Source organism: Nostoc sp. FACHB-152 (assembly GCF_014697475.1).
In the GTDB taxonomy this organism is placed as follows: Bacteria; Cyanobacteriota; Cyanobacteriia; order Cyanobacteriales; family Nostocaceae; genus Nostoc_B.
In genome coordinates this window covers 1-57671 of record NZ_JACJRV010000002.1, presented here as the reverse complement: position 1 = coordinate 57671, position 57671 = coordinate 1, and the positions used below count along the sequence as shown (strand labels likewise).

The following is a 57671-nucleotide window of genomic DNA, read 5'->3' as shown; positions in this document are numbered from 1 at the left end:
CAACACTTATTTTTTGAAGTTAAGTTTTATTGGTGCAATTTATGTATAAAAATCTTAAGCAAATAAATCATCCATTAGCTATGAATTTTGCAACTTATTGCAATTAAATTTTTCTCCCTAATGGAGTATTTTTATTTGCGATCGCTTAGTTAACTCATTTTGTATAATCTATATCTGCTACATTTATAAAGAAAATCTAAAAAACTTCTTTGTTATTCTAAAAAGTTGGTATTGTTTGAAACTAGCATCTTTCAAAAGGAAATAAAAAAATGGAAATTAGCGCACGTAATGCGATAAAAACTACTGTTAAGAAGGTTGTAACTGGTTCAGTTAATACCGAAATAACTTTAGAATTAGCCCCTGGGGTAGAGTTAGTCTCTATTATTACCAAATCATCCGCCGATAGACTGGGATTGCAAGAAGGTAAACAAGCTTATGCAGTTATTAAAGCATCAGATGTGATCGTTGCTGTCGATTAATAAATAATTTACCAACTGTATACCAACTGTATAGATAATATCCCCGATTTATTTCAAGTCGGGGATATGTATTTCACCATAAAAATAAAGCTAAAAATAGTTTTGGCGATTAGAAATCGCAGCTATACAAACAAAGTCCGCACTTCGGCTACGCTCAGTAACCACCTGCGCGGACTAGTATGAAACCAAGATTTTCAACCCGCGTGGTGCGCCAAGGGCAGCGCAAGCGCGATAAGCGGGTTTTGTCTGTATAGCCGCGACTTCCAGTCGCTTGGTGTCAGTTAAACAAGATAAGGTTCTTGGTGGGTTTTGATTGTGCAGTTAGAGCGAGGATAGGTAACGCACAATAGCGCAAATCCTTTAGACATTTGCTCGTCATCTAAAAAGATTTGCTCAGATTGATCAATTTCACCTTCAACAACTTTGCCTACACAGCTAGAGCAAGAACCTGAATGGCAAGAGAAAGGTAACTCAATGCCGGCTTCTTCGGCTGCATCCACAATTGTAGTTTCTTCATCTACCTCAATTGTGGTATCGAGGTCTTCCTTTTTGTTGATTAATCTTACTTGATAGGTAGCCATTTTCCGATTCTCCTCTTTACGGTTCGGTTAATTCTCGAAGTGTGTCAGTCTCCTCTTCGAGAAACTATGAATAGGAAGACACTGCATTTGATGAGTTTTATAGCAGGAGGCAGAAGGTAAGACAGACAGTGCGGTCTTGGGGGTTTCCCCCATGAGCAACTGCGAACCCGAAGGGCAGAAGGCAGGAGGTAAAATTATTATTCCTGGCATTCAAGCTTTTCAAATGTTCTAACCTATGTGACTACCGCTATAGCTAGTGTCTCTGACATTTGGTGCGGAGTACGTTTACGTAAAGCCTCAATGGTTTAACTTGACACTAAAAGATAACTCTTTTAGGTACAAGGGACACCAGTTGGCGTACAGTCTCCTGCTTGGAAAGATTTGCCACAACCGCAGGTACTAGTTGCGTTAGGGTTGGTAAATTTAAAACCGCTTTCTACCAGCCCTTCGACAAAATCGATCACGATTCCTTCTAACAAAGGCGCACTTTTGGCATCGACATAAACCAGCACACTACCTTGCTGGATTACTAAATCATCTGGTTGGGGTTGGCTAGTGACATCCATGCCATATTCATAGCCATTGCAACCGCCACCGTTGACAGAGATTCGGATGCCTTTAGTTGCACTATTGTCATCGGAACCGGAACCTCGCAGGAAAGCCCGCAAACGAAATTCTGCTTTTTCTGTTAAAGTAACAGTCATTAAATCTCCTGATCTGTAGCGATTGATTGTTCTAATCTAGAATTTGGAATTTTTGTGATAATTGTCATTGGTCATTTGTGAACACAAAGAGCAAATGACCAATGACTAATGACAAAGGTCGAAAATATTAAGTTGTAAAATTACTGGTGGTTTCCATTGATGGAGATTGTGAATATCTCCAAGGCGCGCTATTACCGCATACTGGACAAGAGCGATCGCGGTATGAACGACGCTTGGCAAACTCCATCCGGTTTAAGTCTATTGTCAATAATTGTGACAATAAAGGCTGACTAAACCCAGTAATCAGCTTGACTGCTTCTAACGCCGTCAAACAAGCCAACGTCCCAGAAACAGCACCTAGCACCGAGAAACCACGCCGATCCCAATCAGGCTTTTCGGGAAACAGACAAGATAAACAAGGCGTGACACCGGGAATAATCGTTGTCAGATAAGCCTCCATCCCATCCATTGCAGCTTCTACCATTGGTTTGCGCCAGCGTACACAAGCTGCATTCAACAAATTGCGTTCTGTAAAATTATGAGCGCAGTCCAGTGCCATATCTGCGGATTGTACCAAAGAATCTACATTCTCTGCGGTAATGTAATCATGAACCGCTTCGATTTCGATATCAGGATTGATAGCCTGCAAGGTTTCTTTAGCTTTAAATACCCTTGGCTTACCCACCCAATCATCAGTCATGAGAATCTGACGATTCATATCATCAAGGCGCAAATCGCCACCCCGGACTAGAATTAGCTTGCCAACGCCTGCTACTGCTAAATAAAGCGCGGCTGTACCACCTAATCCCCCCACACCTGTCACCAATACTGTCGCTGACTTCAGGCGCTTCTGAGCCGCTTCGCCAAAATTAGGCAGCATCATTTGGCGACTATAACGTTCTAACTCGGTAGGAGTTAGGTTAACCACTATTTACCTCCTAATCAGAAGAGAGTTCTGTCAGCGTAATTACATTTTTTGGCTTGTCTTTAAAGACTTTAAACACCTTTTGTTCTTGGGGTGTTGATTCGAGAAATACGTGATATGCTTTTTGCAAAGCCAAGCAATATTGATTGAGCTTTTCTTCTGCACTTAAATCAGCAGAATTATCATCAATTTCTTGGATATATTGCGAGAATTTTTTCAATATATGAAGACGATTTATATTGACAATTTTTTGATCGTAATCTAGCTCAAAAAATTGAAAATATTCTTCGGCATCACTTAGTTTTTTGAACTCTTCAATAGTTTTACTCATTTTGCGTTCTCCAAGGCTGTTAGCTGCTGTTTCAACTCATCAAGTTGACGATATATTTCATAAGTTGCCGCCGCAACATCCATAAGTGTTTTGTAATCTGTTGGCAAACCTTCGGCTAAATCGTGCAGATCCATTTTCATTTGACCTGCTTTGCTGTTGAGGCGTTTAATTTGGGTTTTCAATTCCTCGATGGTCATTGGTTATTTGTCCATTCTCATTTGTCATTTGTGAATAAACGTGACTTTAATAAACCTCTCCTCAACCCCTCTCCGCGTCGGAGAGGGGCAGAAATATTCTGCGTTTTTAACGAAAAATTCAGAATTTCAAAGCCTCTCTCCCTTTGGGGGAGAGGTTTGGAGAGGGGTTTAAATAACGAATAACTAATGACTAATGACAAAAAGTTATAACTTACCTACTTCTGGGAAGCGATTAACTAAATCTAATCCTTTTTGGACGAAAGCTTCGCCTTCTTCTGCTAACTTTTCTAGAGATTCAAAGCCGAAGCGATGAGCATCTCTTAATGTTTTGACTGTTAGCAAAAGCCTTCCAGAAAATACTAACGCCCAGCCAAAGCCCTCATGATTGATGTTAACTACAACCTGAGATATTAGATTGGTTTCTTGTTCAATTCTGGCAGCAATAGCTCGGAAAAATACTAAAATCCGTGCCTGGGTTGCGGCATCAACTTCACCATCAATGGGGATTTCGCGTTTCTTTTTTTTGGGAACTACGAAAGCTTTGAGGATTAATTCATCTGACCAATTACGGTAAAATCCGTAACTATCTTGCCCGCGAATTTGGAGAACTAAAGCCTTAATGAAGGGAGAGTTTAAGGCTGCAATACTGGTGGTTCCGTTAACAGAATTATCTGCGGTCATACAGTTGCTTCGTTTTCAATATCATCTGTAAAGGTTTTGGTTTTTGGTTGTAGAGCTTTCCGCAACCAAGGTGGAGGATTACCTTTAAGAGTTTGGACTAATTTAGTCAATAACTCTTCAATTTTTTCTTCTTCGGTGCGGGCTTTAACTGGGGTAACGCCTTTCTTGATTAACTTAGCAGCAGCAGTACCACCAATTGCTGTTACATAAACAATTGCACAATCAACCAGTGCATCAAGTTTGGGTGTGATTTTATCTTCGTTGCCATCTTCTTTTAACTCACCCTCAAAGTTGAGAGTTTGTAAAAATTGATATCCTTCTGCATCGATTTCGTAGACATCAATTTCTCTCGCCCAGCCAAAGTGAGCATTGACATGAATGTGGTCACTGGTTGTAAAGGCAATTTTCATTCTGTTCTCCTACTTGTGTAGGGAGTGGGGAGTGGGGAGTGGAGAGTAAAAATTCACTACTCCCTATTCCCTACTCCCAATTCCCCAATTACTAATCATTGAAAAAGTGTTTAACTCGCTCTTCTTCAGCTTCTAAAAAGAGGTTGCCAATGCCAAACAAAAGCTCCATCGTGCCGCGATAGCCAACTTTTGTGAATAGACCATTACCTAAACGGTCGTAAATGGGCAAGCCTAAACGATAAAGCGGAATCGACAGACGTTTAGCGATCGCTCCCACGTTAGAATTACCAATCAATAGGTCAGAACCTACTGCTAGTTCTTCAAAGTCTTCTAAATCACCGATAGTAACGCTCTTGATGGGGAGCTTTTCGAGTAAAGGCGATCGCGTCGTGGTCACAGCAGCATGAATTTGTGTTCCCATCGATTGCAAGAAGCGCACTGTACCCCACAACAAATCAGGCTCTAACGCTAAAGATACTCGTTTTGCACCAAAATAAAAGTGCGTATCAAGCATTGCATCTTGCAATTGGCGACGTTGGCGACGGTACTTTTCGGGTACTGGGTTGCTGCTCAAAATCGATAGTGCTTGCAGAAACTCATCTACTGCTTCCAGTCCAGTCAGTTCACCAAACACTTCGTAGGGAATGTTAAACCGCTCATCCAAAATTTTGGCTGCACCCCGCATACTTTCACCCAAAGCGATGGTGAAAGCAGAACAACCTACTTGTCGTAGTTGTTTAACACTCGTACCGCTACCTGTAACAGGACTATAGTTATCTTCTAAGTGACCATCCAAAGAAGCACCGAGGTCAGGTACGAAGATAGGTTCTAATCCAAAAGCGGTGACAATCTCTTTAATTTCTTGTAAGTCGCCTGGGGTAAAAGCAGAACCAGCCAAGATTGTGACTTGTTCGCTTCTGATCCCGCCTGCTTGGGGAATTTCCTTAACGATGCTTTCCACAGCAGTGGCAAAACCATCTTGCAATGCACCTTTAAAATCTGGTGTTGGTGCAAATATAACGGGGATGTGGTCTAATTCACGATGGCGATCGCGGATATCCTTCAAGAAGCGTTCAATATCATCGCCTCTGGTTTCTGTTAATCCAGTGGTACACAAACCGATAATTTCTGGCTTGGCCTTCTCAACCAACGTCAGAAGCGCCTGTTCCACATTCTCTTCGCCACCTAAAATCGTGGTTACTTCAGTCATGGCTGTAGTGGCTAGGGGAATCGCTTCCCGAAAATGCCGTACAAGCACAACCTTGGCGAAGGCGGTACACCCTTGAGAACCGTGGAATAGAGGTATCATTCCCTTTAATCCCAAAAAGGCGAGGGATGCACCTAAAGCTTGGCTTTGTTTGAGGGGATTAACTGCAACTGATTTTTCGGGAACAGTAACGATCGCCATCTAAAATACCTCTTCTATTGAAGCAGAGAACATCTCATCTGCTGACACAAAATTATTTAAAGTCCCGGCTTCTTCATCCCAAGGCGCAGGTTTGCGGATTTGATCCCAGATGGGGCTGTAGAGGGCTTCGTATAGCTCTCGTGCCATCTCTAACATTCCCACATACCCAGCATACGGATGATGACGTTCTTGGTTGATGTCGAGGAAAGGAATCCGCGCTTTCAAGGCTGTGTATTGGTTACGACCACCCGCAATCAACATATCAGCGTTAGTGTCTTTGACCAATCGCAACAACTCTTGAGCGTTGCCTTTTTCTAACATCATCCCTTCTGTACCGAGCAAGCGTTTGATTTTCGCCTTATCTTCCTCTGTACTCTTGCGGGTGCTAGTAGCCACAACTTCTATCCCCAAATCCTTAGCGGCGGAGATAATTGACCAACTCTTCACACCGCCAGTATACAGAACTACACGCTTACCCTTGAGTCGGGCGCGATAAGGAGCTAAAGCGATATCCAAAGCGGCTGTTTCTTCGGCAATTAGCTTTTCCGTGCGCTCTTGCAAATCAGGATCACCCAACTTAGCAGCCACATTCCGCAAACAACGATTTATATCATCAATCCCATAAAAAGACTCTTCAATGTAGGGAATCCCATATTGCTCCTCCATCTTTCTGGCCATATTGAGCAAAGCCCGCGAACAAATCATCACGTTCAACTTGGCACGGTGAGCGTAACGAATTTCTTCATAACGAGCATCACCCGTGATTTTGGATAGTACGCGGATACCTAATTTTTCAAATAAAGGCAGGACTCCCCACATTTCCCCGGCGATATTGTATTCGCCGATCAAGTTTATATCATAGGGGGTTGTGAACTCCGGTTCTGCTGTCCCGACAACATAATCTAATAAAGCTTCACCGCCAAAACGGTTCCCCAAATTCTTACTACCAATAAATCCCGGCGCAATCACCGGGACAACAGGAGTACCAATTTTTTCAGCCGCCGCCTTGCAAACAGCATTGATATCATCCCCAATCAAAGCCGTCACACAAGTAGCATAAACAAATACAGCCGTGGGATTATAACGCTGATGAATTTCTAAAATTGCCTTGTAGAGCTTCTTCTCACCACCGAAAATCACATCATTTTCAGTCATATCGGTAGTGAAACCCATCTTATAAAGCATAGGCCCAGAAGAAAGACTACCACGACTACCCCAAGAATTACCAGCACAGGCGATCGGGCCATGAACCAAATGCGCCGCATCAGTAATTGGAACCAGAGCAATCATCGCCCCATCAAAAGCACAACCACCTTGAGCCGCCCCAGGTTGCGCTTGTTGCGTACAAGACTTATTCTTCTTCTCGCCCTTCTTCTGCTGATTATGTTCGCATCCCGTCTCATTCAGCAGTTCATTAACCTTCTTTTGGGTATTCATCTCTCTTCCTCTGTGTTCTCCGCGCTACGCCAGTTCGCTCAAGTCGGGAAACCCGCCCACGCGACTGGCTCCTCTGTGGTTCGATAAAAAGCCAGTATTCTATTCTTGATAAGACTTAAGCAAGAACTCTCTCAAACCTTTATCTCTTCGTGTCCTTAGCGTCCTTTGCGGTTCGTTCTTAGTCTTGAAAAAAACAGTTAACAATAATCATGTATCAATTCACTAGACTTCTTTGCAAACTTTTCTTTGCGCGGTAGCGGCTTCCCTGCGGGAAGCCGCTACCGCGTCTATGCGCGAAACAAAAAATACTTATGCAAGAAATCTACCGATTACTGTTAACTGTTACAAAAACTTCCTGCAAAAATCTTCTCCATACCCGATACACAATTCCCCATGTGCATCAGTAATTCATTTCTATAACATCGACTTTTACAAGAAACTTAAAAGTATCGTTCACTACGAAGGATAAAAAATGTTTACCAGATTTTGGGGTGAGACATTTATATAACGACACAAATATATATTTAGAAATAGCCCCAAACCCCTATCTTCAGGCGAGATTGAAGATAATTAGCAAATATACCTTGTCACATCCTCACCACATTCATCAGCGAGGTAAGACAAAGCCCGAAAACGCAAACCAACAAACTCATCATAGAGAGGATTAAGCTTACATAAAGGTGGAATATGGAAACTCCGACCAAATAAACTAATATTTCGCTCAAAAGGACAACAGCAAGGAATTACCTGGCATATTAGATGAGCGAAGCGATTATTTTTAACTTGAATTCCGTCCACTAAACGACGTAAAGGATTAAGTACAGGAGACTTTTTATAGTTAGGTGGATGGAAATGAACGTGAGAGTGAGTGTGATTGATGCTTTCCATAATAGAGATGCTGAATCAAAAGATAGGTAGGTTGAAACTTGAGTATCTTTTATAGGAATTGGGGATGGGGAATTAAATATTCCCTAGTCCCCAGTTCCTAATCTTTAGCTGTTTTTAACAAACAAGCTTGGAGCGTAATTTCTAGCGAATCAAGTCGAAGGAGATATCGGTCTTACCAGTGATGTTGGTGTTACGATCCATTTCATCCAACAGAGTGTTAACAACCCAGTTGAGGATATTTAGACCACCTTGGTAGCCGAGGGTAGCATAGCGGTGTAAGTGGTGGCGATCGAACAGAGGATAACCAATCCGTACCATTGGGATCTTGGTATCGCGCCACAGGTACTTACCGTAGGAGTTACCGATGAAGAAGTCTACAGGCTCGGTGAACAACAAAGAGCGTAAGTGCCACAAGTCTTTTTGAATCCAAACAGTAGCTTCTTTACCGAAGGGACTAGCAGCGAGAATAGCTTCCATTTCTTTCTTGAAAGTTTCGTCGCCGTTGTTGCAGAGGATGTGTACAGGCTCTGCACCCATTTCTAACAAGAAGCTGGTGATGGAGATGATCAAGTCAGGATCGCCGTAGATAGCGAACTTCTTACCATGAATCCAAGCGTAGGAGTCAGTGATAGCATCAACTAAACGACCGCGTTCGATTTCCAACTCTTCAGGAATCGCTTTACCAGTCAATTCAGAGATAGCAGTCAAGAACTCGTCAGTACCTTTAACACCGAAGGGACGCAGAACTTGTGTTTCTTGCTTCCACTGGGTTTTAATGTATTCGCGGGTCTTGGGTGTGGTGTAAGCTTGGAGAGCAACTGTTGCCTTAGCGTTGATAGAATCAGCAGCATCTTCCAGCTTGGTACCACCTGGGTACATATCGAATTCGCCAGTGTTGGGTGAATCGAAGTAATCGCTGCTGTCAGACAGAATGGTGTAGTCAACACCCATAGCACCCAACATCCGCTTAACTTCGCGGTTGTTGCCTACATAGGTATCAAAACCAGGAATGATGTTGATTTTGCCATTGCTGGTAGCTGTCTTTTTGCCTTCTGTCAGGTTCAACAGAATTCCCTTCATCATGTTGTCGTAACCAGTGATGTGGGAACCTACGAAGCTGGGGGTGTGAGCAAAAGGTACTGGGAAATCTTGAGGAATAGAACCAGCATTCTTAGAGTTGGTGATGAACGCGCCTAAGTCATCACCGATAACTTCAGCCATACAGGTGGTGCAAACAGCAATCATCTTAGGCTTGTACAGTTGGTATGAAACTTGCATACCTTCAATCATGTTGTTCAAGCCACCGAATACTGCTGCGTCTTCTGTCATAGAAGAAGAAACTGCGGAGCAAGGCTCTTTATAGTGACGGCTGAGGTGTGTACGGAAGTAAGCCACACAACCTTGAGAACCTTGAACGAAGGGAAGAGTACCTTCAAAACCTAAAGCCGCGAACATTGCGCCTACAGGTTGACAACCTTTAGCGGGGTTAATGGTTAAAGCTTCACGAGCGAAGTTCTTTTCCCGGTAGTCCCAAGATTTTGTCCATTCAGAAACTCTTTCAACTTCTTCAGGAGGATGTGCGCCTTCAAAGTTCTTTCTCTTGTTTTCAAATAGCTCGGTGTATTCTGGCTGTTTGAATAGATCAACGTGGTCTACAATTCTGTCAGGATTCTGTGGCATTTGTCTGTCTCTCTACGCTTGCTGGTTGGTGTAGTAATTGAAGTGTTGGGAGAGCCTGGGGGGGTTCCGCTCCTCCCCTAGGGAGTCACGAGTGATGAATCATGAATAATGAATAAAAGTCTTCATCCAGCATTCAGCATTCACCATTCTTCCCTGGGTTCCTGGGGCTAAAAACCCCAGGCTATCCGTTTTATTCTTGGGAATGAATTAAGCAGCAGCCTTAGCTTTGGTAGCAGCTTTCTTCCAAGGTGCGCCAATCAAGCTCCAAGTTGGGCTGTTGAGTGCTAAGTCCATATCACGAGCGAAGATAGCAAATCCGTCATAACCGTGATAAGGGCCGGAGTAATCCCAAGAGTGCATTTGACGGAAGGGTAGACCCATCTTTTGGAAGGCGTACTTCTCTTTAATACCAGAAGCAATTAGGTCAGGCTTCTTAGCTTTAACGAATTCCTCGAATTCGTAGGCGGTAACGTCATCATAAATGATGGTGGCGTTATCGATATAGTGGGTGGTACGTTTGTAGTCGTCGTTGTGAGCGAATTCGTAGCCTGTACCGACAACTTTGATACCCAAGTCTTCAAAAGCGGGAACAACGTGACGAGGACGTAGACCACCTACGTACAACATTACGGTGTTACCTTCCAAGCGAGGACGATACTTTTCAAGTACCGCAGTCATCACTGGTGTGTACTTAGCGATGACCTTCTCAGCGTTTTCTTGAATCTTAGAGTCAAATTTAGCAGCAATTTGACGTAGAGATTCAGCAATCTTGGTGGGGCCGAAGAAGTTGAATTCCATCCAAGGCATACCGTATTGTTCTTCCAAACTACGGCAGATGTAGTTCATAGAACGGTAGCAGTGGATCAGAACTAACTTAGCAGCAGGGCCTTGAATCAACTCGTTGAGTGTACCGTCACCAGACCACTGAGCAACAACACGCAAGCCCATTTCTTCTAACAACATCCGGCTTGCCCAAGCATCACCACCGATGTTGTAGTCACCGATTAGAGCTACGTCGTATGGGCTTGGCTCGAAGTCGAGTGTATTGTTTTTCTTAGCCTTGTCAAATTCAGGGAAAATCCAGTCACGGATAGCGTCGTTAGCGATGTGGTGTCCTAAAGACTGAGATACACCACGGAAACCTTCGCAACGCAGGGGTACAACTGGCTTACCAATTTGCTTAGAAGCTTTTTTAGCTACAGCTTCGATGTCATCTCCGATTAGACCGATGGGACATTCAGATTGAATGGAAACACCACGGTTCAAGGGGAAGAGAACTTCTAGTTCTTCGATGATTTTGGTTAATTTTTTGTCACCACCGAATACGATGTCGCGTTCTTGGAAGTCGGAGGTGAAGTGCATGGTACCAAAGGAGTTGATACCTGTGATACCTACATAGTAGTTACGACGACCAGACCAAGACCAGTAACCGCATCCTACTGGGCCGTGGCTGATGTGGATCATGTCCTTAATAGGCCCCCAAACCACACCTTTAGAACCTGCGTAAGCACAACCACGAGCGGTCATTACACCAGGAATAGATTTGATGTTAGACTTAACGCCGCAATCGGACTTGCTTTCTTCGTGGACGTTGAGGTGTTTTTCGCGCTTTTTACGAGCTTTTTCGGGGTAAGCTTGCAGAACTTCTTTAATAAGTTCCTTATTTTCATCTACAAGATTCTTGTTTTCTGGAGGTGTCATAGTCTGCCTCGGTAACAGTTATGGATGGGGGAAAAGGGATGAGGGAGAGGAGAAGGATGAAGGTTGAAAGCTAAAGCTGGATGAAGAGATGATTTCAGGCTTTATACTTCGCACTTCAAACTTTCCTTATCTCCTAACAGGATTATCTATTTGGTAGCTTCTGCGGGCTTACCGATGATTTCTGCGTGCTTAGAATCATCATCGAGGATACCGTATTCAATCAACAGTGCTTCTAGTTCATCCATTTCAATTGGTGTAGGAATGGTGAGCTTGTCGTTGTTGATGATCTTCTTAGCTAACTCACGGTATTCGTTACCTTGGTTGCTGTCTGGTGCGTACTCGTTAACGGTCATCCGACGCAATTCTGCGTGTTGAACGATGTTGTCACGAGGTACGAAGTGAATCATTTGGGTGTTCAACCGTTTTGCCAAGGTTTCGATGAGTTCGTGTTCCCGGTCTGTTTTACGGCTGTTACAAATCAAACCACCCAAGCGTACACCACCGGAGTGAGCGTATTTCAAAATACCACGAGCGATGTTGTTTGCAGCGTACATCGCCATCATTTCACCAGAGGTAACGATGTAGATTTCTTGTGCTTTACCTTCACGGATAGGCATAGCGAAACCACCGCACACAACGTCACCCAATACGTCGTAGGAAACGAAGTCTAGGTCTTGGTAAGCACCGTTTTCTTCCAAGAAGTTAATAGCGGTGATGATACCACGACCAGCGCAACCTACACCGGGTTCTGGGCCACCAGATTCTACGCACTTAACGCCACGGAAACCGGTGAGCATTACTTCTTCGAGTTCTAGATCTTCTACTGCACCGCGTTCAGCAGCTAAGTGTAATACAGTGGTTTGTGCTTTGGCGTGCAACATCAAACGGGTGGAGTCAGCTTTGGGGTCGCAACCTACGATCATGATGCGTTGACCCATTTCTGCCATAGCTGCCAGGGTGTTTTGGGAGGTGGTGGATTTACCAATACCGCCTTTACCATAGAAAGCTATCTGTCTGATTTTTTCGTCAGTCATGGTTCTCTTTTCCTACAATTGGTTGGTTTAGTGGGTATGAGCGTTTGTTTGAGAATCTCACGCCTGTTGAGCTATGGCTGTGAGGGGTTTGTAGAACGATCGCTTAGGCACACGTCGGGGGCGATCGCTCTACAGCAAAATCAGTGGGTGTTGGTGTCATAATGATTCGGGGTTAAAATTTTGTTTAATCTTTGCCATTTGTGTTTTATGCAAATGACAAAGGAATTACACACTTTACAAATACGCCATAATCTGGAGAAACTGGGAACGCTAGGTAAGACTTGACTTAGCTATTAGTCAATAATCAATGCGTCAGTTCCATTACTTGTTCAAAATAGCTCCCTTCAAGCTGGAAACGCGATCTAACGCTGCTTTGGTATCTTCTGCTGATGCTCCACCTACAGCCATAGCATCAGTTAGGTGCTTGGCGATCGCATCAAAGTGTTGTTCCTGTAGACTCATACCTGTGTGTGTTTTGTCCATTGGGCGACCAGTGTATTGCTTTGGCCCCTCAAATATCAGAGAGAAGAAAGCAACTTGATGAGCGCGCTGTTTCGCCATATCTGTGTTAGCGAAAAATGGTTTGAGAGTGTTGTCTGCTAAGATGCGTTTGTGTAAATCATCAACTATTTTCTCAATAGTCGGTTGTCCGCCGAGTTTGTCATACAATGTTGCACTCATATCCTTTTCCTTTGAAGCGTGTTGGATATTGAAATTGCAGGTAGGCGTTGAATATCTTTGCCTATGTGCTGTTAGCTGTTTGTTGTCAGTAGGAATAAAACATTGATGAGAGAACAATTGTATCGGTCAAATCCTACTTTCTGTTCTTGGCTGTTGCACATTAGGGTGTATTTATACTGTGGGTAAAACTAAGAGCTATAGCTCAACTGCTTGTACTACGATGTCTTTGCTGATGCGATCGCGCAGTCTCGATTCAATCGCTATCTTTAAGGTGGCGGTGCTGCTAGAACAAGAACCACAAGCACCTTTGAGGATGACTTTAACTGTATTTCCTTCTATGTCGTACAGTTCTACATCTCCACCATCAGCAATGAGGACGGGTCTTACTTCTTCGTCGAGAACTTTTTGAATTAAGGCAATCTTTTGGACGTTGGTCAGTGGTCTTGTGGCTGTAGCTATCTGACCAGAGTTAAGAATTTCTGCTGACTTTATGCCGTTATTTGCGTTTTTACTGGTTGTGGCGACTTCCTGCTCTACATCTTTAATAATATCATCAATTTTTGTTAAACAGGAACCGCATCCGCCACCAGCTTTGACATAATTTGTTACCTGCTCCGCAGTAGTAAGATTATTTTCTTTCACTACGCGACGAATTTTTGTATCAGTAATACCAAAGCAGGAGCAAATTAAAACGCCTTCGTCATCATCGTCATGGGCAGCTAGAGGAATGCCACGATAGTTATAAATTGCGGCTTCTAAGGCTTCTTGACCCATAACTGAGCAGTGCATTTTGGCTTCGGGTAAACCGCCGAGGTAATTGGCAATATCTTTATTAGATACCTTCAGGGCTTCATCTAAAGTTAAACCCTTAACCATTTCGGTCAATGCACTAGAAGAAGCGATCGCACTGGTACAGCCAAAGGTTTGGAAACGTGCATCGAGAATCTTATCAGATTCCACTTCGACTTTTAGGTGCAGTCTCAAAGCATCGCCGCAAGAAATACTGCCGACTTCTCCTGTTGCAACCTTAACTCCAGGTTCGCTGGTTTCTTCAATCGTTCCCTGATTCTTGGGATCGTAAAACAGTTCTAATACTTTATCTGTGTAGTCCCACATATTAAATTCCGAATGCTGAGTGGAGAGAGGTGACAGGTGAGCCACTGCGGTGGACGGGTTTCCCGGCATAAAGCAAGTGGCGAACCCGAAGGGTGATAGGTGACAGGTGAGACCACTGCGGTGGACGGGTTTCCCGGCATAAAGCAAGTGGCGAACCCGAAGGGTGACAGGCTATAGAAACTATCTGTAACCTGTTCCCTGTAACCTATTCCCTAATTAACGATGTGCCAATGTTTGTTCTTGAGATTGCAACCAACCTGCGTCGTCGTTTTTGAATGGCGACAGAGCGCGGAGACGTTCTACAATGTCGGGCATGACTTCAATGACGCGATCAATTTCAGCGTCGGTGGTGTAGCGAGAAAGACTGAAGCGAATGGAACCATGTAAGGTTGTGTATGGTAAACCCATTGCCCGCAGAACGTGGGATGGTTCGAGTGAACCGGAGGTGCAAGCGGAACCAGATGAGGCACAGATACCGTGTTTATTTAACAAAAGTAGGATTGCTTCACCTTCGATATATTTAAAACCGATGTTGGTGGTGTTGGGCAATCTATTTTTGGGATCGCCGTTAACTTCACAATCAGGGATTTTAGCGAGGAGAGTTTGTTCCAGGCGATCGCGCAACTTTCTTTCTCTGGTAGTTGCTTCTTCTAAATGCAGCAATTCCAATTCGGCTGCTTTACCCAAACCAACGATACCCGGAACATTCTCTGTACCCGCGCGGCGACCGCGTTCTTGGTGTCCACCAATCAACAGGGGACGGAATCTCACGCCCCGGCGCACATACAACGCGCCAATACCTTTGGGTGCGTGAATCTTATGACCAGACATAGTTAACATATCTACTGTACTGGTCTTCATGTTCAGGGGAATTTTACCCACTGCTTGCACTGCATCGACATGGAACAGTGCGCCGCGTTCTTTGACACGTAATCCAATCTGCTCAATCGGGAAAATCGTACCTGTTTCGTTGTTAGCATACATGATGCTTACCAAGGCGGTGTTCCCAGTCAGCGAGGCTTCTAATTCATCTAAATCCAACTGCCCCTGACTATTCACCGAAAGATAAGTAACACTATAACCTTGGGTTTCTAGTTGTTTGCAGACATTCAGCACCGCCGGATGTTCTACCTGGGTGGTGATGATGTGGCGTTTTTCTGGCTGGGCTAACAAAGCGGCGCGAATGGCTGCGTTATCTCCCTCGGTTCCACAACTCGTAAAAACAATTTCTGATTCATCTGCACCGAGGAGGGCGGCTAGTTGTTCCCTGGCTGTTTTCACTGCTTTACCCAGTTGCCCGCCAAAGGTGTGCATACTTGAGGGGTTGGCGTAATATTCGGTTAAATAGGGCATCATTGCCTCTAAAACCTGTGGGTCTACCTTAGTAGTCGCATTATTATCTAGATAAATGACGCTCATTCTTATTTATACCCCTAATATTTCACCCTGATGCTTTTGCATTTGTTCAGAGAACTTCTGAGAATAACAGTCAAACCAACGTTCCCAATAATCTTGTTTTTTTGTTAATTTCCCGACAACGCGGTTATATTTAGCAAACCAGCTTTCCCAATAATCGTTTGTCTCTTTAACGCAACCATCACAGGTTGGGCAACCAGCTTTGCATTGAGGCACGGAGTAAATAGTGCCAACGCAGTTTGTGCAAAGTTCAGGATCAATCCAGTAGCTTGAGCCTTCTACTTTTTTAATTGCTCCGGTGGGGCATACAGAATCACAGAGATTGCAAGAAATACACTGGCTGGTAATCTTATAAGCCATGATTATTCTCCTTGCGAATGATGGGAGTGGGGAGTTGTGAGTAGGGAGTGGGAGAGGTGATAGGTGAGAGGTGACAGGCGACAGGAGATAGAAAATTATCTGTAATCTATTTCCTGTAACCTGTAACCTGTTCCCTGTAACCTATTCCCTATTCCCGATTCCCTAATTCTTTGACGTACTGTTCGTAAAACTCTAAAGCAACTTTCTCGATTACGTCGTAAGCTTCAACGGTCTGTATGCCAGCTTCGTGCAATTTTTCTTTGGGACAGTTGCCAATCTTAGAAACCAATACTGCTTTACAATCTGCAATTGTCTTCATGATATTCTCTGCGGTGGCAGCTTCACCGTATCCACCTTGACAATATTGATCAATCTTGCGGTGACTAACGAAACGAACTTCGCTACCATCAACTTCGTAAACTTGGAATTCTTTGACATGACCGAAGTGTTGGTTAACTAATCCGCCGCCTTTGGTTGCCACTGCAACTAAGATTTTAGGATTGTTGGCACTTTGCTGCTTGCCGGCTTTTGCCTTTTCTTTGGCTGCTTTAATTTCTTCTCTAAATTTCTCAATACCTTCGTGAACTTCTTGGCGCTTGCTGAAGTCGTACTCTGGAGCCATTTCCAAGAAATTCTCTTTGGTGAATTCTTGGCTGCGGTCTTCACCCAACAAACCAATCGCATCTGCACGGCATTGACGGCAGTGGCGCATCATTTTCATGTTGCCAGCACACTGGTCTTGAACTGATTTGAGTTCTTTTTGTGAAGGGCCTCGCTGACCTGTTAAGCCGAAGTGTGTACCGTGTTCTGGTGCAGAAATCAAAGGCATGATGTTGTGCAAGAATGCACCACGCTCACGAATTGCTTTGTTGACTTCAACTAGGTGCTGGTCGTTGATTCCGGGAATCATCACGGAGTTGACCTTGCACAGAATATCGGCTTCTCTCAGAGCTTGTAAACCTTCTAACTGCTTTTCGAGCAGAATTTTGGCTCCTTCAACACCTCTGTAACGTCTGCGCTTATAGTGAACCCATGAGTAAATCTGCGCGCCGATTTCTGGGTCGATGGTATTTAGGGTGATAGTAACGTGATCTATATTTAATTGTTTAATGCGATCGATGTATTCAGTTAGCATCAAACCATTAGTTGATAAGCAAAGCTTAATATCTGGTGCTTTGTCTGCAATCAACTCAAAGGTGCGGAATGTTTTGTCTGGGTTGGCTAGAGGGTCGCCAGGGCCAGCGATTCCCAAAACTGTCATTTGGGGAATTTTGCCTGCGATAACCAACGCTTTGTGTGCTGCTTCTTCCGGTGTCAGTAACTCGCTCACTACACCAGGGCGACTTTCGTTGGCGCAGTCATATTTGCGGTTGCAATAGTTGCATTGAATGTTGCAAGCGGGTGCAACTGCAACGTGCATTCTCGCGTAATGGTGGTGAGCTTCTTCGCTGTAGCAGGGATGTTTAGCAATACGTTCTTGGAGCTTTTCGTCCATTTCCACGGTGGCGCTGCTTTTGCTGTCGCATCCGCAACCACCAGATTTTGCTTGGGTAGGTGTCGATTCAGTAACGGAGGAGTCTGTAACCTGTGGTGTCATTGAATTTCGCAAATGTCGGTGGACTAAGCTGCCACTGTGGGAGATGCTGTTGCTATTTTATTTGCCCTAGTAGAATGGAAGTCACGGCTATCACACTGCCCGCAGGAGTGCATCCTTTGGTTGTAGCAAAGCCACTGGTTGGGCAACTTCGCTGATGATGGCAGGCTATGAATCCTTGTGTTTCGGCTGGTGTGTGTCAACTTTGAGGTTTTGGGTAGAGTTGGTGTGTACAGCCGCGACTTCGATTCACCGAGGCATGGTGCTATCTCATCCCTCCACTCACTTTTGGCTCGTTGTTTTGTTTCGAGTCATTGGTGATTGGCGATATATGATTTATAGCAGCCGTTTTTTAGCTCGACTGGAGTTACATTTGGATAGAATTTATTGGATTTATTAGATTTGTACTCAAATCTGCAAACCTTGATATTGAGCTATAAAAAAGTTTATAAATTTTATTTTCGGGTAGGGGTTCTAGTATTTTTAGGTCAGGGTTCTTGTATTTTTAGAGTGGGGTTTAGGATTTCTTTGTACTCAGCTATAACCCAATCTCAGCAATGCTTTGAAGCTATTTGCTGCTGATTTGGGGATACAAAAAGTTGTACTCAACTATCCCTTAAATCCTGCCAAAAAGCTCGACGGCTAAAGGATTTAGGGGGAAAAACTGGAGCAGATTCGTTGGTACTACTCCAGATACGTGCGAAATTCAATTCTGTATACAACATATCATTTTTTTTTAGAGAAAAATGTAATTCACATTTTCTTAAGTTTTCTAAGTTTAATGAGATTAAATCGCACTGAAGAGTATGCTATTGTTAGGTTTCAAGTTTTTGGAAAGTGTCAAAATTAATGAATATAATTTGCAAAAATTAATTTTTTTATATAAAAAGTAAAATATTTTGATATTCAAAAAGCAGCATATCTAACAGATAGCATAAAAAGTTAATTACGTCACAAAGCGGGGGCGATCGCTACACTAAAGATATAGGCAAGCAATACAGGGTTACAGGAGGAATGCTATGAAGGCAGTCATTATCCGAGGCTATGGAACCACTGATGTTTTGCAGTATGAAGATTGGAAGCAGCCGCAAATCAAGCCTGACCAATTACTAGTGAAAGTCCACGCCAGCAGCGTTAACCCCGTTGATTGGAAGATTCGTAAGGGTATGTTGAGTGTGTTGACTGGTAGAAGTTTCCCATTGATTTTGGGGTTTGATGTGGCGGGAGAAGTGGTAAGTGTTGGTTCCCAAGTCACTCGCTTTCAACCTGGAGATGCGATTTACGGTAGCACTAGCTTTCCTGGCGGTGCTTATGCAGAATTTGCAGCAATTCCAGAAAAGGTGGCAGCACTCAAACCAACAAATTTGAGCTATGAAGAAGCAGCCACCGTACCTTTAGCAGCGCTGACGGCTTTGCAAGCTTTACGTGATTTGGGAAATATGCAAGCTGGACAGACAGTTTTGATTAATGGTGCTGCGGGTGGCGTGGGTATATTTGCAGTGCAAATTGCTAAGGCTTTGGGGACGGAAGTAACGGGAGTTTGCAGTACCAAAAATCTAGATTTTGTTAAATCTTTAGGCGCAGACCGCGTTGTTGATTATACGCAGCAAGATTTCACCACAGAGGCAATAAAGTATGACATTATTTTTGATACAGTTGCCAAACGAGCATTTTCTACCTGTAGAGAAGTGCTGACACCAAATGGAGTTTATGTAACAACTTTGCCTAGCCCAGAAGTTTTAATACAGGGTTTTTTAACAACGTTTTTACCTGGTCAAAAAGCGAAATTAGTAGTTGAAAGACCAAATAGCCAAGACTTGATTTATTTAAAAGACTTGATTGAGGCTGGTAAAATTCGCACAGTCATTGACCGGACTTTTCCACTACAAGAATTAGCTGCGGCTCATGCTTATAGTGAGAGTGAACGAGCGGTTGGTAAAATTGCGATCGCCATAGCAGGTGACAGGTGACAGTTGCTATAACTATTTCTGTTTAGGAATGACAGTTCTGATGCCACTTTTCGCACAGGGCGTGTCGCCTTTGTAACGGGGAATGATATGAATGCTGGCGTGCATAATATTTTGCCCAGCTTCTCGGTTAATGTTCATCCCGACATTAAAGCCATCGGGGGCAAATTCTGCTTTGAGAATTTCTTGTACTTTGTTCACCATCAACCAACAAGCTGATTGTTCTTTGAATGGGAGTTCAAAATAATTACTTACATGACGTTTAGGAATGACTAAAATATGACCTTTACTGATAGGATAGCCGTCAAATATAGCGTATGCTGTTGCTGATTCTGTTAATAATTTGAGATTTTTGTGGGGGTTGCAAAATATACAGTAATTCGAGGAATTGCGCTGACGATTGTAATGAACATACTGGTATATTTCTCGACTCTCATCTAGAAAGATTGAAGAAAATGGAAGTTTAACATTACATTGGTATGTAGGCTTTTTATGGACATAGTGTTCTCGAAAGCCTTCTTTTTTGATATCCCTTCTGACAGTAAAATAAGCTTTACCACCTGGTTTTAATAAATGTGCTACTGCCATCAGCACATTAGCTTGTTCTTCAGGGAATAAGACATTTAAAACATAAAAGCAAATTATAGTGTCAAATTTATCAGTAGGATATTGGGGAAAGTAATAGGGATCATAACCTGTGATATCAAAGCCTTTTTGACGTAATAATTTAACATCATTACCAAGACCACAACCAAAATCTAGGATTTTACCTTGCAGAAAGTTTTGATTTAGTAAAAACTTTGCGGGAAATGAGAGGTAAGTTCTGTCTATTGCTGTGAGATGGCTGAATTGATTTTTTTGCTGTTTCATGGAATTTGGGTGCTGTTTCCCTGTCTTCAGCCGCATCTCGTTTTCAGCAAACAGTGAATTGCTACTGTTTCGGGTAAGTATAGTTAATTATTGTCTTCATTTTGGTTAGGCGATCGCATCAGGGTCAACACCGAGTTCGCGTAACTTAGCTGCTAATCTTTCAGCACGTTGGCGTTCTTGTTGGGCTTGTTCACTACTCCACAACAGCAGATTTCCTTCGCTATCCCACCACCTCAGCCAGTTTATAGTTTGGCAGAGTCTTTCACCTTGCCAAATTCCCAGAAATAACTCTAATTCAGGAATCCAAAAACGGCCATTTGCATCTGCTGACTGTAAAGTATATTGTTCATTTTGCCAGATGCGTACTTCTAAACTTGGTACGTATGGGTCGTAAGTGACATAAGTTGGAACCTGGAGAATTTTTTCGTAAAAATAAAGTTTACCGTAGGGTGGCGTTGAGCGAATAGATAATTCTCCACCTTCGGTTTCTGAGAGAAATTCCATTACCACAGCCACAGCATCACCTTCTAAATTGGGGGTGTAGCTACGACGAATAACATCGGCGGCTAGAGGTTGCACTTGCGGGACGTAAAACCAGTCAGGTGCTTTGACGACAATTTTTTTGTTAATTGTAGCGACTAGACCAAAATTAGAGCCTATAAGCATTTGGGGTTGGATGCGTCCGTTAGCACCCAAAGCATCGGTAAGTGCTGCGGCGAGAGTTGGTTGCTGAATATTTTCCACTGGGTCGTCAGATAAAATAAAGTCGGCTGGAAGTGGTTCCCAACTGACATTAGGTTTTTTTTGACTGGGTTGAATTTGTAGAACCATAGAAATATTTTTTTACTGCTCTGGTGATGTCTGCTTTGCTGCTTGCTGAACTTGTGCAACATCTAAATCTAAAGCCTGTGCTATCTGTTCCACAGTCAAACCCAATGCTAACAGTTTAGGTACAGCATCTAATTTTGCTTCTAAACGTCCTTTCTCTTTACCTTCTTGTTCAGCTTCTTGATAAACTCGTGTTTGCTTTAACTCACTTAACCCAAACATTGCTTCTATCTCCTCTCGACTGATGTTAGGCAATTTGTAAACTAGGATTGTCTCTATTAATTCTAGTAGTTGTTTTTGTGGAAGTTGCGAATTTACTGCTTGCTTGGTGCGGTTGATTAATTGTTTGGCGGTGGAAATGGCTGTCTCTTTATCTTCAATTATTAATTTGATGGTAGCGATACCTATGGGCAGTGATGCAATTTCAGCTAATTCATCTAAGTAGATTATACTGATGCGATCGCTATTAAAAAACTCATAGCAATCTTGGCGTTCACCAATATCTATGTTTCGGCTAGGATAAATCACCACGCCTCGCCAAGAGTTTGGGCGTTTATTTTGGCGTAAGTACAAAAAGATTTCTGACAACAGGCGCAAGTAAATATCTGAGTCAGGTTGAAATTGAACTTCGACAAAATAAATTAGGCTTTGTTCATCTTGGGTTGGCAGAAATACACCATCAATTCTAAAGGCTGTTTGTTTGATTTCAACTGAAGAAAATTGATAGGTATTTGCAGTTTCGGGAGGGTTGCCAATTAATTCAAAGAAAATGCTGGGTAATTCTTGAAATAGGCGATAAAAGATGCTGTCTGTTTTCACTCTGGTTGTTGTAGCATAAGCGGAAACTGTAGCAATTTTATCACTGAGATTAACTTATCCTAAGTTAGGCAATAGCTACTAAAACTGGTGGATATACTCGTAATTAACGTATAAGCAGACATGAGTATGATATTTGAATGGGTTGCCACTTGGATAGCAACAAAAACAGCAGGCTTTTTGGTGAAAACAATCATCAACGAAGAGTTTGTCAAAGATTTCGTCAAAGACTATACTAAAGATTTTTTCAAAAATACTTTTAATATTGCTCTAACTGAACGTTTCAAGCAAGAACCGCTTCAGAAAGCTGCTGTTATGGCAGTTACAGAATATTTAGAACTAATGCAGCAGGATTTAGATGACAGTGAACTTCCTGAAGATGAAATTAAAAAATATACCCCAAGACTAAAGCAATTTTTAAAGAACTCACAAGTTAAAGAAATTTTAGGTAATGCCTTTCAGAATGACTGTCAGACTGTAGACACAAAAAGATTAGAAGAAATTTGGTATGAGCTTAATTCATCCTACCCGTTACCAGATGATTTTAATTGGAAACGGGTAGGTAAGAAATATGTGCAGAAGGTTAAAAATATTATTCATGAATTACCAGAACTCAGAGAAACTTTTGATTCTAAAAATCTAGAACAAACCAAGGGATATACAAAAGAAATAGCGGGTATTATTCCTGAGTTTGATTTACAACAATATCAAGAATCCATCCGCGAACGCTACGGCAATCTGAAGTTAGATAGTTTAGACACTAGCGGTTATGCCTATAACGAACTGAAGTTATGGCGAATGTTTATTGCTCAAAATGTGCGGGAGGTGCATCAAGTTTTGCACCAAGTTCATGAACTGCCAAAAGAACATTTAAAAAGATTGCGGGAGAGTGACCAAATAGAAGCAGAAATTCAAGCAGAGGAATTAGAACGTTATAAACGAGTTTATTTAGAGCAACCGATACGTTCTGTATTAGATGTTGTTAATGACAAGACGACTTATAAATATATTGTAATTTTGGGTGATCCTGGTTCGGGTAAGTCTACATTATTGCAATATTTAACTTTGAATTGGGCAGAATCACCAGTAGATAATGTTATCTCATTACCAATACCGTTGCTAATTGAGTTACGCACTTATATGCGACGACGCGAGGATAAAGAATGTCATAATTTTTTAGAATTTTTCCATAAATGTAGCGGAGTAGTTACCCACTTAAATCAACATAAAATTCACGAACAGTTAAAAGCTGGTAACGCTGTCGTGATGTTTGATGGTTTAGATGAAGTATTTGATCATGGTAAGCGAGAGGATGTGATTACTGATATTCATCGCTTTACTAATGACTATCCTAATGTCCAGGTGATTGTAACTTCTCGTAAAATTGGCTATAAAATGCAACGCTTACGCGATGCTGAGTTTCACCATTTTGAATTGCAAGATTTGGACTCAGAACAAATTCAAAATTTTATTCACCGTTGGCATGAATTAACTTTTAGTGATGAAGCGGATAAAATTAGAAAACGGGAAAGGCTGCAAAGAGGAATTGAGAATTCCAAAGCTATTACTGAACTAGCAGGAAATCCTCTGCTGTTGACGATGATGGCAATTCTCAATCGTAATCAGGAATTGCCTAGAGATAGAGTTACGCTTTACGAACAAGCATCACGAGTACTATTACATCAATGGGATGTAGAAGCAAAATTACTCAGATTTTCTGATATAGATCCTTACACAATTGACTTGAAAGATAAACAGGCAATGTTACGCCAGGTTGCTTATAAAATGCAGGCAGCAGAGACAGGTTTAGCAGGGAACCTAATTAGTAAAGATGAGTTAGAAGAAACTTTAATTAGCTATTTACGAGAACGGAGAGTTACCTCAGAAATAAAAATAGCACGCTTGCTGATTGAGCAATTAAGGGAGCGCAACTTTATTTTATGTTTCTTGGGTGCTGATTATTATGCTTTTGTGCATCGGACATTTTTAGAGTATTTTTGTGCATGGGAGTTTGTTAAGCAGTTTGAGAAAAGAGGAACTGCAAATGGTTTAACTATAGAAGCAATAAAAACAGATGTTTTTGGCAAACACTGGCAAGATGAAAAGTGGCATGAAGTATTACTGCTAATTGCTGGGATGATTGAGGAAGAATTTGTTGGCGACATTATTGATTATTTAATGTCGCTGGATGGTGAAGAGGAAAAGTTTATTAATCTGTTTTTAGCAGCTAAGTGTCTTACAGAAGTAAGAAATTGCTCAGTAATTAAGTCAGTTGATAAGTTACTCAACAGATTAAAAAACTTAACTCAATATGACCTTTGGTATTATTACGACTCTGGGCGGAATCACAAAGAAACTCAGTTAGTTCGAGAAATTCGCACTCAAGCAGTTATTGCAATTACTTCGACTTGGCAAGATTCAGCTAAAACTCTGCTGCGCCAATGGGCGACTGCGAATAAAGATTCGGATGTGCGAGATACAGCAGTGGAACAATTAGCTCAAGTTTACAAAGATGACCCCGACACCAAAACTCTGTTGCGTCAACTGGCGAGTGCGGATGAAGATTCCTATGTGCGATGGACAGCAGTGGAACAATTAGCTCAAGTTTACAAGGAAGACCCTGATACCAAAACTCTCCTGCGCGAACTGGCGAGTGCGGATAAAGATTCCTATGTTCGACAGACAGCAGTGCAACAACTAGCTCAAGTTTACAAAGATGACCCCGATACTAAAACTCTGCTGCACGAACGGGTGAGTGCAGATAAAGATTCGGTTGTACAAATGATAGCAGTGCGACAATTAGCTCAAGCTTACAAGGATGACCCCGACACCAAAACTCTCCTGTGTCAACTGGTGAGTGCGGATAAAGATTCGATTGTGCAAGCGACAGCAGTGCGACAATTAGCTCAAGCTTACAAGGATGACCCCGACACCAAAACTCTCCTGTGTCAACTGGCGAGTGCGGATAAAGATTCGATTGTGCAAATGACAGCAGTGCGACAATTAGCTCAAGCTTACAAGGATGACCCCGATACCAAAACTTTTCTACAAGAACTGGTGAATGCAGATAAAAATTCCTATGTGCGAAGGACAGCAGTGCAACAATTAGCTCAAGTTTACAAGGAAGACCCCGATACCAAAACTCTGTTGCGCCAACTGGCGAGTGCGGATAAAGATTCGGTTGTGCAACAGACAGCAGTGGAACAATTAGCTCAAGTTTACAAGGAAGACCCCGACACCAAAACTCTCCTGCACCAACTGGCGAGTGCGGATGAAGATTCGGTTGTGCAAGCGACAGCAGTGCAACAATTAGCTCAAGTTTACAAGGAAGACCCCGATACCAAAACTCTGTTGCGCCAACTGGCGAGTGCGGATGAAGATTCTGATGTGCGAGGGACAGCAGTGCAACAATTAGCTCAAGTTTACAAATATCAGTCTGAACTGTTTGATGTTTACTACAACTGTGCTAAAGATGACCTCTTTGAAGGTAAACATGAATCGTATAACCCAAACCCTCGGCGCGTTGCATTGGAGATAATTTTTAAGCAATTTCCTCAGCATCCCAAAACTTTACCACTGTTGCGCGATCGCGCCGAAAATGACCCAGATGAGCAAGTAAGGGAATATGCTCAAAAACAGTTGAAACGGTGGCAAGGGTGAACATAAACTGAGGTTATGCCCAAGAAAATTAGAGAACTCAAAAGGTTATTGCTGCAAGCAGGGTTTACTTATCAACCTGCCAAAGGTAGTCATAGTAAATGGATACATCCGCTATTGCCTCAAGCTATCATCATCGCTGGTAAAGATGGTAGCGATGCTAAACCTTATTTAGAAAAGCAAGTTAATGAAGCACTTGCAGAATTAGAGAAAATAGAAAAAGCGGAGGAGACAGAAGAATGAAATACACAATTATTATTCAATGGTCAGATGAAGACAAATGTTATGTGGTTTTGTTGCCTGAATTTACTAATGTAATGCAGCCTTGTACACACGGGGATTCTTACGAGGAAGCTTTAAAAAATGCTCAGGAAGTTTTAGAAATGCTCATTGAATCTGCTTTGGCAGATGGCGAAACTTTACCAGAGCCTCAAACTTTAGGCAAGCCATTAAAAGTAGCATAATAAAATTAAACAGGTAAATTCATGACTACATCCATAAATACAGCCAAAGTCTACGACGAAATTGTTGACTTTATTGCGGCTGGGACTACTCCCGAAAGTGTTGTGAAGTCTCAGCTTTCAGATAGTACAAAAGAGCGTTTAGAATATTTGGTTTATCAACACAAAATGGGCAAACTCACACCAGAGGAAAAGAAGGAGTTAGATCATTTCCTCACGTTAGAACATATTATGACCTTAGCAAAAGCAAAAGCACATCAATACCTTAAGGCGGAGTAAGTTTTTCCAGTGTCTATTCCTTAAATTAATGCAGAACTGCGGCGTTTAGTTGCTCGTCGCGCTGATCATATTTGCGAATATTGTCTTGTTTCTGAAGCCGATAGGTCATCAGGTTGTCAAGTTGACCATATCATCAGTGTGAAACACGGCGGTGCAACAACAGCAGATAATCTTTGCTATGCCTGTATATTCTGCAACTTGCAAAAAGGGACGGATTTAGGTTCAATTAATTGGCAGACTGGTGAACTTGTACGATTTTTTAACCCCCGTCGAGACTTTTGGGGAGAGCATTTTTGGTTAGATGAGGCTTTGATTCAACCGCTAACAGAAATTGGAGAAGTAACAGCCCGCATTTTCGATTTTAATGTCGATGAAAGAGTAATTGAAAGACAAGCTTTGATTTTATCTGGTCAGTATCCCTCAGCATCGGCGTTAAAACGGATAAATAAGTAGGGTAATTGTGTGCTTTTACGCTCACCAATGGGAATTATATACTTAGCAAATATTGCTACTTAACCCTCGCGTTACATTGGTGATTCTACTATGTCCTATCAAAATATTACCGCTTCCCTTTCGCCAGCAGATATCCAAGAAATTAAAGCTTCACTCCAGACTATCCATGCAAAACTCCCTTTTCTGGTTACTCTCAGCGCGGAAGAACGGCGCAAGATGGTCAAGATGGGTGATAAAAGTCTGGCTTTTGTAAATAATAGTGCTACTGCTGCTCAGTCTAACCGTAATATTCTGCCGGCTACTTTTAACGTTGAAGAGTTGGTACAAGATTATCAGTTAGCGATCGCACTTACTGAAGTATTAATTTCCATGCGGCAACTCACTGAACAAGTAGATGATACTTTACTGGCAGTCGGTAGTGAAGCTATGTCCAGCAGTTTAACTGTCTATAATTACGTTAAGACAGCATCAAAAACTACTCCCGGCTTAAAAACTCTAGCTGAACAATTAGGCGAACGCTTCAAAGCTATCAAAGGTAGACCAAATAAAGTTGCTTCTGATTCATGAGCAATTAATCCTCATTAATGAGTATTTGAGCCTCTTTAATGAGCCTTTGAACTCCTTTAATGAGCCTTTGAACTCCTTTAATGAACCTTTGAGCTTCTTTAATGAGCCTTTGAACTCCTTTAATGAACCTTTGAGCTTCTTTAATGAGGCTTGGAACTCCTTTAATGAACCTTTGAGCTTCTTTAATGAGGTTCAGAACTCCTTTAATGAACTTTTGAGCTTCATTAATGAGGCTTGGAACTCCTTTAATGAACCTTTGAGCTTCTTTAATGAGGTTTGGATGATTAGTTATAGTTGAGTGTATCTGTGCAGAAACCGTAAAAACACTCTCCCCTGCACCCTTGCACCCCTGCTCCCCTGCGGCTTTAATGATACACCGCTTCCCGAACACGATATTAATCGAATCACATAAAAAAAGGTGGGTCTTTCCCACCTTGATGTCTTACTCTCCAGGAAACGAAAACTTATTTACGGCTACCTAACCACTTAGCAGCTGCTATCCCAAGAATTCCTGCGACTACAGGGTTGCTGAGGAACTTGATAATACCTGGTTGCTCTGCTAACACTTCGCGGAAAACATCTGGGTGGTTGTGATAAGCAAAGGATGCAAGTTTGCTCACATCATCAGCATTCATCCGGCTGGCGTGATGAGTGGAAAGACCTAATTGTTGCTCTAAGTTACGCTCATCTAAGCCTCTACCTTTCAAGTGTTTGAAAAAGGCGCGCGCTACATCATCTCGCTCATTAGGTTTAATTTGTGCGATCGCTTTTTGTAATTCCGGTTCCATTTGGCTGGAAGGAATGCGGTCTGGATGAATAGATCGACCAAATAACTGGCGACGTTGATCTGTTGTTGTTCTTTGAGCAAAATCGTCAAAATTCTCGTATTGAGTAGCTGCATCAGTTGATGGATCATCCAATGATTCAACATCACCTTGAGCTAAATCTTTCATTACTTGCCGTCTGTATTCTTCACTAGTAGACACTGTTTTTCTCCTAATTTCTTGAATCTTTAGTTTTCAATTTCATCAAACTGGTATAGCAATAGCCGGATAAATTAGAACAAGGACACTCAGTGGTTTCAAAAAGGCTATTTTTTATTGCCTATTACCTGTTCCCTATTCCCTAATTAGCTATACTTCACCTGCTGAGACTGAACATCGTATTGAGTTGTCAAAATTAACTTTTTGTCAGGGCCGTAAACCAAAACAGTTAAATCTTGATTAGGGAAGTTTTTGTGAAAGCCTTGAACTAATGATTTAGCTAAAGGTTTAACTTCAGTAGGACGAACATCACGAGAAATTACTACGCCTAATTTGTTGTTATCTCGAACAAAGGCATCCTTAATTAATCCTTGGGATGTTTGCACAACCCAGTCACCAAAAGTTTGTCCGCCTGGAGTATTACCTCTTTCTAATTGGCTATAAGCTACATCTCTGCCAATTAAAGACGGGGTATTTGTGCGGTCAGCTTGGCTGACTGTAGCACCACCACAAGCAGTAGTTACAGTTAGCACCACAATTAAAACAAAGGCGATCGCAACTTTACGAATCTGCTCGAAAAGCGTCATTTTTTCGCTCCTAAATCTGCAACAATTTAAATACTTTAAATTCTTTGTATTTCTTAGCTAGTTAAATAAAATATAAGTTGTCTTTAAGCTCAAAATTCATTATTTATCTAGCTAAGTAAACTAGAAATGTAGAGGCGCGATATTTCACGTCTCTACAGTCAGAACCTGTGTTATCTGTTAGCCTAGCTTAATTCCGAAAGAAAAAGAGTAAATCAAGGATGTAAGTCAAATTTCGAGATTGACTGTTTCACCAAATCAAGATTATTTCCTTTTAGGTTTAGAGACTAAACAATTATTACTTAGTCAATCTTTTTCTTTACTGAATCTTTCACATCTTCTATGCCTTGGCGAACTTCGCTTTCAGCTTGTTTGGCTTTACCTTCAGCTTTATCTTCTGGATCGCCAGTTATATTACCCAGAGCTTCTTGAGCTTTACCTTCAATATTTTTGCCAGTAGCTTTTGCACGATCTTCTATGCTCATTTTATTCTCCTAATCTTATATAAATCTAAGTTTCAAAGCTATTAATTGCTTTGATTTCTTGATTCTTACTATTACAACTTATCTTAAGATTTTTATTCTTGCCTTCCGCCACAGGATATATTAGCTGTCTCTATACAAAGAAAGATAATACAATCAAGCTAATATAGCAGTCCTAAATCATTTGTGAAATTTATATCTATCTCTTTCTTCTTTCTTACCTTTGCGTTCTTGGCGTTCTTGGCGGTAGCCTGCGGCAAGCCGCTTACGCGTCTACGTTTACTTATCTCTATTTTTTACGACTCCTACACGGGTTTCTATATCCTATTCCTCAGAATAATTGGTAATAAACTGTTAGCTTAATTTAAAGTTGTATTCATAAAAACAAAATTCTTGAACACAATATCTAATTTTTCATTTTAATTAAATAATTAAAAAACCCGATTTCATCAATAAACCGGGTTAATCAGGATTATGGAGATGCTTTTTTGGTTTAGTCGATAAAACCCATAAGTAAATCAGAATCATCAGTAAAATTTGATGCTACTGGACGGTTCCCCATGATAGAGTAGCTATCAGAAATTACTAACGTACTGGAAGAAATTGGACGTATACCAGAAAGGTTAATACTGTCAACAATATTGATGGTGTTAGCACCAATGGGACGAATCCCCATCACGTTGATTGTCTCTACTACTTCTAAATTACTAGCTGAGATAGGACGTATACCCGCAATTGATACTGTGTCAGCAACTTGCAAATCACTACCAGCAATAGGACGTACACCTGCAATCACAATTTTTCCAGATTCTTCTGATTTATCGCTACCTTGTGCGGCTTGATCGTTATTTAAAGCTTGACCTTGATTATTTTCAACTTCCACTGTAGATTCCCCCTTTAGCTTGGCACGTCTTTGACGAGTACTAGCTGGTTTGCCAGTGCTGCTAATGCTCATAAACTAACACCTCTGGTTGCTTTAATGAACTTTACAATATTTTAGGAAAAAATAGATTTTTTCCGGTATATTAAAGTCTACCCTTAAAAAACCTTGCATAGATATAAGTATCTTCAAAACTTATACATAAGTAAATTAAAACAATTAAGAATTGTAAAGAAATATTTCTATATAGTTATTTGGCAACGCCAGCTCGACAGGTATAGGGAGAAAAGGAAATGGGGAAAGGGAAGAATCTCAATTTTTTAATCCTTTACTTTTTACCCACAGCAAAACTCTTACCCTTTCCCCCAGGCGTAGCTTTTCCCTAACTTCTGCAACAAGTCTAGTGAGATCGCTAACATGAGATAGGGTATTACTAGCAAAACTGTATGACAGAATTTTGTCTTCAAGCTCCCTTTACGCCGACAGGCGATCAACCACAAGCGATCGCACAGCTTGTATCTAGCATCCAATCAGGGAATCGTTACCAAACCTTACTGGGAGCGACAGGAACCGGCAAAACCTTTACAGTAGCAGCAGTAATTGAAAAAATTGGCAAACCAACTTTAGTTTTGGCACATAACAAAACTTTGGCTGCACAACTTTGTAATGAGTTACGCGAGTTCTTTCCCAAAAACGCAGTCGAGTACTTTGTCAGCTACTACGATTACTATCAACCAGAAGCGTATATTCCTGTCACCGATACTTATATAGAAAAGACAGCTTCGATTAACGACGAAATTGATATGTTGCGTCACTCAGCGACGCGATCGCTTTTTGAACGTCGTGATGTCATCGTCGTTGCATCAATCAGTTGCATCTACGGTTTAGGAATTCCCGCAGAATATCTCAAAGCCGCCATCCCCTTAAAAATTGGTATGGAAGTGAACCAACGAGAAGTTTTGCGCGATTTAGCATCTGTCCAATACAGCCGCAACGATGTCGAAATGGGTCGAGGACGCTTTCGCGTTCGGGGTGATGTTTTAGAAATCGGCCCAGCTTACGAAGATAGAATTATTCGTGTAGAATTTTTTGGCGATGAAATTGACGCAATTCGCTATGTTGACCCAGTAACAGGCGAAATTATTAATAGTTTAGAAGCAGTAAATATTTACCCCGCGCGTCACTTTGTCACACCAGAAGAACGATTAGAAATTGCTTGCGAAGATATTGCCTTTGAATTAAAACAACGCAAAGCAGAACTAGAACAAGGCGGGAAATTACTAGAAGCGCAACGTATAGATCAGCGCACACGCTACGACTTAGAAATGCTGCGCGAAGTTGGTTATTGTAACGGCGTAGAAAATTATTCTCGTCACCTTGCAGGTAGACAAGCCGGAGAAGCACCGGAATGTTTAATTGATTACTTTCCTAAAGATTGGCTGTTAGTAATCGATGAATCTCACGTTAGTGTGCCGCAAATTCGGGGGATGTATAACGGCGACCAAGCTAGGAAGAAAGTATTAATTGAACATGGATTTCGTCTGCCTAGTGCTGCGGATAACCGTCCTTTAAAAGCAGAGGAGTTTTGGCAGAAAGTAAACCAATGTATTTTTGTTTCTGCTACCCCAGGAAATTGGGAATTAGAAGTATCTGAGAATCATATAGTTGAGCAAGTTATCCGTCCCACAGGCGTAATTGACCCAGAAGTATCTGTACGTCCTACCGAAGGACAAATTGATGATTTATTGGGAGAAATTAAAGACAGAGTTGACCGTCATGAAAGAACGTTAATTACCACATTAACCAAGCGCATGGCGGAAGATTTAACCGAATATTTGCAAGACCACAGCATTCGCGTGCGCTATTTGCATTCAGAAATTAATTCCATTCAGCGCATCGAGATTATCCAAGAATTACGCGAGGGAAATTTTGATGTTTTAGTTGGGGTCAACTTGCTGCGAGAAGGTTTAGATTTACCTGAAGTTTCTCTAGTAGCAATTTTAGATGCAGACAAAGAAGGTTTCTTACGCGCTGAACGTTCTTTAATTCAAACTATTGGTAGAGCCGCGCGTCATATTCGAGGACAGGCAATTTTATATGCAGATAATTTAACAGACAGCATGATTAAAGCTATAGAAGAAACAGACAGACGACGTGGTATTCAAATGGCACATAATCGGATGCATGGAATTACGCCGCAACCAATTGTTAAAAAATCAAGCAACGCAATTTTGTCATTTTTAGAAGTGTCTCGACGGCTAAATGCAACTGAGCTAAAAGTCGTAGATGAACATATCAATGAAATACCTTTGGAAGAAATTCCAGACTTAATTGCCAAGCTAGAAGCACAGATGAAAGATGCAGCGAAGAAACTAGAATTTGAAGAGGCGGCAAAATTGCGCGATCGCATTAAAAATTTGCGAGATAAACTATTAGGACATTAGCACTTAATTAGGATAGCAAGAAAGAGAACTCTCTTTTTTCGCTATCCTAGATAAAGTCAATTATTACCCAATCGCGCCGATGGTTGCTTTACCCGATAGCATTTTGATGAGTGCAGAAGAATATCTAATTTGGGAACCCACCCAAGAACAACGCTACGAATATTGGGATGGCGAAGTTGTAGCGATGACTGGTGGTACACGTAACCATAATCGGGTTTCTGGAAATTTTTTTAAGCTTTTAGATGATGCTCTGGCAGAACGCTCCTGTGAAGTATATATAGTAGATGTGAAGGTGCAGGTAGAACCAGGACAGAAGTATTTTTATCCAGATGTAGTTGTAACTTGCGATGAGCGAGATACTGATACTCAATTAATAAAATTTCCCTGCTTAATTATTGAAGTGCTATCACCTTCAACGGAAGCCTTCGATAGAGGGAAAAAGTTTGCTAAATATCGCCAATCCCCAATCTTGCAAGAATATGTCTTAGTACAAGTAGAACAACCAGGTGTAGAAGTATTCCGGCGCAACGAACAAGGGAAATGGGAACTGTCAGAGTATAATTCCGGGGAGATATTGCGGCTGGAATCGGTGAATGTAGAAATCGCGATCGCGGATTTGTACCGCCAAGTGCAGTTTGAAACAGAAGCACCCGAAAATGACAATTAGTTTTCTATTATAAACAAGCTACTGAACAGCGCGATCGCGTTGATAAGACCAAGCCGCAAATCAGCCAAAGTAAATGTAAAAGTAGCTGGCGATCGTCATTCAAGTTAACCGCCAATAAAATTAATTCCTTTTCTGAGGAGAAATCATGGCTATTGATGCAGAGATTTTACAAACAATAGAGCAAATGCCAGAGCCGCTTAAACAAGAACTCTTGCATTATGCCAAATATTTACTTGAAAATTATTCAAAGCCTATTTCCCAAGAAAGCTTACTCCAAAAAAAGCGTCGGTCTGGTATTTTAAAAGGAACTTTTGTTTTACCTTTGCCTGATGACTTTGATGAACCTCTCGAAGCTTTTAAGGAATATATGGAATGAGTGCTTTTCTTTTAGATACTCATGCCTTTATTTGGCTAACTGAGAATGATTCTAACCTGCCAGAGCATTTGCGGATAATGATTAATACCGCAGATTTAGTTTATTTTAGCATCGCTAGTCTTTGGGAAATAGCCATCAAGTTGAACCTTGGCAAATTATCACTACAAAAAAGCTATGAAACCATAGGTTCTGCTTGTTATTATATTTACTCACTCGTGGTATATATTAATTAACGCGTCAATTTTGAGCCAATACTAAGCAATCCAGAACCTACGATGAGTAGACTTACTAAGGCGATCGCATCAAACATCTGCGAGATAAATTATTAGGAAATTAGCACTTAGTACCGAATTGCATAAGTCCGTAACGACAAATTAACTTGAGAAACTCTCCGCGTTCCTCCGCGCTTACTCTGCGTGACTCTGCGTTTAAAAACATTACGAACTAATGTAAAGCTTTACTTAGCCTGATAACCGTTAAATTAGCTCCATTTTCGTAGATTTTTATGTACCTGTGCCAGATACCACATATAGTCATCAATTTTGTAATTATCAGCAGCTTTAACGATATATTCTTGAGCTAAATCTAGATTATTTTCTGCTTCGTAATACAATCCTAAATAAAGATGACTGTAAAAATTACCTTTCACTCCTTCTGACTTCCCAACATTCAATACATCATCAGGTGTGCAATTTACCGCATACAAATCGTACACGCTCCGCATAATCCGCCGGGGGTCATTTTTCACAGTTAATAGTGAATTTCGTGCTTGTTCGACACCAGAAAGGCGAGCTATGCAGAGATATCGCCATACTGTTTCTTCTACATCTTGAGCATTAACTGTTAAATCTATTTCAAACTGTTGAGTGCCTTCAGCAAATCTTGCTGCATAATAGTACGACAAACCACGTTGCCAAAGGTATGGAGTAAGTCGATTATCTAACTTTTCTGCCGTATCAAAATCTTGAATAGATTCATCAATTTTGGCTAGCTGAAATTTAACCATACCCCGTCTAACGTAAGCTTTGGGGTTATTTGGTTGACTGCGAATGATATCGTTCCACTGTTGCAGTTGGTTTTCTAAAGAGTTGCTAAAAAACATGAATTAGCTAAAATAATTTACTTTAATTTGCATCATTTCCGCAAAAGCAAGCAATCGTCAATCCTTCTTGCTCTTGAATTGGAGTAAAAAAGTGTCAAACTTTGACATACTAAACTTTGAAGATGGTATACTTTAGAATCTTCTAAATGAGCAAAATCAATATTGCGGTCAAGCAGCAGTTTACTCCAAATTCATATTTATTACATAAATATTTTCTTATTCTTTGATAGTGACAATCCATCGGAATTGTTTAGTATTATCTGCCATTGGTTGCCCATCACTGTCAGGGTAGATGATGTCTGGTGTAGTAAGCTAATCAGCATTTAAGCTGCACCATTGAAATTGTGAATAAATGACTTAAACCCTCTCCTCTGCCCCTCTGCTCACGGCAGTCGCTACAACGGGGGGAACCCCCGCAACGCGCTGCCTCCCCTGCACAAGAGCGGTCTAAACTGCTCTCTTAGGTGCTTAACATCTTATCTGGCGTTAATTGTTGCATCATAGCGGGATCTCCAGTGTTGGGCAATCTAGCTCATACTCTTAGTTTAGAAGGCAGATATTAATATCCAGCCAAGAGGTAGAAGAAAAGACAGGCAAAATTCAGTAATTTGAGGCTAGTTCCTCAAAAATCAGGAAAAACGCCTGTGGTTCCCATTAGAGATAATAATCCTACACAAATTACGCCTTACGTAACTTACGGATTAATTGCCATCAATGTTCTGGCATTTATATATGAAAGTAGCCTTCCTCCGCAAGCATTAAATGGCTTTTTACACCTTGCGGCTGTAGTTCCCAAAGAACTTAGCTTAAGCTTTGCTGGTGTTTCTGTTCACCAACCAGTACCAGAGTGGGCAACTTTAATTACCTCTCAATTTCTGCACGGTGGCTTTCTGCACTTAGCCGGTAATATGTTGTTTCTGTGGATATTTGGTAACAACGTTGAAGACAAATTAGGCCATGTAAAATATTTAATATTCTATTTAGCTTGCGGAATTTTAGCATCTCTGACTCAGTGGTATTTCTCCCAAAATTCTGGCATCCCGTCGTTGGGGGCTAGTGGTGCGATCGCTGGGGTGATGGGTGCATATATTCTCCGCTTTCCTCAAGCTGAAATTCTCGGTGTCGTACCTTTAGGGATTTTCTTCCCAACTTTCAGGGTTCCAGCCTATTTCTTTTTAGGATTTTGGTTTCTACAACAATCTTTCTACGGACTGGCGAGTTTAGAAACACCTACTAATATTGGCATGGAAAGTGGTGGTATCGCTTACTGGGCGCACGCTGGCGGTTTCATATTTGGAGCAATTCTCGGCCCACTGTTGGGTTTGTTTAGTGACAAATCTCCGCAAGAATCATGGTACGGCTAATAGCAACCAGCCTCAATGATTGCACAGGTGTAATTATCTAGATTTTTCAACTGCTAGTCATCCAAGCTATATTGCAGTTAGTTAATTGATAATTAGGAAAAACACCTGTGTTTCCACTCTATGACGAAAATCCGACGCGAATCACGCCGTATTTTACTTACGGTTTGATTGGCATGAATGTTTTAGTTTTTCTTCATGAAGTGAGTTTGTCTCATGCTCGACTGAATCAATTTCTCGGTGAGTATGCTGTGGTACCCCAACAGCTAACCACCAACTTTGCCGGAGAGTGGGTAACTTTATTTACATCCCAGTTTCTTCACGGTGGTTGGTGGCACTTAATATCAAATATGGTATTTCTCTGGGTCTTTGGCAATAATATAGAAGACCGTTTGGGACATTTTAAATATTTAATTTTTTATTTGGCCTGTGGTGCTTTAGCTGCTATGTGCCAGTGGTTTATTGCGATGTATTCTGAGATTCCTTCTTTAGGTGCTAGTGGGGCAATTTCTGGAGTTTTAGGTGCATATCTTATCCGTTTTCCCCATGCCAGAATTACAACTTTAGTATTTTTGGGTTTTTTCGTGACCACAATCAGTGTGCCGGCATTGGTAGTTATTGGTATTTTCTTTGTGCAGAATATAATTTCTGGTCTTGCCAGCCTACAATCAGCGGCCAATATGAGCGTGCAAACTGGGGGAGTTGCTTACTGGGCGCACATTGGTGGCTTTGTGTTTGGAGTCATGCTTGCGCCTTTATTTGGTTTATTTAAACGCGATTACTAAGTAGCGCAGATATGAGAAAACATAACTGCAACCTCAGAAAATTAAGGTATAAAAATAAAATGTCTAAAATCAGCCTCAAGTTTATAAAGTCAACTATTAAAGTTTTCTTAGGTAGCGTCGGTGCTACTTTATTGACTCTTGGTAGCGTCGAATCAGCATCAGTTCCTTGTTATTCAATTGTTGATCTGGGTACACTTCCTGGCTATGATAGCAGCGTCAGCACAAAGCTAAATCAATTAGGTCAAGTAGTTGGCTATTCATTTAGAGAAAAGGATTGGCACTTCCGATCATTTTTGTGGGAAAACGGGGTAATTAAAGATATTGGGACACTGGGTGGTGACCAAAGTATTGCTTGGGATATCAATAATTCTGGGAAAGTTGTTGGCTTATCATATACAGGTAAGTTAGACCCTGACGGAAATAGTCTTTTTCATGCTTTTATCCAGAATAAAAATGCTGGGATGATTGACATTACTCCCTATGTAAAAGATACGACACGTAGCGAAGCTATCAATGACGAGAACCAAGTAATTGTTTCACAAGGTAATCAAGCCCTTGTATTTAAAAATGGTATAGAAAGTAATCTTTGCTTTAGTTTATCTAGAGAATGCTTTGCCTATGACATTAACAACTCTGGTTTAATAGTAGGTTACTCAGAAGTCACTCTGCGCCAAATATGTAGGCTTGTTGATAAGAACACCACGGCTTGCTTTGATATTACTGCTCGTCGCGCCCATCTTTGGGATAACGGAAATATCAAAAATCTTGGTACGATTGGAGATTCTACAGACGAACTTAACTGGAGTCAAGCAGTAGCGATTAATGATCATGGGCAGATAGTTGGGGACGCAAAAAACAAATGTGTTGTCTGGAATAAAGATGGGACTATTACTGACCTTGGCGCATCTAGCAGTGATTGTGTAGCAAAAGGTATCAATAACAAAGGTTGGGTAGTTGGATCGTTAAGTACTAACACTCCAAACCAGGAAACTCGTGCCTTTTTGTGGCGCAAAAATCAAGGGGTGCAAAATTTAAACAATCTCATCCGACCTAACTCTGGCTGGGTGCTAAATAGTGCTAATAGCATTAATGACGCTGGATATATTACAGGCGATGGCACAGTCAATGGTAAGAATCGTGCCTTTCTTTTGATTCCTAATCATTATTCTAAATAAACTTTCGGAACTAATTACCTATTTGCCAGAAAAACTTAGATGAGAGTTAGTGCTTCAGTCCTTAATTAATAAAAAAAGAGTGGGAGTAGGCATACCAATCGCCTAATTCTCCCACTCAACATTTGCTGCTGTAGCGTATAGGAATATGTACAAACATTACCCTTTATTTAGGGGGGCTAAGTATGCAAAAATGGTAATGTCTATACATTGTGACTATTCCTATTGCAGCAAATGCAAAGCCTGATTAATAGATAAATCTGTAAAATATATTTTCTGCAAGCGCAAATATATTTTAGATAAAAGTTAACAAGATATTTTAGCTTTTTGGTAGACCCTGATAACAAAACCCTTGAAGTCGTTTATCTTTAATAAATTTAACTTTGGTAATCTTAGTTATGTTGCCATTTTGGCAGGTTTTAATATTTATTTTTTAGATTTGTATTTTATTAGCTTGAGTTACTTAATAATTAATAAGGGTACAGAATTTCTGTACCCTTATAGTCAGCAGTTTTGGTGTGGCAATCACATTAGGATTTTTGTAAGAGTGCTGATAAAGAATTTTCTTTGCGAATGTCCATCAACTCTGCTAGTGATTCTTTGCCTTTATCAAGACGGTATTGGTGTGCTGGCGGCAAAACCGACACTAGAGATTTTGTTTTAGCTGGTATGGAATCGACTGTGTTGAGTGGTTGCAGCGATGCTAGCACTGGCGGCAGACGCTTGGGTGTTTGTGCTTCCCATCTAGGTTGAGAGATGGGGGTTAAAGCTGGTTGATGGTTGTGAACGTGTTTTGGAATTTTGTAACGCCCTTTTGGACGGTTAAACAAGCGAAAAATTACATAACAACCACTACCACAAGTAAGAGCGATCGCCATTACCAGCCATAAAGGTATAGGATTGCTACGTTCAGTGATAACTGGTTCTTCCACTATTACAGGCAGTGGTTCTGCTTCTGTTTGCTGTGGAGTGCTAACATGACTGAGGCTGTAAAATGCCAAGGCAGCTGTGCCAAGAGCTATTGTAAAAAATGCGCCTAACAACAGCAAAGGTTGCTGCGTCAGCAAATAAATCAGTAAATTTGAGCGACCTTTGGAACCCAATTGATTATTGCTTGTTTCTGCTTTGGGTTCTATCAGTTGGGTTGGCTCATGGTTCACACTTTGACTTTTTTCCATGATCACTTTCAGACTAGTACCCGTCTCGTCCCATGATTGTACTTGAGGAGTTACTTATCCAGTATCCGTAGCATGATTTTGGTATAAAGTAGCTTTTGTGTGAATTGTAAGCGAGAAAATCCTAACTTTTTCCCAAAAATCAGTGCTTTTAGCCAATTTGTCAATCAGGCAGATAAAGAATTCATGATCCAAAATCAATTTAACTATTTCTGCCTATCGACGCAGTTAGAGGTTAGGGCCAGGAGGCTAGAGCCTAGGTAGGGTATAACTCATGTCATAGATAACTGCTATATTTATTGCTTGGGTGCAGCAGGAGAATGTCTTTCTAAAGCTAGTTGTATCAATCTATCTACTAATTCATGAAATGGTATGCCGCTATAAGCCCAAAGTCGGGGATACATACTAGTGGCTGTAAATCCGGGAAAGGTATTAATTTCGTTAATTAATATTTCGCCTGTGGCTTCTACATAAAAGAAATCTACTCTTGCTAATCCTGCCGCATCAACCGCCGCAAAAGCTTGTAAGGCCATATCTTGAATTTGACGACTGATATCCTCTGGAAGCTTTGCTGGAATTAGTAAATCGGCTCTACCTTCGGTATATTTAGTTTCGTAATCGTAAAAATCGCTGTCAAAGGTAATTTCTCCAACTACTGAGGCTTGGGGTTGGTCGTTACCTAATACTGCACATTCTACTTCTCTGGCGACTACTCCGGCTTCAACAATGATTCGGCGATCGTAACTGGCGGCTTGGTCGAGTGCAGTTTCTAATTCAGAACGCGATCGCACTTTGGCAATACCCACTGATGAACCTAAGTTAGCAGGTTTGACAAAACAGGGATAGCCCAATGTTGCTTCTATTTCGTCGCACAGTTTCGGAAATACGCAAGGATTTGACCACACTTGCGCTCTTGTCAACGCTTTATATTTAACTTGGGGCAACCCAGCTTGGTCAAATGCCATTTTCATCGCAATTTTGTCCATTCCCAAGGCTGAACCCAACACTCCAGAACCGACAAAAGGAACTTGCATTAACGTCAGTAAGCCTTGAATTGTGCCGTCTTCCCCGTTGGGGCCGTGGAGAATGGGAAACCAAACATCCACTTCTGCAACTTGGGAAGGAGATTGCCAACGGCCGAGGGTTTGGGTTTGGGAATTGGTGAGTTGACTTTGTTCTGAGGTGGCGGAGTTTTGAGATTCTAATAAGGGTTTACCCGAAACTAGCACTTGTTGGGGTGCTTCCCCAGCTAACCAGCGACCATCTTTTTGAATATAAAAAGGCAGAATTTCGTACTTACTAGCATTTTGTTCTGCACTTAGGGCTTTTGCGATCGCCCTTGCCGAACTAATCGATACTTCATGTTCTCCAGAACGTCCGCCAAACAGCAGCCCTACCCTTAACTTAGTCATCTTTAGTACCTTTACACTCTTATCGCAGATAGCCTATCACAACCTGCCGAAGTTGCTATATTTTTCCTTTAAGCCAGAGTTGGCTGCTATTAAGGATGAGCCAAAATCGTTGAATATTTCGATATGTTGATATCACTGCAAAAAACTTCTATCAATACTGTTAAGATTTTTCTATGTTACAAAAGAGACACAAATTGGAAAAAAAACTCGGTTGGTCTTTGGATGAGCGAGACCCAAACTTTATTAAATCCATGATGCCTTTATTGGGCTTTTTCTATCGTTATTATTTTCGGGTGCAAACAGGTGGTTGGCATCACATAAAACCTCAGCAAAAAGTCTTGTTTGTCGGCTCACATAATGGTGGACTTGCTGCTCCTGATATGGTAATGATGATGTACGATTGGTTCCTACACTTTGGTGTAGAACAACCTGTTTATGGCTTAATGCATCCTAGAGTGTGGGAAGTTGCGCCACCACTGGCACAACTAGTTGCCAAGATGGGTGCAATTATGGCTCATCCTAAAATGGCTTATGCGGCTTTGCGTTCAGGTGCAAGTGTACTAGTATACCCAGGTGGAGCCGAAGATGTTTTTCGACCCCATCATTTAAGAAATAAAATTTATTTTGCTGGACGGCACGCATTTATCAAGTTAGCACTGCGAGAAAATGTGCCGATTGTGCCTGTAATTTCTACAGGAGCGCACGATACTTTAATTGTACTGGCAGATATTTACAAAATTATGCATCAACTCCACGAGCAGGGGATGCCTTGGCTATTGGATATTGATCCGGTGGTCTTTCCGATTTATCTGGGTTGGCCTTGGGGATTAGCTATTGGCCCGCTTCCTAATATTCCTTTCCCGGTAACTATTCACACACAGGTTTGTCCGCCAATTGTGTTTGAAAGCTACGGCAGAGAAGCCGCAAGCGATCGCACTTATGTTGATGAATGCTACAACTTAGTTATAAGTAAAATGCAGTTTGAATTAGACCAACTAGTAGCAAAAGGCAAAACTGAAAAGTAAAAAAGATTGCTTATACACTAACCCTGTAACCTGTAACCTATAACCTGCTACATCGTCTCTCTTGACTTTCTCCTCTCTGCGCCCTCTGCGTCTTTGCGGTTCGTTTCTAACCAATGCATAATTTCAGCAGGTAATTCCTGCTTAATTCTACTATTTACATCAATGCAAACGTGCCGAGTAATTGCCTTAGCAACCAACACATCTGCAATCGAAACTTCGTAAGCAAGCTCAAATTTATCTACACCTAATTTTTGAGGAATTAAACTAACGCTTAACTCATCTCCACAATACATTGGACGCAAAAAATCTACATTAGTATGAACAATAGGAAAAGCAACTAAAGGATGAGTAAAAAAAGCCTTGACATCAATTCCTGATGCTGCAAGAGATGCTTCATAGGCTTCGTGACAAATACCCAAAACATTCGCAAAAAAAACTACTCCTGCCGCATCAGTATCAGAAAAGCGGACAGTACGATTATAGATAAAAGGCATATTTTTTAATTAAAAATCAAAATGACAGGCTGATAGCCTGCTATACAAAATCATATTACTGCAAAAACTATAGCAGCCCTAAATCATATCGTGTCCGGCGAAAGACTTATCATGAAGGGCGCAGGGGTGCAGGGGAGAGGGTTTTGTAGTTTCTGCACAGATTTACCGAACCATAACTAATTTGCCGGACATGATATCATTCGTAAACAACAAGATCCCTGACTTCTCAAAGAAGTCGGGGATCTGAACAAGTTTGCTACTCAATTTAAAGGAGAATATATATCATCAGAACTAGGATTGAGGTAAGGACGTTGTAAGTCAACTGAGTGTAGTGAAAAATGTCGCTCAATTGAATTCATGCGTTCCTCAATTGCATCCTTACCTTTTTGCCAAACTTCTAACAAAGCATGAGCAACAATTTGGCAACGGTTCAAACCAAAAGTTTCTTGCGCGGCGAATTTTTGAATAGGTTCTTCAGCTAAACTCAGTCCGGGTGCTAAAAACTTAGTAAATAAGGGAATTTCAGGCTGAAAATAAGCTTGATGTTCTTTATAGACAGCCTGAAGAATTTGATGAATTGCTGGGTAGTCTTCCCGTTCAAAATAAAGTATCCCTGAGTCGAAGCGTCCGTAAGCGCAAGGGTTGTAAAGCACTTGGAAGGTAAACGGAAGAGTAGCTTTGTTGAGTTGTTGCGTCAGGCTATCCATGAGTGCGATCGCCCCATCTGCCGTAATATTAAAATATATCCGCCCTATCCCCAAATCTGCATCTAGAGTTTGTTGTTCTTGTCCTACATCACTTACCGCTACATAACAACCATTTTGTAAGTGATTTTTAGGCATCCAGATAGCGACTGACTCACCCGGTTTGGCAGATTTACGGTTGGGTTGGAGATGGCAGTCTGGCTCAACATATAATGTTAAACCACCTTTAGTTACAGCCATACTACCATCAGGCTCTTGACGTAACACTTGCCAACTAGAGTCAAAATAACCTTTGCCGTGATTTTTAGTATGTAGCTGTTCGTAAAATTCCCAATCAATTCCTAAATTAGGATTGTTAGTTGAATATTGATTTTCTAAGCAATTAGATGTCTCAGTATTGACAGCTAAAGTGCTTTGCAACGAACCGTTGTAATAAATACCATAAAGAAAATTACGCAGTAGCAGAGTAAGATATTTCTGTTGTAAAGTGGCAGAATTTTGTTGAAATCTGTCTGCTAATTTACTGGGTAAGGCAAAAGGTTGATAGTGAGGATGGTGAATGGAAAAGTTAGATTCAATCTGGATATTACTAGCAATATCAACGAGAGAATTTAACAGTGGGTTGGTAGAATTTAGCATGAGTATGGGAGTAGGGAGTAGAGATTAGGGAGTAGAGCAATAAAATAACTAGGAAAAAATGACAAATAACTAAATCTTCAACATCCGCGTAAACGAGTTTTTTCGTAATAGAGACGAACTAATTTTTGTTCTTTTTGCGGTTGAGCAAGTTGATGTTTTTCAGCCAGAAGCGCAACAATTTCTAACTGGGAAACACCGAAAACAGTATGTATAGATTTCTCCGGCATAGTCAGCAGGTTTTGTGCTAAGTGAAGCGCGGACATATCAGCATTATCAAAATGCTGTTGAAATTTAATTTTTGCTTGTAGTTGATGAATTAGTCCCAATCCAGCAAATTGAATAACTCGCGCTAAAAAGTCTTGCCGATGTTCTAAAATAGCAGGAAATTCATTTAAGTAAGCTCGAATTAAAGCCAACAATGAAGGTTGAATAACTTCTAGTGGTGTAACTGCTAACTGTAATGATTCTTCTAAATCTAACATCGGATCTACTACCAAGCTAGACAGCCAAATTTTTAAGTAGCTGGCGATTAAAGTTCCTAAATCAAATGTGGGATCTCCCCAAGCGCAAGCTTCCCAATCTATCAATTTTACTAAGCAATTATCTAATTTATCCCATCGGGAATGTAGCAAAATATTGCTTAATGTTAAATCATTGTGAGTTAAACAGCAAGGTTTCCATTCATAAGCTAAATCTGCGATCGCAGATTCTAAACACTCATAACGCTGATAATAAGTATAAAATTGCAGTGCTTCCTTTGGAACTGCACCAAAAATCTCAGGTGTCAGCGTGTCTATACCCTGTGCTGGGTTGTAGAAACTATAGCGAAACTGTCCTTCCGGCGCAGTTGACATAAAATCACGATATTCTCGGCGTTGAAAAGTAGCGCGATGTAAGCTAGCTATTGTCTTACCGATAGCGGTAGCAATTTCTGTTGGAAAAATATCGTTTTTTTGATAAAAGCTTTGCAGTTCAAGATAATCACTTAAATAATTACGGACAAGGATAGAATTTTCTGCATCATAATGTACTACTAATGATGCGATCGCTGCAATATTACCCAACACTGGAAACTGGCGTAGCAATTGCTGAAATAGCCATTCATTAAAAAACTCATGAGGATTTCCCTCATCTTCAAAACGGTGTTCTTGTTGAACTAGCAGCTGCTGATTATTTCCCAATTTCACCCGTAAATTGAAATTCTTTTTGCTACTTCTTGGCAATTCAGACTTATCTGTTATGCCATTTTCTAAGCTACACAGTCCTGCTGCTTGCAAATACTGGATAACATTTTGAGAAGATAGTGATAATAACATATATTATTTCCTATTTCGTAAAATTACTGAGAGAGTTAATTAGTTAATGTCAGTTTCAGTTTTACTTAGGTAGTTTAATTAGAGGACAATAAATGCCTCTTTAGTAATTATGTTGCTTGTCATATACTAATATCTTATTTCTACAAGATGGAACTGCCAAAATGGCAAAATTACTTTTATCTTTTTTTTATAAATTGTCATTAAAGCACCCATGTTTTTAATTATTTTGTATGCACTCTTAAATAGATAATCCTTTTGGTTAATATATACTCAATAAAAAACTTACTTAAATTAAAAAGTAAATTAGGTAAATAACCTTAGTTAAGTATGAAAGTTAGCCAAATTAATTTTGTTTCAAAAATAACAATTTAAACTTGAAGATTATCAAACCATGAGTATTCAATACTCAGTCAACATTTCCAATTACTTTAAGATGACACTAATAAATGCAGTATGGACAATTAATTTTATTAGCAGCTTAGTCTAAGCTGACAATCCCTGGTGATTCAAAGGTTAAACTCTCGGTTCTACCCAAAACTGTGTACATTAGATGCAATCTTATCTTTATTTATCATTAGTTAGTAAATAAAACCGGATGTTTTAGCAAGATGGTAACAAATTTTTTGTGACCAAAAATTAATATTTTATGATGTTTCTTCAGTGTCTAGCTAGATTTTTTACTAACTTTGTCTAATTCCTTAGTACATTTCTACATAAATCAAGCCGCTACTATAAAATTCCTGTCATTTTATAATTCAGACTTTATACTTCAGTCTTTTGTACTAGCGATCGCCACAGTAATACAATAATATAAATGTACTATTGCTTACCGTACTAACAGCTGATGCAACATTACAACCAAAGCCAGCACACCCAAACCAGTCATTAACCCTGCTGGCATCAACTTGCGTGTCTTGGCTAACCTCCCAGCAAAGACAACTACCAAAACAGCCGTCACCACAGCCGCTAAAATCAAACCCCAGCTTTGCCCTTGGAGTTGAAAGTAAGCAGCTAAAATCAGCAACAAACCGCTAACACTACCACTAATTAGGGAAACCTGACTACGAGCCTGAACATAACCAATAATGCCACCAACAATTGCTAAGATACCGTAGGTGAAAGCAGCAATTATACTTAAATTCATTGTTAAGCCCTATGTAGATTTTGACTTTCCTGCCAAGGTCGGCAGACAATTTACCATAGCTAATTAGCTACATCACCCAGTTGATTGATGAATATTCCAGCGATGCCAACGGCAAGTCCTTCCTCCTATGCCCAGGTTCAATTCCTCCAGCGTCAAGCATCTTCTCTTTTACTCTACCAATCCGTCCTCCAGAGCGAAGCCGGGATCGCATTTTTAGACCTGTTGCAAGCAATACGTTACACTGATGCCGATGCCAGGGGCTGTCTCCAAGCCTATGGTAATTACTTCCACGCCTTAGCAGCGCGAAATCAAAATTGGGAAGACTATTTAATTTCGCAAATACTGCTGTGCGAGAACCCTTTTAGCCGACAGGCGCAACAGCAAGACTTTAAAGAGTTACCCCCAGCTTTAATTGCCGCAGCCCAGCATGACTTACATATATTGCAAAGTCTGTATGAATGTAGTAGTGCTTGTTTAAGCGAGTGGGTGCAAACTGTAGCCCATTTACCCGTCTCCCCTGTCGTCTGGTATCAAGAACAAGATGATATCAGCAGCCAGAAAACCCTATCTCTACAACATTGGGAAAATTGGGCTGATGCAGTAGAAGAGTTAGCCGCTTATTATCGTAAATTTGGCGCAGGTATATTTGCCGAATATCGCGCCTTGCGTTGGCAAGCTGGGCAGTTTATTGGTATACCCCACCCCGACCCCATCAAGCTGGGTACACTAGTAGGTTATGAATGGCAGCGTGATGCTTTGCTAAAAAATACTCAGTTTTTATTGTCAGGCGAAGCGGCACTGCACGTATTACTCTATGGTAGTCGCGGTTCCGGTAAATCTTCTTTAGTCAAAGCTTTGTTGAACGAGTATGAAGAACGCAACCTCCGCTTACTGGAAGTCACAAAATCTGATTTGCAAGATTTACCAAAAATTGTGGAACAGTTACGCGGCTTACCCCAGAAATTTATTATCTTTGTGGATGATTTATCGTTTGAAGAAGATGACGATGCTTTTAAAGCTTTGAAAGTAGTTTTAGAAGGGAACTTAACCGCACGACCGCAAAACGTAGTTGTGTATGCCACATCCAACCGTCGCCACCTTATTCGGGAATATTTTGCCGATAGACCTGCACCCAAAGACCACGAAGAAGTCCATGCTTGGGATACCATGCAGGAGAAATTATCATTTAGCGATCGCTTTGGCTTAACCTTAACCTTTGAGCCAGCCAATCAACAGACTTATTTAACAATTATTCGCCATTTAGCGGCACAAGCCAAAATCAATATCAGCCCAGAAGATCTAGAATATCAAGCATTACAGTGGGCAACTCGCCATAATGGTCGTTCTGGACGCACAGCCCGGCAGTTTATTGATTTTTTAAAAGCCGATATATCTCTGTTTGGAGCAACTAATAATAAATCTGATTAATTATGAATTACGAATTATATTCACTAAGCTAAAAACCAGCAATATGCAAGCAGTAATCCTCAGCAATCGATTCCTCTTAGGTATAGTTGCCTTTAGTGTAAGTTTTGGCCTCAGCCTTGTTCCCAACTGGGATTTTAGTAGAGCCTTTCTCACAGGCATAATTACTGTACTAGCCACTTATGCCGCAGCCTTATTTGTTGATAAACGGCGGAGAAATCATGAAATGCTGGTGTTAGTTTCCTTGCGGAAACGTATTAAAGAGCAAGAGGCACTAAAAAAGCGAACTTATCAAGAAATTAAACAAATAGAAGAGCATCGCAGCTTATTATACGCCGAGTCTCAACAACTACAAAATCAAATTGCCGAATCTCGTAATCAACGAGACAGTCTGCATCGGGAGTTGGGCAATTTTGCTACTCAGAAAAAGCAGTTAGAAACTGAAGCTAATAACCTCAAAAATACAATTCAAACACTAGAACAAACTAATACAGAACTAAGTAACACTTGCTCTAACCTCACAGCAGAAAAACGCCGTTTAGAATTAAATAGTAATGTCTCCCGTGCTGAAATTGCCCAGTTACAAACCCAAATTGAAACCCTCAGGCAAGAAAAAGAAGAAGTTGAAAACAGTTTAACATTATTAGGCAGACTCAAACCTCAACTTGAGGAAAAAATGTATGAACTGAGAATAAAAATTCAAGAGATGGAAATTGTAGTTAATCAGCAAAATCAAATATTAGCATCTATAAAAGAAGAAAGAGAAACTATCATATCTAGCCTAAATACTATTAATCAGCAAATAACAGACAAAGAAACTCAATTACAACAATTAAATGGTCAAGTTTCAGTATTACAAAGTGAACGAGACTTATTACAAAACCAAGTTTGGGAATTACTGCACCAGACAGAAACCCTTAATTTAGAAAACATATCTGATATAACTGAAAATATTTCTACAGACGATGAGATTGAAATATTTCCTTTTGCTGACTTAATTGCACCTTCAGAAGAACCAGATGAAAACTTACCTGAAGAATGGAGCAATTTGTTAGAAAAGTTACCAGGACATGAAATCGCAGTTCTCAAAGCAATAATCCAAGAAGATAACCCTAAACCTATAATTAAACAGATTGCCGAAGCAAATATTACAATGCCAAATCTATTAATTGATTCTATCAATGAACGTGCTAACGATATTATTGGTGAATTGATCATCGAGCCAGGAGAAGACAACCCTGAAGTTTATCAAGAACATCTAATAAACGTCAGAAAAATGCTGGCTATGTACGAAGACCTCATGAGTAGACACGCATCATCAAATTAAATTCTGCTATCGTACAATGATGAGTAAATAGGCATATACATAGCCATAGGGCTGTATACCTCTGAGTTCAACATTTCGTAAAGTGAAGTACATGGCAAAGCTCAAAATCTCGAAGAAAATTTCCACTGCCTTAATTAATTCCTTAGGTGCGGGAGTTGTACCAAGATTAGGAGTCGAATATATAGCAGTTGGTCGAGAAAATGAACTTAAAAGCCTAATACAAAACCTCGATGATATTGCAGAAGGTGTAGCAGCATTTCGCTTTATTATTGGTAACTATGGTTCAGGCAAAAGCTTTATTCTACAAATGATTCGTAACCGTGCAATGGAGCAAGGTTTTGTAGTAGCTGATGCTGATTTATCTTATGAACGCCGCCTCGCAGGAAGTAATAATGAAGGTTTGGCAACGTACAGAGAATTAATGAGTCACCTTTCAACAAAAACCCGTCCTGATGGTGGCGCGATAGTTTCAATTTTAGAAGGTTGGATTAATAAAATCCAACAAGAAGTTGCCAAAGAAACTAATATGCGTCCTACCGACGAGGGATTTGATGACCAAGTTGAAGCCAAAATTAGGGAAGTAGTTCACTATATTGAAGACTTAGTTCATGGATTTGATTTTGGTAACGTGATTATTGCTTATTGGCGGGGTTATCGCTTAGACGATGATAATTTAAAAAATGCTGCCCTGCGCTGGTTACGTGGTGAATTTAACACCAAAACAGAAGCCAAAGCCGCCTTAGGTGTGCGAGTAATTATTGATGATGAAAGCTGGTACGACTACATCAAGTTGTTCGCCAAATTTGTGGCAGAAATTGGTTACAAAGGTTTGTTAGTATTATTAGATGAAGCAGTAAATTTATATCAAATATCTACTACAGTTACAAGAGAAAAAAACTATAACCGACTGCTGACGATGTTTAACGATACGATGCAATGCAAAGCAGAACATTTAGGAATTTTGCTTGGTGGCACAACTAAGTTTTTAGAAGACCCAAACCGAGGTTTATTTGCTGACCAAGCTTGGCGCAGACGTACAAAAGAAAGTCGCTTTGTAAGTCAAGCGAATGTTCAAGAGTTTTTAGGGCCGGTAATTCGATTAAACCCATTGAGTCAAGGCGAAATTTTGACCCTGTTGCAACGCCTCACAGAAATTCATGCAACTCACTACAGTAGTGAAAAGACTTTATCAAATCGGGAATTACAGGAATTCTTACAAGAAATTATTAATCGCTTAGGTGCAGAAGCTTTACTTACCCCAGGCGAAATTGTCCGGGATTTTATTAGTGTATTAAATATTATGCATCAAAATCCTAAAGTAGTATTTAAAGAACTAATTCACGGTTCTCAATTTAAGCCTACAGCAGTAGGTAAAAATGTCGATGAAGATGATGCCGCAGAATTTAGTTTGTAATTTTTGATAATGTTAACGAACCACAGAGGCACAGAGAAGCCAGTGCGTTGGGCGGCTTTGCCGACTTGAAGCAACTGGCGCAACACAGAGAGGAAGATGAAGAGAGATAATCACTAATCATAGAAGGCGTTGGTTCATCAGGGAATTAAATTTAATTATCCAACTCTTGATCCTCTCTCTGCGCCTCTGCGTCTCTGCGTGAGATACGTCATACCTATCTCTAGATGAATGTCAAAATATGCCTGACCCGTTTACATAAAGTAATAACGCTGTCAGCAACAACTAAACGATGGAAACTAAACAACTAGGAAAAACAGGTATCTTTACCAGTGTAATTGGTTTAGGTGGGATGCCAATGTCGATATATAACCGCCCTCCAGAAGCAGAATCAATTCAAGTTATCCATCGGGCTTTAGATTTAGGAGTCACTTTTATTGATACCGCCGACTCTTACTGCAAAGATGAATCAGATAAACATCACAATGAAAAACTAATTCATAAAGCACTTGCTAGTTATCAAGGTGATGCGAGTCAGGTTATTGTCGCCACGAAAGGCGGTTTGATGCGTCCTGATGGCAACTGGGTACGCAACGGCAACCCAGAACATCTCCGCCAAACTATTCGTGCCAGTTTTGAGGCGTTAGGGGGCAATAAACCCATTGATGTATGGCAATATCACGCGCCAGATACGCAATATACAATTGAGGAATCTCTTGCACCTGTGAAAGAAGCTGTAGATGCAGGTTTGATTCGATTTGTCGGGGTGTCTAACTTCTCGGTAGAACAAATTCAACGGGCGCGGGATGTGGTGGATATTGTTTCGGTGCAAAATCAATACAGCCCGTGGCAAAGACAGCCAGAGAGTGATGGTGTATTGCAGTACTGCGAACAAGAAGAGTTAACTTTTCTGCCTTGGAGTCCCTTTGGTGGGAGTCGTCGCCATCAAGGTTTGCAAAATATTCCGGCGATCGCTCAATTAGCAAAAGCTAAAGGCGTATCGGTATACTGTATTGTGTTGGCGTGGTTGCGTTCTAAATCACCCTGTATCTTGCCAATTCCCGGCGCAAGTAAGATTTCCAGCATTGAAGACTCGGTACGCGCTGTTGATATTAAACTTTCCGAAGCAGAAGTACAAAAAATTGATCAAGCAACCTAATTCCAAGCATAAAATTCAAGAGTAAAACAGTCAAAGCATGGATTAAGACAAGAACTAATTATCAAACATGGACACTAAGCAGCTTTAAGAACTGTTACCTATTCCCTACTATAAATTCAATATTCCATAATGTATCTCTGGTTACTCAATTTGGGGTAAGATCAAAAGCCTGCCAATAAATAATTGAAGATGCTTGCTGACAGGAGATGCTTCTATGGCCCGGATGTACTATGACGAAGATGCCAATTTAGACCTTTTGGCCGGAAAAACTATTGCTATTATCGGCTATGGTTCCCAAGGTCATGCTCATGCCTTAAATTTAAAAGATAGCGGTTTGAATGTGATTGTTGGGCTATATCCGGGCAGTAAGTCAGCAGAAAAAGCCCAAGCTGCTGGGTTAACCGTGAAAAATGTTGCAGATGCCGCTAAAGCTGCCGACTTCATCATGATTTTATTACCAGATGAAGTTCAAAAGACAGTTTATAAAAACGAAATTGAACCTAATTTAGAAGCTGGAAATGTCTTAGCCTTTGCCCACGGCTTTAATATTCACTTTGGACAAGTTGTACCACCTGCTGACGTAGATGTGGTGATGGTAGCACCTAAAGGCCCTGGTCATTTGGTGCGCCGGACTTATGAACAAGGGCAAGGCGTACCTGCATTGTTTGCAGTTTATCAAAATGCTAGTGGTCAAGCACGCGATCGCGCGATGGCATACGCTAGAGGTATCGGCGGAACCCGTGCTGGTGTTCTCGAAACAACTTTCCGCGAAGAAACTGAAACCGATTTATTCGGTGAACAAGCAGTACTGTGTGGCGGTTTAAGTGCCTTAATTAAAGCTGGCTTTGAAACCTTAGTCGAAGCTGGTTATCAACCAGAATTGGCTTATTTTGAATGTCTGCACGAAGTTAAATTAATTGTTGACTTGGTTGTAGAAGGTGGTTTAGCCACAATGCGTGATAGCATTTCTAACACCGCAGAATACGGCGACTACACTCGTGGCCCTAGAGTTGTCACCGAACAAACCAAAGCCGAAATGCGAAAAATTCTCCGCGAAATTCAATCAGGACAATTCGCTAGAGAATTTGTGTTAGAAAACCAAGCTGGTAAACCTGGGTTTACTGCTATGCGTCGTCAAGAAGCTGAACACCCCATTGAAGTAGTTGGTAAAGACTTACGTGCAATGTTTAGCTGGCTGAAAAAAGTTTAATTTTATAGCAGGAGACAGGTTATAGGTTACAGGTTACAGAGTGAAAAGTCTTTCAATATCTAAGTTTTATCGTGTACCAATGCCCTAACTGTCTTGGCTATTGCTGTAACTTAGATTTTTAATTTTAGAGGCGCGATTTTTCGCGTCTCTATTCATAACTAAGTTTCAATTTTTCAGATAAAATTCCGATAAAAAAGCTTGCATTGGCTGGGCGGGATTGATATAAACTTCTGCTGGTTCACCTTTACGCAGTTTGATCCAGAGTTTCAAAATGTAATTGCCACGTTCGTAAACTATGCCATTGTAACTATAGCGATAGCACAATAACCATTCTCCTCTGGTAAATCGTTTTTTAGTAATCAATCCTGGAACGGCAACTCCATTACCAAAAACATCACGAATCATCTGAGTGCGTTTGATTAAAAAGTAACCTGATAGCAACGCAATTGGAATTGTCAAACCAAAAAAGAAGAAAATTGTACAGCTAACAGTCACCAGAAAGAGCAGAAAACACCAATAATCAGTACGAACAACTTTCAAAAATGATGGCTGTTTCATAATAATGCCATTTCATGAACATTTTAATAAAACTCTTTGTTTTTTTGGTTCAAACGTTCTTGCTTATAGCTTTTTAAAGAGAGTAACCACTTCTGCCCAACATCGGTAAAAATTTGGATCTCTTCATTGGTTAACATCTGATTTTCTGGCTCTGACGCGAGAATATAAGCTAATTTTGCTGCTTTTTCAGAATCTACACCGTATTTAACTAGTTCTGTCTGAAATAAATGTTCTTTGGCCTTTACCAAAATGGCAAGTTTACGTGACATAAATTTCTTTTTCAAAAACTGTAGTTGTAAAAATTTGAGAAATTATTTTTTGATTATGCAAATAGTTTTACATAACTATGAACATAATTGGATTTATCTTTAATTATCTAAAAAATTAGACAAGTTTATTTATTACGATAATCGTACAAATATTAAAAGTGCTAATTTTTAAGAAAAAAGGTTAAAAATGTGTGAGCTTTTAAAAGTTATGCTTTATATTACTGGGATGATAGCCGAAAACAAAGCAGCAAATACACTGCTTTTTATCCACTAGGTTAATAATTTTTTAAGTAGTTTCACTTTATTTGATTAGACATTCATCTATTACTAAACTTTGTTCTGCCGTAAAAATTCAGTATTTTTAGATAAAATTATAATATTTATGGCTAAAATCAATCTATTTAAAAAGCTATTCAACCAGTTAAATTTATTAGTCTTAGCTGGCTTAATAGCATTTCAAAATGCTTCGCTGGCCCAGTCTCAGCCTACTCAACTGTTGCCATTTTTTGATAATATTGATAACCCTGTACCTGTAAGTTTCCCCAGAGGGCAACAATTAGACATTACACCAAAGCCACCATCACTCAATGCTTTTGATGAAGCTGTGCTTAAAACCTGTGGTGCTATTGGTTCAAAAGTTAACCCTGCTCAATTTAAACAGTTGTTATCATCTTACCCAGAGGTATTGCAGAAAATTCGGCAAGCTACTGGTGGTGAATTACGCCCCGGTCGTCGCAAGCAAGACCAATTTCTAGAAGATTTAACTAATATTTGGTCTAAACGCCGGGCTTTTGAACATATTTTTTGTGGAGAAATCTATAACGCTAATGATATTGGCGGCTTACATTTTTCTGGTAGATATTTACAACTACAACAACAAGGCGTTGGCGGTAGGCTGCCGAATAATCAAAATAGAGAGGAAGTTGTACCGGGTGTAATTTACACCTTAGGAGTTGTAATTCAGCAGGGAAATAGAAGAGTAACAGATGTAATTAAAGGCTATGGCTACCTAAGCAACGCCGAAGAAATCCTCATAGATGCAACCAGAGCATTTAAACGCCAAGGAAATAAAGAAGGAGCCTGTATTTATAACGTCCGTGACCAAGAAACAAGAACAACGTTTCCGACTGTTTTTGTCAGGAAAGAAAAGGCAATTGTCACTTTCTATCCTGATGCTACTCCCCAAGGTGCAAGGTGTAGTGCATGATTGTCTGATCTGATTTTGCTGAATTCATGAGGTAAAAAATTTATAATCTAGCAGCAATAAGAAATGCTCTTAGAAACTAAACGTCTATCCATGCGTGATTTTATAGAGAGTGATTCGCCAGCAGTGTTTATTTACCAATCTCACCCTTTATATTTGCGTTATTATCACTGGGCAAACCGCACACAAGCTGATGTAGACGAATTTGTTCAAATGTTTATTACTCAGCAGACAGAGCAACCACGTACAAAGTTTCAGTTAGCAGTTATCCTCAAAAAAGCAAACCAACTTATTGGCAATTGTGGCATCCGTATCAATGATTCACAATTACAAGAAGCGAACATTGGCTATGAACTTGATACTCACTATTGGGGACAAGGTTATGCAACTGAAGCCGCATACGCCATAGTCAAATTTGGTTTTGAAGACCTAGGTATGCACCGTATTTGGGCATACTGCATTGCTGACAATATTGCGTCTGCAAGAGTCTTAGAAAAAATAGGTATGCGTCGTGAGGGTCATCTGCGCGAAAAAGAGTTGATCAAAGGCATCTGGTATGACCATTTTGTTTACGCTATTCTTGAGCGCGAATGGGAAGCAAAATAATTAGACTTGTGTTAAGTATAGATAAGTTTTGTTTTAGATATAATTAACAACAACCAAGCTCTATTTTTAAATAGCTTATAAATAGGATATCTTAGCAGTATTAAGTAGAATGCATCTACTTAGTGGCATAAAAATAGCTACATAAAAATTATTCCATACGGCAGTTGTTTAGACTGCATGAACAGTTTTAGAAATACTTTATAGTAGCTTTGGATATAACACACTATCTTTCTATATTGTTAAAATTCTCTACTCTCTCATGTTGTAAATATTTATATCGATATTTATAATCTATAAAAAATTATGAGTTCTTCTATCACCAACAATCAATCTTTAGTTCTGCAACTAAAATCTCAAATAGAATATCCCAGTGCTGGTGTTCTGAGTAAAGTTATACTCCAAGATAAAGCTTGTCAATATACTCTTTTTTGTTTAGCACCTAATACTGATATTTCTGAACATACATCAACTCGTAACGCCACTGTTAATGTTTTAGAAGGGAAAGGTTTGCTTACTTTATCAGGACAAGATATTACGCTTGAGGCTGGTGTTTTTGTTTTTATGCCTGCTAACGCGCCTCATGCTTTAAAAGCAGAAGAAAATCTGAGTTTTTTACTTATTTTATCGGAAAAGCAAGCAACTATTGACTAGTTATTTCTGGAACTTTTTATATGCAATCACTACTTTTAACTTTTGCCCAACACTTAGATTCTTCTCAGTCTGAGATTGAATCTATTTTGTCAAAACCTCTCAAGGAAGTTATTGATTCACCCACACTCAAGCAAAAATTAAACAGCTTAGATGTTAACTTGCTCCAAGAAACCTTACCAACAGCCGGAGCAGTTTTAGCTCAAGAATTACCACCTTTTTACAACTGGCTAAAAAATGAGTTGAAAGTTAAGCGGGTTCCTGATAGTCCAGAACACGCCACTAAATGGGTGATTGATTTTCTCAACCATCAAGAAAGTTTAATGCATCTAGTTAATTTACATCGTCCAGTACCTCATGCGGCAATGGAAGCCTCGGTTCCTCGTTTAGTGGGGTTGTTTGATGGTGTAGAAGACGCAAAGATCAGAAGTGAATGGCAAAAAGCGATCGCCACCTTATGCTTAATATTAGTCGTCGATGCCCGTGAACAGGATAGATCTGCCTAAAAAAGCCATATACTAAGTTTCTTAGGACTTAACTGTGTGATCAGCGCGATCGCACGCAGCCTATAAAGGATTAGCTTCTGTCACCACTTCTGGCAGGGGAATGAACTCTGTTTCATCTGGTACGCTAGGATAGCGTCTATCACGCCAATCGGCCTTTGCCTGCTCAATTCGTTCTGGTCTACTAGAAACAAAATTCCACCATTTGTAGCGTGTACCCAATGGTTCACCACCAATCACAATACACCGAGCAGTAACAGCAGCAGTAACCTTAACCACATGACCAGGCTCTAGGATGGCAAGGCGATATGGCTCAAGCGGCTGATCATTGATGCTTAATCCGTCCGTAACACTGTATACTGCTATTTCTGAGTAACCAGTAGGAATAGTGAACTGAGCATTGGCAGATAACACCACATCTAAATAGAGGATGGGTGAAAAAACTTTCACAGGCGAGATATAACCAAATGCTTCTCCAGCAATCAGTTTGATGCTACAGCCATTCTCTTCCCAACTAGGAAGCGTTTGAGCCGGATAGTGAACAAACCAAGGATCGGTTTCTTCATGTTCAACAGGCAAAGCAATCCAGGTTTGAATGCCATGAATGGAGGCTTCGTTGTGACGTTGATTGTCGGGAGAGCGTTCTGAATGTACAATTCCTGTTCCTGCGGTCATCCAATTGACTGCACCTGGTTGAATTTCCTGTACAGTACCTAAACTATCCCGGTGCATAATAGCACCATCAAATAAATAAGTGAGCGTTGCCAGATTGATATGAGGGTGTGGTCTGACATCAATGCCTTTATTAGGCGGTAAAACCGACGGCCCAAGATGATCGAAAAAAATAAACGGCCCGACCATCTGGCGATGAGGATATGGCAAACTGCGGCGGGCAACAAATCCACCCAAATCTTTAACTTCTGGTTCAATCAGTTGAAGTATTGCCATACGTGATGGGGGGTGACTGGTAAAGGCTGCAATTATTATAGAACCCATTTGACATCTTATGAGGTTTTGAATTAAGGTACTCCTCAGCATCTAAAATCCAATGCTAATGGCGTATTCCAGCGACTTCACTGATGCAG

62 protein-coding genes and 1 pseudogene are annotated in these 57671 nt (G+C 40.6%); 26 read left to right on the top strand and 37 right to left on the bottom strand.

Going from position 1 to position 57671, the window contains the following annotated elements:
* Positions 1-269: 269 nt before the first annotated feature.
* Positions 270-479, top strand: coding sequence for a molybdopterin-binding protein (locus H6G76_RS02400; RefSeq protein WP_190694937.1), 210 nt, complete (start codon positions 270-272; stop codon positions 477-479).
* A gap of 281 nt (positions 480-760) precedes the next feature.
* Here H6G76_RS02400 and H6G76_RS02395 read toward each other — a convergent pair whose 3' ends face one another.
* The 18 genes from H6G76_RS02395 to nifB all read right to left on the bottom strand — a co-directional run bounded on the left by H6G76_RS02395 (position 761) and on the right by nifB (position 17626).
* On the bottom strand, positions 761-1060 hold the full coding sequence (locus tag H6G76_RS02395; RefSeq protein ID WP_190694935.1) for a 2Fe-2S iron-sulfur cluster-binding protein: 300 nt from the start codon (positions 1058-1060) through the stop codon (positions 761-763).
* A 332-nt stretch (positions 1061-1392) separates the two neighbouring features.
* Complete coding sequence (locus tag H6G76_RS02390; RefSeq protein ID WP_190694933.1) at positions 1393-1764, bottom strand: iron-sulfur cluster assembly accessory protein; 372 nt, start codon at positions 1762-1764, stop codon at positions 1393-1395.
* A 127-nt stretch (positions 1765-1891) separates the two neighbouring features.
* Entirely contained in the window at positions 1892-2692 is an 801-nt protein-coding gene (locus H6G76_RS02385) for a ThiF family adenylyltransferase (RefSeq protein WP_190694931.1), read from the bottom strand.
* Between the two features lie 10 nt (positions 2693-2702).
* Positions 2703-3020: a nitrogenase-stabilizing/protective protein NifW gene (gene nifW / locus H6G76_RS02380; protein ID WP_190694929.1), complete on the bottom strand. Its 318-nt coding sequence runs from the start codon at positions 3018-3020 to the stop codon at positions 2703-2705.
* Positions 3017-3217, bottom strand: coding sequence for a CCE_0567 family metalloprotein (locus H6G76_RS02375; protein WP_190694927.1), 201 nt, complete (start codon positions 3215-3217; stop codon positions 3017-3019). Before H6G76_RS02375 ends, nifW begins: the two co-directional genes overlap by 4 nt.
* A gap of 204 nt (positions 3218-3421) precedes the next feature.
* Positions 3422-3898 carry a NifX-associated nitrogen fixation protein gene (locus tag H6G76_RS02370; protein WP_190694925.1) on the bottom strand — a complete coding sequence of 159 codons (477 nt, stop codon included), beginning with the start codon at positions 3896-3898 and terminating at the stop codon, positions 3422-3424.
* Complete coding sequence (nifX, locus tag H6G76_RS02365; protein WP_096576510.1) at positions 3895-4308, bottom strand: nitrogen fixation protein NifX; 414 nt, start codon at positions 4306-4308, stop codon at positions 3895-3897. The genes H6G76_RS02370 and nifX overlap by 4 nt, the downstream gene beginning before the upstream one ends.
* Before the next feature lie 91 nt (positions 4309-4399).
* On the bottom strand, positions 4400-5716 hold the full coding sequence (nifN, locus tag H6G76_RS02360) for a nitrogenase iron-molybdenum cofactor biosynthesis protein NifN (RefSeq protein ID WP_190694924.1): 1317 nt from the start codon (positions 5714-5716) through the stop codon (positions 4400-4402).
* Positions 5717-7153, bottom strand: a complete 1437-nt coding sequence (gene nifE / locus H6G76_RS02355; protein ID WP_190694922.1) for a nitrogenase iron-molybdenum cofactor biosynthesis protein NifE — start codon at positions 7151-7153, stop codon at positions 5717-5719. It abuts the gene before it with no gap.
* A 570-nt stretch (positions 7154-7723) separates the two neighbouring features.
* Entirely contained in the window at positions 7724-8041 is a 318-nt protein-coding gene (locus H6G76_RS02350) for a Mo-dependent nitrogenase C-terminal domain-containing protein (RefSeq protein WP_190694919.1), read from the bottom strand.
* A 141-nt stretch (positions 8042-8182) separates the two neighbouring features.
* Positions 8183-9721, bottom strand: coding sequence for a nitrogenase molybdenum-iron protein subunit beta (nifK, locus tag H6G76_RS02345; protein WP_190694917.1), 1539 nt, complete (start codon positions 9719-9721; stop codon positions 8183-8185).
* Between the two features lie 207 nt (positions 9722-9928).
* Positions 9929-11422, bottom strand: a complete 1494-nt coding sequence (gene nifD / locus H6G76_RS02340; RefSeq protein ID WP_190694915.1) for a nitrogenase molybdenum-iron protein alpha chain — start codon at positions 11420-11422, stop codon at positions 9929-9931.
* Between the two features lie 146 nt (positions 11423-11568).
* Complete coding sequence (gene nifH / locus H6G76_RS02335; protein WP_096576486.1) at positions 11569-12456, bottom strand: nitrogenase iron protein; 888 nt, start codon at positions 12454-12456, stop codon at positions 11569-11571.
* Positions 12457-12777: 321 nt separating this feature from the next.
* Positions 12778-13137, bottom strand: coding sequence for a group 1 truncated hemoglobin (locus H6G76_RS02330; RefSeq protein ID WP_190694913.1), 360 nt, complete (start codon positions 13135-13137; stop codon positions 12778-12780).
* A 195-nt stretch (positions 13138-13332) separates the two neighbouring features.
* On the bottom strand, positions 13333-14253 hold the full coding sequence (gene nifU, locus H6G76_RS02325) for a Fe-S cluster assembly protein NifU (RefSeq protein ID WP_190695572.1): 921 nt from the start codon (positions 14251-14253) through the stop codon (positions 13333-13335).
* Positions 14254-14469: 216 nt separating this feature from the next.
* Entirely contained in the window at positions 14470-15672 is a 1203-nt protein-coding gene (gene nifS / locus H6G76_RS02320) for a cysteine desulfurase NifS (RefSeq protein WP_190694911.1), read from the bottom strand.
* Between the two features lie 6 nt (positions 15673-15678).
* Entirely contained in the window at positions 15679-16029 is a 351-nt protein-coding gene (locus H6G76_RS02315) for a 4Fe-4S binding protein (RefSeq protein WP_190694909.1), read from the bottom strand.
* Between the two features lie 148 nt (positions 16030-16177).
* The gene (nifB, locus tag H6G76_RS02310) at positions 16178-17626 is read right to left on the bottom strand and encodes a nitrogenase cofactor biosynthesis protein NifB (RefSeq protein ID WP_190694907.1); all 1449 of its coding nucleotides are present in this window, start codon (positions 17624-17626) and stop codon (positions 16178-16180) included.
* Between the two features lie 154 nt (positions 17627-17780).
* On the opposite strand from nifB, the gene H6G76_RS02305 reads away from it, so the two are divergent.
* Positions 17781-18023, top strand: a complete 243-nt coding sequence (locus tag H6G76_RS02305; RefSeq protein ID WP_190694905.1) for a hypothetical protein — start codon at positions 17781-17783, stop codon at positions 18021-18023.
* Positions 18024-18642: 619 nt separating this feature from the next.
* Entirely contained in the window at positions 18643-19593 is a 951-nt protein-coding gene (locus H6G76_RS02300; RefSeq protein WP_190694903.1) for an NAD(P)-dependent alcohol dehydrogenase, read from the top strand.
* Positions 19594-19605: 12 nt separating this feature from the next.
* Here H6G76_RS02300 and H6G76_RS02295 read toward each other — a convergent pair whose 3' ends face one another.
* From H6G76_RS02295 to H6G76_RS02285, 3 genes are all read right to left on the bottom strand, one after another.
* Complete coding sequence (locus H6G76_RS02295) at positions 19606-20460, bottom strand: HIT family protein (RefSeq protein ID WP_190694901.1); 855 nt, start codon at positions 20458-20460, stop codon at positions 19606-19608.
* Positions 20461-20565: 105 nt separating this feature from the next.
* Positions 20566-21291: a Uma2 family endonuclease gene (locus tag H6G76_RS02290; protein ID WP_190694899.1), complete on the bottom strand. Its 726-nt coding sequence runs from the start codon at positions 21289-21291 to the stop codon at positions 20566-20568.
* Between the two features lie 12 nt (positions 21292-21303).
* Positions 21304-22107, bottom strand: coding sequence for an Rpn family recombination-promoting nuclease/putative transposase (locus tag H6G76_RS02285; RefSeq protein ID WP_190694897.1), 804 nt, complete (start codon positions 22105-22107; stop codon positions 21304-21306).
* Positions 22108-22233: 126 nt separating this feature from the next.
* On the opposite strand from H6G76_RS02285, the gene H6G76_RS02280 reads away from it, so the two are divergent.
* The 6 genes from H6G76_RS02280 (at position 22234) to H6G76_RS02255 (ending at position 27521) form a co-directional block, all read left to right on the top strand.
* Positions 22234-25764: a HEAT repeat domain-containing protein gene (locus H6G76_RS02280; protein WP_190694895.1), complete on the top strand. Its 3531-nt coding sequence runs from the start codon at positions 22234-22236 to the stop codon at positions 25762-25764.
* A gap of 15 nt (positions 25765-25779) precedes the next feature.
* Positions 25780-26004 carry a type II toxin-antitoxin system HicA family toxin gene (locus H6G76_RS02275; RefSeq protein WP_190694891.1) on the top strand — a complete coding sequence of 75 codons (225 nt, stop codon included), beginning with the start codon at positions 25780-25782 and terminating at the stop codon, positions 26002-26004.
* On the top strand, positions 26001-26225 hold the full coding sequence (locus tag H6G76_RS02270) for a type II toxin-antitoxin system HicB family antitoxin (protein WP_190694889.1): 225 nt from the start codon (positions 26001-26003) through the stop codon (positions 26223-26225). The genes H6G76_RS02275 and H6G76_RS02270 overlap by 4 nt, the downstream gene beginning before the upstream one ends.
* Before the next feature lie 21 nt (positions 26226-26246).
* Positions 26247-26501 (top strand): hypothetical protein, encoded by a 255-nt coding sequence (locus H6G76_RS02265; RefSeq protein WP_190694887.1) that lies wholly within the window; start codon positions 26247-26249, stop codon positions 26499-26501.
* Positions 26502-26525: 24 nt separating this feature from the next.
* Entirely contained in the window at positions 26526-26954 is a 429-nt protein-coding gene (locus H6G76_RS02260) for an HNH endonuclease (RefSeq protein WP_190695569.1), read from the top strand.
* Positions 26955-27044: 90 nt separating this feature from the next.
* On the top strand, positions 27045-27521 hold the full coding sequence (locus tag H6G76_RS02255) for a hypothetical protein (RefSeq protein ID WP_190694885.1): 477 nt from the start codon (positions 27045-27047) through the stop codon (positions 27519-27521).
* A gap of 4 nt (positions 27522-27525) precedes the next feature.
* On the opposite strand, the gene H6G76_RS02250 is transcribed toward H6G76_RS02255, so the two are convergent.
* From H6G76_RS02250 to H6G76_RS02230, 5 genes are all read right to left on the bottom strand, one after another.
* Positions 27526-27954 (bottom strand): hypothetical protein, encoded by a 429-nt coding sequence (locus H6G76_RS02250; protein WP_190694883.1) that lies wholly within the window; start codon positions 27952-27954, stop codon positions 27526-27528.
* A gap of 31 nt (positions 27955-27985) precedes the next feature.
* The gene (locus H6G76_RS02245; protein WP_190694882.1) at positions 27986-28507 is read right to left on the bottom strand and encodes a hypothetical protein; all 522 of its coding nucleotides are present in this window, start codon (positions 28505-28507) and stop codon (positions 27986-27988) included.
* Positions 28508-28650: 143 nt separating this feature from the next.
* Positions 28651-29091 carry a hypothetical protein gene (locus H6G76_RS02240; RefSeq protein ID WP_190694880.1) on the bottom strand — a complete coding sequence of 147 codons (441 nt, stop codon included), beginning with the start codon at positions 29089-29091 and terminating at the stop codon, positions 28651-28653.
* 299 nt (positions 29092-29390) lie between these two features.
* Positions 29391-29573, bottom strand: a complete 183-nt coding sequence (locus H6G76_RS02235; protein WP_190694878.1) for a CsbD family protein — start codon at positions 29571-29573, stop codon at positions 29391-29393.
* A gap of 490 nt (positions 29574-30063) precedes the next feature.
* The gene (locus tag H6G76_RS02230; RefSeq protein WP_190694876.1) at positions 30064-30525 is read right to left on the bottom strand and encodes a hypothetical protein; all 462 of its coding nucleotides are present in this window, start codon (positions 30523-30525) and stop codon (positions 30064-30066) included.
* Positions 30526-30896: 371 nt separating this feature from the next.
* Here H6G76_RS02230 and uvrB point away from each other — a divergent pair, with 371 nt between their 5' ends.
* The 4 genes from uvrB to H6G76_RS02210 all read left to right on the top strand — a co-directional run bounded on the left by uvrB (position 30897) and on the right by H6G76_RS02210 (position 34170).
* Positions 30897-32894 (top strand): excinuclease ABC subunit UvrB, encoded by a 1998-nt coding sequence (gene uvrB, locus H6G76_RS02225; protein ID WP_190694874.1) that lies wholly within the window; start codon positions 30897-30899, stop codon positions 32892-32894.
* A 79-nt stretch (positions 32895-32973) separates the two neighbouring features.
* Positions 32974-33561 (top strand): Uma2 family endonuclease, encoded by a 588-nt coding sequence (locus H6G76_RS02220; RefSeq protein WP_190694872.1) that lies wholly within the window; start codon positions 32974-32976, stop codon positions 33559-33561.
* Between the two features lie 145 nt (positions 33562-33706).
* Complete coding sequence (locus H6G76_RS02215) at positions 33707-33937, top strand: DUF2281 domain-containing protein (RefSeq protein ID WP_190694870.1); 231 nt, start codon at positions 33707-33709, stop codon at positions 33935-33937.
* A complete protein-coding gene (locus H6G76_RS02210; RefSeq protein ID WP_199337231.1) occupies positions 33934-34170 on the top strand; it encodes a PIN domain-containing protein in 237 nt (78 codons plus the stop codon). The genes H6G76_RS02215 and H6G76_RS02210 overlap by 4 nt, the downstream gene beginning before the upstream one ends.
* A gap of 248 nt (positions 34171-34418) precedes the next feature.
* Here the strand turns inward: H6G76_RS02210 and H6G76_RS02205 are convergent, their stop codons facing one another.
* On the bottom strand, positions 34419-35039 hold the full coding sequence (locus tag H6G76_RS02205) for a hypothetical protein (RefSeq protein ID WP_190694868.1): 621 nt from the start codon (positions 35037-35039) through the stop codon (positions 34419-34421).
* Between the two features lie 219 nt (positions 35040-35258).
* Positions 35259-35336 (bottom strand): annotated as a pseudogene (locus H6G76_RS36850) (Uma2 family endonuclease); the annotation flags it as partial.
* 347 nt (positions 35337-35683) lie between these two features.
* Here H6G76_RS36850 and H6G76_RS02200 point away from each other — a divergent pair.
* The 3 genes from H6G76_RS02200 to H6G76_RS02190 all read left to right on the top strand — a co-directional run bounded on the left by H6G76_RS02200 (position 35684) and on the right by H6G76_RS02190 (position 38360).
* Complete coding sequence (locus tag H6G76_RS02200; protein ID WP_190694866.1) at positions 35684-36403, top strand: rhomboid family intramembrane serine protease; 720 nt, start codon at positions 35684-35686, stop codon at positions 36401-36403.
* Positions 36404-36510: 107 nt separating this feature from the next.
* The gene (locus H6G76_RS02195; protein WP_190694865.1) at positions 36511-37185 is read left to right on the top strand and encodes a rhomboid family intramembrane serine protease; all 675 of its coding nucleotides are present in this window, start codon (positions 36511-36513) and stop codon (positions 37183-37185) included.
* Between the two features lie 59 nt (positions 37186-37244).
* Positions 37245-38360 (top strand): DUF3466 family protein, encoded by a 1116-nt coding sequence (locus H6G76_RS02190; RefSeq protein ID WP_190694863.1) that lies wholly within the window; start codon positions 37245-37247, stop codon positions 38358-38360.
* A gap of 527 nt (positions 38361-38887) precedes the next feature.
* Here H6G76_RS02190 and H6G76_RS02185 read toward each other — a convergent pair.
* Together H6G76_RS02185 and H6G76_RS02180 are read right to left on the bottom strand one after the other, a co-directional pair.
* Positions 38888-39535, bottom strand: coding sequence for a hypothetical protein (locus H6G76_RS02185; protein ID WP_190694861.1), 648 nt, complete (start codon positions 39533-39535; stop codon positions 38888-38890).
* Between the two features lie 293 nt (positions 39536-39828).
* Complete coding sequence (locus tag H6G76_RS02180) at positions 39829-40944, bottom strand: D-alanine--D-alanine ligase family protein (RefSeq protein WP_190694858.1); 1116 nt, start codon at positions 40942-40944, stop codon at positions 39829-39831.
* Positions 40945-41117: 173 nt separating this feature from the next.
* Here H6G76_RS02180 and H6G76_RS02175 point away from each other — a divergent pair, with 173 nt between their 5' ends.
* On the top strand, positions 41118-41969 hold the full coding sequence (locus H6G76_RS02175) for a 1-acyl-sn-glycerol-3-phosphate acyltransferase (RefSeq protein WP_190694856.1): 852 nt from the start codon (positions 41118-41120) through the stop codon (positions 41967-41969).
* Positions 41970-42016: 47 nt separating this feature from the next.
* Here H6G76_RS02175 and H6G76_RS02170 read toward each other — a convergent pair whose 3' ends face one another.
* The 4 genes from H6G76_RS02170 to H6G76_RS02155 all read right to left on the bottom strand — a co-directional run bounded on the left by H6G76_RS02170 (position 42017) and on the right by H6G76_RS02155 (position 46266).
* Entirely contained in the window at positions 42017-42463 is a 447-nt protein-coding gene (locus tag H6G76_RS02170) for a thioesterase family protein (protein WP_190694854.1), read from the bottom strand.
* A gap of 260 nt (positions 42464-42723) precedes the next feature.
* Positions 42724-43806 carry a T3SS effector HopA1 family protein gene (locus H6G76_RS02165; protein ID WP_190694852.1) on the bottom strand — a complete coding sequence of 361 codons (1083 nt, stop codon included), beginning with the start codon at positions 43804-43806 and terminating at the stop codon, positions 42724-42726.
* A gap of 77 nt (positions 43807-43883) precedes the next feature.
* On the bottom strand, positions 43884-45122 hold the full coding sequence (locus H6G76_RS02160) for a phosphotransferase family protein (RefSeq protein ID WP_190694850.1): 1239 nt from the start codon (positions 45120-45122) through the stop codon (positions 43884-43886).
* An 826-nt stretch (positions 45123-45948) separates the two neighbouring features.
* A complete protein-coding gene (locus H6G76_RS02155; RefSeq protein ID WP_190694848.1) occupies positions 45949-46266 on the bottom strand; it encodes a TMEM14 family protein in 318 nt (105 codons plus the stop codon).
* Between the two features lie 87 nt (positions 46267-46353).
* Here H6G76_RS02155 and H6G76_RS02150 point away from each other — a divergent pair, with 87 nt between their 5' ends.
* From H6G76_RS02150 to ilvC, 5 genes are all read left to right on the top strand, one after another.
* Entirely contained in the window at positions 46354-47694 is a 1341-nt protein-coding gene (locus H6G76_RS02150) for an ATP-binding protein (RefSeq protein WP_190694846.1), read from the top strand.
* Between the two features lie 43 nt (positions 47695-47737).
* A complete protein-coding gene (locus H6G76_RS02145) occupies positions 47738-49018 on the top strand; it encodes a tellurite resistance TerB C-terminal domain-containing protein (protein WP_190694844.1) in 1281 nt (426 codons plus the stop codon).
* A gap of 91 nt (positions 49019-49109) precedes the next feature.
* A complete protein-coding gene (locus H6G76_RS02140; protein ID WP_190694843.1) occupies positions 49110-50432 on the top strand; it encodes an ATP-binding protein in 1323 nt (440 codons plus the stop codon).
* 289 nt (positions 50433-50721) lie between these two features.
* A complete protein-coding gene (locus tag H6G76_RS02135) occupies positions 50722-51588 on the top strand; it encodes an aldo/keto reductase (RefSeq protein WP_190694841.1) in 867 nt (288 codons plus the stop codon).
* Positions 51589-51802: 214 nt separating this feature from the next.
* The gene (gene ilvC, locus H6G76_RS02130; protein ID WP_190694839.1) at positions 51803-52798 is read left to right on the top strand and encodes a ketol-acid reductoisomerase; all 996 of its coding nucleotides are present in this window, start codon (positions 51803-51805) and stop codon (positions 52796-52798) included.
* Between the two features lie 165 nt (positions 52799-52963).
* On the opposite strand, the gene H6G76_RS02125 is transcribed toward ilvC, so the two are convergent.
* Both H6G76_RS02125 and H6G76_RS02120 read right to left on the bottom strand, forming a co-directional pair.
* Positions 52964-53356, bottom strand: a complete 393-nt coding sequence (locus H6G76_RS02125) for a hypothetical protein (RefSeq protein ID WP_190694837.1) — start codon at positions 53354-53356, stop codon at positions 52964-52966.
* Between the two features lie 23 nt (positions 53357-53379).
* Entirely contained in the window at positions 53380-53625 is a 246-nt protein-coding gene (locus H6G76_RS02120) for a hypothetical protein (protein WP_190694834.1), read from the bottom strand.
* 382 nt (positions 53626-54007) lie between these two features.
* Between H6G76_RS02120 and H6G76_RS02115 the strand changes: the two genes are divergently transcribed.
* The 4 genes from H6G76_RS02115 to H6G76_RS02100 all read left to right on the top strand — a co-directional run bounded on the left by H6G76_RS02115 (position 54008) and on the right by H6G76_RS02100 (position 56589).
* Positions 54008-54832 carry an EndoU domain-containing protein gene (locus H6G76_RS02115; protein WP_190694832.1) on the top strand — a complete coding sequence of 275 codons (825 nt, stop codon included), beginning with the start codon at positions 54008-54010 and terminating at the stop codon, positions 54830-54832.
* 63 nt (positions 54833-54895) lie between these two features.
* Entirely contained in the window at positions 54896-55435 is a 540-nt protein-coding gene (locus H6G76_RS02110) for a GNAT family N-acetyltransferase (RefSeq protein WP_190694830.1), read from the top strand.
* Between the two features lie 303 nt (positions 55436-55738).
* Positions 55739-56086 (top strand): cupin domain-containing protein, encoded by a 348-nt coding sequence (locus H6G76_RS02105; protein WP_190694828.1) that lies wholly within the window; start codon positions 55739-55741, stop codon positions 56084-56086.
* A 20-nt stretch (positions 56087-56106) separates the two neighbouring features.
* Positions 56107-56589 carry a hypothetical protein gene (locus H6G76_RS02100; RefSeq protein WP_190694826.1) on the top strand — a complete coding sequence of 161 codons (483 nt, stop codon included), beginning with the start codon at positions 56107-56109 and terminating at the stop codon, positions 56587-56589.
* Positions 56590-56649: 60 nt separating this feature from the next.
* Here H6G76_RS02100 and H6G76_RS02095 read toward each other — a convergent pair whose 3' ends face one another.
* On the bottom strand, positions 56650-57534 hold the full coding sequence (locus H6G76_RS02095) for a pirin family protein (protein ID WP_190695566.1): 885 nt from the start codon (positions 57532-57534) through the stop codon (positions 56650-56652).
* Positions 57535-57671 lie beyond the last annotated feature (137 nt).

Coding starts and splice junctions, on each gene's coding strand:
- H6G76_RS02400 (WP_190694937.1), top strand. CDS start 270: ATGGAAATTAGCGCACGTAATGCGATAAAAACTACTGTTAAGAAGGTT.
- H6G76_RS02395 (WP_190694935.1), bottom strand. CDS start 1,060: ATGGCTACCTATCAAGTAAGATTAATCAACAAAAAGGAAGACCTCGAT.
- H6G76_RS02390 (WP_190694933.1), bottom strand. CDS start 1,764: ATGACTGTTACTTTAACAGAAAAAGCAGAATTTCGTTTGCGGGCTTTC.
- nifW (WP_190694929.1), bottom strand. CDS start 3,020: ATGAGTAAAACTATTGAAGAGTTCAAAAAACTAAGTGATGCCGAAGAA.
- H6G76_RS02375 (WP_190694927.1), bottom strand. CDS start 3,217: ATGACCATCGAGGAATTGAAAACCCAAATTAAACGCCTCAACAGCAAA.
- H6G76_RS02370 (WP_190694925.1), bottom strand. CDS start 3,898: ATGACCGCAGATAATTCTGTTAACGGAACCACCAGTATTGCAGCCTTA.
- nifX (WP_096576510.1), bottom strand. CDS start 4,308: ATGAAAATTGCCTTTACAACCAGTGACCACATTCATGTCAATGCTCAC.
- nifN (WP_190694924.1), bottom strand. CDS start 5,716: ATGGCGATCGTTACTGTTCCCGAAAAATCAGTTGCAGTTAATCCCCTC.
- nifE (WP_190694922.1), bottom strand. CDS start 7,153: ATGAATACCCAAAAGAAGGTTAATGAACTGCTGAATGAGACGGGATGC.
- H6G76_RS02350 (WP_190694919.1), bottom strand. CDS start 8,041: ATGGAAAGCATCAATCACACTCACTCTCACGTTCATTTCCATCCACCT.
- nifK (WP_190694917.1), bottom strand. CDS start 9,721: ATGCCACAGAATCCTGACAGAATTGTAGACCACGTTGATCTATTCAAA.
- nifD (WP_190694915.1), bottom strand. CDS start 11,422: ATGACACCTCCAGAAAACAAGAATCTTGTAGATGAAAATAAGGAACTT.
- nifH (WP_096576486.1), bottom strand. CDS start 12,456: ATGACTGACGAAAAAATCAGACAGATAGCTTTCTATGGTAAAGGCGGT.
- H6G76_RS02330 (WP_190694913.1), bottom strand. CDS start 13,137: ATGAGTGCAACATTGTATGACAAACTCGGCGGACAACCGACTATTGAG.
- nifU (WP_190695572.1), bottom strand. CDS start 14,253: ATGTGGGACTACACAGATAAAGTATTAGAACTGTTTTACGATCCCAAG.
- nifS (WP_190694911.1), bottom strand. CDS start 15,672: ATGAGCGTCATTTATCTAGATAATAATGCGACTACTAAGGTAGACCCA.
- H6G76_RS02315 (WP_190694909.1), bottom strand. CDS start 16,029: ATGGCTTATAAGATTACCAGCCAGTGTATTTCTTGCAATCTCTGTGAT.
- nifB (WP_190694907.1), bottom strand. CDS start 17,626: ATGACACCACAGGTTACAGACTCCTCCGTTACTGAATCGACACCTACC.
- H6G76_RS02305 (WP_190694905.1), top strand. CDS start 17,781: ATGATGGCAGGCTATGAATCCTTGTGTTTCGGCTGGTGTGTGTCAACT.
- H6G76_RS02300 (WP_190694903.1), top strand. CDS start 18,643: ATGAAGGCAGTCATTATCCGAGGCTATGGAACCACTGATGTTTTGCAG.
- H6G76_RS02295 (WP_190694901.1), bottom strand. CDS start 20,460: ATGAAACAGCAAAAAAATCAATTCAGCCATCTCACAGCAATAGACAGA.
- H6G76_RS02290 (WP_190694899.1), bottom strand. CDS start 21,291: ATGGTTCTACAAATTCAACCCAGTCAAAAAAAACCTAATGTCAGTTGG.
- H6G76_RS02280 (WP_190694895.1), top strand. CDS start 22,234: ATGATATTTGAATGGGTTGCCACTTGGATAGCAACAAAAACAGCAGGC.
- H6G76_RS02275 (WP_190694891.1), top strand. CDS start 25,780: ATGCCCAAGAAAATTAGAGAACTCAAAAGGTTATTGCTGCAAGCAGGG.
- H6G76_RS02270 (WP_190694889.1), top strand. CDS start 26,001: ATGAAATACACAATTATTATTCAATGGTCAGATGAAGACAAATGTTAT.
- H6G76_RS02265 (WP_190694887.1), top strand. CDS start 26,247: ATGACTACATCCATAAATACAGCCAAAGTCTACGACGAAATTGTTGAC.
- H6G76_RS02255 (WP_190694885.1), top strand. CDS start 27,045: ATGTCCTATCAAAATATTACCGCTTCCCTTTCGCCAGCAGATATCCAA.
- H6G76_RS02240 (WP_190694880.1), bottom strand. CDS start 29,091: ATGACGCTTTTCGAGCAGATTCGTAAAGTTGCGATCGCCTTTGTTTTA.
- H6G76_RS02235 (WP_190694878.1), bottom strand. CDS start 29,573: ATGAGCATAGAAGATCGTGCAAAAGCTACTGGCAAAAATATTGAAGGT.
- H6G76_RS02230 (WP_190694876.1), bottom strand. CDS start 30,525: ATGAGCATTAGCAGCACTGGCAAACCAGCTAGTACTCGTCAAAGACGT.
- uvrB (WP_190694874.1), top strand. CDS start 30,897: ATGACAGAATTTTGTCTTCAAGCTCCCTTTACGCCGACAGGCGATCAA.
- H6G76_RS02220 (WP_190694872.1), top strand. CDS start 32,974: ATGGTTGCTTTACCCGATAGCATTTTGATGAGTGCAGAAGAATATCTA.
- H6G76_RS02215 (WP_190694870.1), top strand. CDS start 33,707: ATGGCTATTGATGCAGAGATTTTACAAACAATAGAGCAAATGCCAGAG.
- H6G76_RS02210 (WP_199337231.1), top strand. CDS start 33,934: ATGAGTGCTTTTCTTTTAGATACTCATGCCTTTATTTGGCTAACTGAG.
- H6G76_RS02205 (WP_190694868.1), bottom strand. CDS start 35,039: ATGTTTTTTAGCAACTCTTTAGAAAACCAACTGCAACAGTGGAACGAT.
- H6G76_RS02190 (WP_190694863.1), top strand. CDS start 37,245: ATGTCTAAAATCAGCCTCAAGTTTATAAAGTCAACTATTAAAGTTTTC.
- H6G76_RS02185 (WP_190694861.1), bottom strand. CDS start 39,535: ATGGAAAAAAGTCAAAGTGTGAACCATGAGCCAACCCAACTGATAGAA.
- H6G76_RS02180 (WP_190694858.1), bottom strand. CDS start 40,944: ATGACTAAGTTAAGGGTAGGGCTGCTGTTTGGCGGACGTTCTGGAGAA.
- H6G76_RS02175 (WP_190694856.1), top strand. CDS start 41,118: ATGTTACAAAAGAGACACAAATTGGAAAAAAAACTCGGTTGGTCTTTG.
- H6G76_RS02170 (WP_190694854.1), bottom strand. CDS start 42,463: ATGCCTTTTATCTATAATCGTACTGTCCGCTTTTCTGATACTGATGCG.
- H6G76_RS02165 (WP_190694852.1), bottom strand. CDS start 43,806: ATGCTAAATTCTACCAACCCACTGTTAAATTCTCTCGTTGATATTGCT.
- H6G76_RS02160 (WP_190694850.1), bottom strand. CDS start 45,122: ATGTTATTATCACTATCTTCTCAAAATGTTATCCAGTATTTGCAAGCA.
- H6G76_RS02155 (WP_190694848.1), bottom strand. CDS start 46,266: ATGAATTTAAGTATAATTGCTGCTTTCACCTACGGTATCTTAGCAATT.
- H6G76_RS02150 (WP_190694846.1), top strand. CDS start 46,354: ATGAATATTCCAGCGATGCCAACGGCAAGTCCTTCCTCCTATGCCCAG.
- H6G76_RS02145 (WP_190694844.1), top strand. CDS start 47,738: ATGCAAGCAGTAATCCTCAGCAATCGATTCCTCTTAGGTATAGTTGCC.
- H6G76_RS02140 (WP_190694843.1), top strand. CDS start 49,110: ATGGCAAAGCTCAAAATCTCGAAGAAAATTTCCACTGCCTTAATTAAT.
- H6G76_RS02135 (WP_190694841.1), top strand. CDS start 50,722: ATGGAAACTAAACAACTAGGAAAAACAGGTATCTTTACCAGTGTAATT.
- ilvC (WP_190694839.1), top strand. CDS start 51,803: ATGGCCCGGATGTACTATGACGAAGATGCCAATTTAGACCTTTTGGCC.
- H6G76_RS02125 (WP_190694837.1), bottom strand. CDS start 53,356: ATGAAACAGCCATCATTTTTGAAAGTTGTTCGTACTGATTATTGGTGT.
- H6G76_RS02120 (WP_190694834.1), bottom strand. CDS start 53,625: ATGTCACGTAAACTTGCCATTTTGGTAAAGGCCAAAGAACATTTATTT.
- H6G76_RS02115 (WP_190694832.1), top strand. CDS start 54,008: ATGGCTAAAATCAATCTATTTAAAAAGCTATTCAACCAGTTAAATTTA.
- H6G76_RS02110 (WP_190694830.1), top strand. CDS start 54,896: ATGCTCTTAGAAACTAAACGTCTATCCATGCGTGATTTTATAGAGAGT.
- H6G76_RS02105 (WP_190694828.1), top strand. CDS start 55,739: ATGAGTTCTTCTATCACCAACAATCAATCTTTAGTTCTGCAACTAAAA.
- H6G76_RS02100 (WP_190694826.1), top strand. CDS start 56,107: ATGCAATCACTACTTTTAACTTTTGCCCAACACTTAGATTCTTCTCAG.
- H6G76_RS02095 (WP_190695566.1), bottom strand. CDS start 57,534: ATGGCAATACTTCAACTGATTGAACCAGAAGTTAAAGATTTGGGTGGA.